Below are 57,671 nucleotides of genomic sequence, written 5' to 3' on the forward strand. Positions count from 1 at the left end.
ATCCTTTTGAGTCATCACCTGTGCCACCAACTAGTAACTGACCTTCTTCTTTTCCGATCTCGATATATTCCATAATTTTATCATACGATGCTTGGTCAATAACTGGACCCATATAATAATTTTCTGTAGGGTTTCCAACCATTAGCTCTTTTGTTAACTCAACAATACGTTCCTTTACCTGATCATAAACCTCTTCATGAATAACGGCACGTGAACAAGCAGAACATTTTTGTCCAGAAAAACCAAATGCAGATTGTACAATAGATTGAGCTGCCAATTCTAAATCTGCTTGATTATCTACCACAATAGTATCTTTTCCGCCCATTTCAAGGATAGTACGTTTTAACCACTTTTGACCTGGATGAACTTTAGCTGCACGTTCAAAAATTCGTAATCCTACCTCACGAGATCCAGTGAAGCTTATGAAACGAGTGCGTGGATGATCAACTAAGAAGTCACCAACTTCACCACCAGGACCAGGAATATAGTTAATCACTCCAGCAGGTAGACCAGCTTCCTCTAGAACCTCCATGAACTTATAAGCGATAACAGGTGTTACACTTGCAGGCTTCAATAATACGGTATTACCAGTCACCATAGCTGCAACTGCTGTTCCTGCCATAATTGCAAATGAAAAATTCCAAGGGGAAATAACTAGTCCTACTCCTAATGGAATATAATCAAAGCGGTTAATTTCAATCGGACGACTATTTACTGGTATACCATCTTTAAGTTGAAGCATTTGTCGTCCATAAAATTCCATGAAGTCAATTGCTTCTGCAGTTTCTCCGTCTGCTTCCTTCCAAGGCTTACCTGCTTCTTTTACAAGCAGTGCAGAGAATTCATGCTTACGACGGCGAACAATAGCAGCGGCACGGAACAAAATATCTGCGCGAAACTTTGGATCAGACGTTCTCCAGTAAGACTTAAATGTTTCATCTGCTACTTTCATTGCTTTTTCAGCAAGTTCTTTATTAGATTTTGATACATAACCGATAACTTCCTCTTTGTTACTAGGATTAACGGAAGTAATTTTATCCTCAGTGGTAATTCTTTCACCACCTATAATAAGTGGGTATTCTTTACCAAGGTCTGCTTCAACCTTTTTGATAGCATCTAGCATTAATAGTTTATTTTCTTCCACTGTATAATCAGTAAAAGGTTCATGCTTGTAAGGTATTACCATGTTTAAAACCTCCCAATAATAGAATCCGATTTTTCCAATGCTCGCTCCGTTCTCGAATATAAAATAAAACTACCATTCATTGATTCATGTTATGAATCTACATGTCTGCTTACACTTGAATCAAAAGCCTTCATTGTGCTTATGTCCATACATGTATTGTGAATGTCAAAAAAACGGAGTGGAAAAATATCCACTCCTATTCTAACGCAAACTCTACTACTCTTCAAACAATCTATACATCTAATGGAATATATGGACAGTAGGATCTTCCTTTCCAGCCTCCCGATAAATATATCCTTCCAGCCTTTGACTAGAGCTAATTTTAATTTCTATATCATATTTATTAGGAAATTTATCCTTTACTAATCCATACGTGTACTGTGCAAAGCCAATTATCTCTGCCTTTCCATTAAACTCAATAGGAACCTCTATTTCTAGCTTTTGCAGCTCATCATTGACATAAAAGCCCTTTCCAATGTATCCCACATAATTAGGGAAAAAATCTGAGATTTCAACACCAAATGTATTTACGATTTGTGCATCATCAAAGTGTTTATCTTCTGCTTCATTTGATGGAAATAGAATATAATCTTCCTTTATTGCATCCCATCCGTCTATACTCATATCATTTTCTTCCACATAAGTTTTTGCCACAAAGTTACCAGGAACAGCAGATCCACTTTTTTCTTCTCTGTATAGAGCAATCATGATAGGAACCTTTTCTAAACCTTCAACCTTTCGCAAACGCTCCAATACAGCCTGTGCTATTTCTTCACCCTTCGCAAGCATCTTTTTTTCTGAGATATCCTCATAATAATATGGGCCACCAACCTCTGTTTGAAAACGATATTGTGATTTTAGAGCAATTCCTATGGAAGCACCAACAAGCTCTACCGTATTATTTTCCGTTCTTCTTAGATAATTCTGCTCCAAAATATGGGATAAATAACGAGGGTTTTTTCGATAGGTCTCCTCACTCGAACCTTTTTCAACAATGGGATTGAGGTCATCAATCCAGCTAAATACTGTATCTGAATCCAAATATTGGCCCTCTTCAAAGTAATATTTGTTAGGATCAAAATATTCCTTTGAATGTCTCATCAAGCCCTCTTCTAGCTCATCAATATCTAATCGGTTACCCGCCATTTGATTTGTAATAACCCCTCTTGCTCCACTTGTACGATATGGCAAGATAACACGATAATCCTCATCAGACAATTTATAGGTTGGAACAATCGATGTCTGACCAGTCTTTTCTTCTTCCTTTTGAACGACATCGTCCTTTTTATCATTTATCTTAGGTCCACAGCTCGCTAAAAAGAGAAGCAAACTTAGAAGTATAATAGTTAGTTTTTTCACGCTACCCCTCCTTAGCCTTCCAGCATTTGTAAAAATTGTTCTTCATCCCAGATTGTAATTCCAAGCTCAACTGCTTTATCATATTTAGAACCAGCATCTTCTCCAGCTATAACGATATCTGTTTTCTTACTTACACTTCCAGTAACCTTTCCACCTAACGCCTCAATTCGTTCCTTTGCTTCTGGGCGAGGCATTTTCTCCATTTTACCCGTTAATACGACAGTCTTTCCAGCAAATGGACTAGAGCCACCTTCAACTTCGACACGTTTTGGTCCTTTATACGCCATATTTAATTGGAGTTCCTTTAATTCAGCAATTAAATCAGCGACTTCCTCTTCAGAAAAATATTGCACTACTGAATCTGCCATCTTGTCGCCAATCTCATCTACAGCAATCAACTCATCAAAGGTTGCCTGTTGTAATCGGTCCATTGTTTCAAATTCTGCGGCAATTGTTTTAGCAGCCTTTGCTCCAATAAATCGAATTCCTAAACCAAACAGTAATCGCTCCAACGAATTTTCTTTTGAAGCTTCAATTGCTTGGAGTAAATTATCAACTGATTTTTCTCCCATACGCTCTAGCTTTAGTAATTCATCCCGTTCTAGACGATAAATATCTGCTATCGTATGAATCAAGCCTTCCTGAAAAAGCTGATGAATAACCTTTTCACCGAGTCCATCTATGTTCATGGCATTTCTAGAAACAAAGTGGATTAATCCTTCCTTTAGCTGTGCTGGACAGCTTGGATTAATACAGCGTAGTGCTACTTCTTCCCCCAAACGCACTAATTCACTTCCACATGCAGGACATTCTTTTGGCATAGAGAACGGCTGTTCTTCACCGTTTCTATTTTCTGGAATAGCCCGAACGACCTCTGGAATGATATCTCCTGCTTTCTTTATAACGACAGTATCACCGATTCGAATATCTTTTGCACGAATGAGATCCTCATTGTGTAAGGAAGCACGTTGCACTGTAGTACCTGCTACTCGAACTGGATCTAATATTGCAGTTGGCGTAATGACTCCAGTACGTCCTACACTTAACTCAATATCTCTTAATTTGGTAACAACCTCTTCAGCAGGAAACTTATAGGCAATAGCCCAGCGTGGACTTTTAACAGTAAAACCTAATTCTTCCTGAACGGCTAAATCATCAACCTTGATCACAATACCATCAATTTCATAGGAAAGATTTGGCCGCTCTTTTGTCCAAAATTCCACATATTCAAGTATTTCTTCTATCGAATGACACTTTTTCCATTCAGGATTTATTTTGAACCCAAGTTCCTTTAATTGCTTTAGTCGTTCACTATGGGAGGATACTGGGTCTGCTTCCCATTCACCTATTGCATACAAGAATACATCTAGATTACGAGATGCGGCGATTTTCGGATCCAGTTGTCTTAAGGAACCCGCCGCTGCATTTCTTGGGTTAGCAAAAAGCTCTTCCCCATTTTCCTCACGCTGCTTATTTAACGCAATAAACGATTGATGTGGCATATAGCATTCCCCACGAACCTCAATCCTTCGCTTCTCTTTGATAGAAAGTGGGATACTTTTAATAGTACGTAAATTGCTAGTGATATCTTCCCCAGTCGTTCCGTCTCCACGTGTCGCACCACGGACAAATTTCCCATCCTCATAAATAAGCGAAATAGCTAGCCCATCAATCTTTAATTCACATACATAGGATAAATCTTTATTGGTTCCTTGGCTTGCTCGACGTGCAAAATCACGAAGATCCTGCTCATCGAATGCATTACCTAAGCTCAGCATAGGTATTGTATGCTGTACCTTTGTAAATCCCTCAAGAGGAGCTCCTCCTACTCGTTGTGTAGGAGAATCTGCCGTGATAAGCTCAGGAAATTCCTCTTCCAGCTTAAGAAGTTCATGTAGCTTCTGGTCATATTCCGAATCTGGAACTGTCGGATTATCCAAAACGTAGTACTCATATGCATATTGATTTAACATTTCCTTTAAGGAATCAATTTTTTCTTGTGCTTGGGCTTTATCCATGCGACAAGACCTCCTACTGTTTCGTAATTGGGGCAAATTTAGCTAGGAGACGCTTAATTCCAGTTGGTGCTGGAAAGGCTACATCTAGCTCCATCTTATCTCCTTCACCCTGAACCTTAACCACTGTACCGATGCCCCATTTTTTATGCTCGGCTTTATCTCCAGGCTTCCAGGTCTCATTTTCAGCACCAGTTGTCGTTTGAAGTCGTTCTGCTCGGCGTCTTAGTTGTGGTTGTTCCGAAGGTTTGTTAATTTTAGAATCGCCACCAAATGGACTTCTAGAATGGCTACCAAAGCGATTTTCAAAAGATGGTGATGTACCAAACATCGATTCGCGAGCCTGCTCTATTCCTTCAATTAATTCTTCTGGTATCTCATTAATAAATCGACTGATTGGATTCATATTTGTGCGGCCATATAGTGTTCGCATCTTCGCATTTGTTAGGTAAAGCTGCTTCTCAGCTCTAGTAATCCCTACATATGCTAAACGTCTCTCTTCTTCCATTTCCTCATCATCAAACATTGCACGACTATGTGGGAATACGTTCTCTTCCATTCCGATTAGAAAAACAATCGGAAATTCAAGACCTTTTGCTGAATGCAGTGTCATTAACGTTACTTTATCCTGTGAATCTGGATCTTCCTCATCTACCCGATCAATATCAGCAATTAATGCTAGTTCTGTTAAAAAGGTTATCAATGATTTATCTTCACTTGTTTCTTCAAAGTTCTTTGTAACGGTCATAAATTCCTCTAGGTTTTCCAAGCGACTTTGTGCTTCAATGGAGCGTTCATTTTTCAACATTTCTTCATAGCCAGATCGTTCTAGAACTTGTTCAACCATATCTGTTGCAGTTAGGAATTCCTGCTGCTGATTCAATGTTTTAATGAGGTTACCAAATTCAGCTAGAGCAATTGCTGCCTTTTTAGATACCCCTGTAAAATCGACTTCTTCAACCGCTTGATAAAATGACAATCCGTTTTCAGTGGCATAATTTCTCAATTTTTCAATAGATGTTTTTCCTATCCCACGCTTTGGCTCATTTACGACACGTTCAAAGCTTAAATCATCGTCCGGATTCGTGATTAATCGTAAATATGCTACCATATCTTTAATTTCTTTTCGATCGTAGAATCGCATTCCCCCAACCATTTGGTAGGAAAGTCCTGATTTCATAAAAATATCCTCGACCGCTCGTGACTGTGCATTGGTGCGATAAAGAATGGCAATATCACTAGGAGAAACGCCTTCTTTACGAACTAACTCTTGTATTTTATCTGTAATGTATAAGGCTTCATCCTGCTCAGTCACACCTTGATAGTACATTAGCTTTTTGCCATCAGGATTCTCAGTCCATAGGTTTTTAGGCTTGCGTCCAGGATTATTAGCAATAACCGTATTAGCTGCTTCCAAGATTGATTTGGTGGATCGATAATTTTGTTCTAGAAACACTGTCTTTGCTGTTGGATAATCCTTTTCAAATGAGAGGATATTCGAAATATCTGCTCCTCGCCAACGATAAATGGACTGATCCGAATCTCCAACTACACATAAATTTTGAAAACGATTGGCTAATTGCTTTACTAAAATATATTGTGCATGGTTGGTATCCTGATACTCATCGACATGGATATATTGAAATCTGCGTTGATAATACTCTAGCACTTCTGGAACACGCTTGAACAAATGGATTGTTTGCATAATTAAATCATCAAAATCTAGTGATTGGTTTTTTCGAAGAATTTTCTCATACCCTTCATATACCCTAGCAACCTGGCGATCATAAAAGTTAGCGGCATTATTAGCGTATTCCTCTGCAGTGACAAGTTCATTCTTTGCACTACTAATTTGACCTTGCATCGCACGAGGGTCGAATTGTTTTGTATCAATATTTAATTCCTTCAACACCTGTTTTACCACAGATAGTTGGTCACCACTGTCTAAAATAGTAAAGCTCCGGCTATAACCAATACGATCAATGTCTCTCCTTAATATACGGACACACATAGAGTGGAAGGTTGAAACCCACATATCCACACCCTCTGGTCCAACAAGTTTACTGACACGCTCCTTCATTTCACGTGCGGCTTTATTCGTAAACGTTATTGCCAGGATATTTCGTGGCGAAACCCCTTTTTCCTCCATTAAGTACGCGATTCTGTGTGTTAGCACACGAGTCTTACCACTACCAGCGCCGGCCATAATTAATAATGGTCCTTCTGTATGTTTAACAGCTTCCTGTTGCTGCTTATTCAATCCTTGAATTAAGTCATCGATTGTTCGACTCATGTCAAAACACCTTCCTAAACATCAATTATCTTTTACTGCTTGTACGGTCTTCAATGCTTCTTTTATATTTGTGTAAATACAATTGCCAACAACAATGACATCTGCATATTCTTTCATTTCTTTTGCCTGTATAGCAGTCTCAATACCACCACCATAAAACAGCTGTGTGTTCTTAAGTTCAGACTTAACCTTCCTTACTAACTCAGGATTACCATATTTCCCGCTATACTCCATATAAAAAATTGGTAGATGAAAAATATTCTCCACCATGTAAGCATACGCTACAATATCTTCTTCACTAGGAAGCTTGCAATTAGTCTGTTGGAATGCCTTTGCTTCTTCATTCAAGATACAGTAACCCTCTACATATATTTCATCCCAGTTCATAATATCCTTATATTCCTTTATTGCTTCATGCTGTATGTCCATCATCCATTTTTTTTCATGACTATTTAGCACCATCGGAATATAGTAATAGTCAAATCCTGGAGTGATGGCCTCCATAGATGATATTTCTAATACTACAGGCACTGTATAACGACGAATACTGGAAAGTAAATCCAAGACACCATCAAGTGTTACATTATCTGTACCACCAACAATAATGGCATCCGTTCCAGATTCACATACTAATTCTAAATCTTCATCCGAAATTTCCTTAGCCGGATCTAGCTTAAAAACATGCTTCCATTCTTTCATATTCGTATACAAAGATTTAATCCCCCATCATTCATATTCCATTAATTCATTATAGCAAAAATAACGGGAACGATTTAGTAATTTGGAGGTAAATTTCATGAACTGGAGTAATGAAAAAGTAGTATACCGTATAAATTCGATAAAATAATCGAATTTATTACACATTCTATTATATAATCAAATTTATCTATAGTATTACAGTATAGTTGAACCTTTAGTAATTACTATACTTTCATCAAATATACTTGTGATATAATAAAAGTAAAATTTATGATAAATGACACACCTTACTTGTATCATTTACCGATTATATTACGTATAGACTCATTATATATTCGACTTTTAAGATTTCACTTAGTAATTAGTTACTTTAACCGATAGAATGTTTATATTCTCCTGTCGGCGAGAAAAGGAGGAGAAGCATAGTGAATAAACAAATTTCTATTTTTATAATGGATGTAAGTGGTAGCTCAAATGATCCCAAATTTGGAGAAGAACTAGAAACATATTTACAAGATCTTACTAGTTGGGTCCAAAGTTGGTCAAAGAATATTTTGAACCTGAAGATTACAACACGCATGGGGGATGAAGTCATGCTTATGAGCGAAAACTATGCTGCTGCTTATATGATTGCCTCCTACATCAGTCGTATATGGAAGTTCAAGAATCACAAACCATACTTCGGTTTAAGCTTCGGAAATATTAACAAAGACATAGAGGATATCAATTTAGATACTTGGATTCACCCTCTCGTGAAACAAGCTAGAATTGCTAATAATGAAATAAAAAAAATAAAGGATAATCGACCTTTATTCCGATTTAAATTAGACAATAACGTTAGTAATACTACGTTAATGAACTTACTGAAAACAGAGCCTAGCGGTAATTTATTTTCTGTGTTCGAAACATTAATTAATACCCTAATTGAAACACAAAACCTGTACTTTATTAGGCAAACAAAATTACAGGAATTGATTACGACCCTCCAATTAATTTTAGAGAAGCAGAGAGATATTGCCAGACTATTGAAAAAGTCCCCTTCAACCATTTCAAGCCATTTAAACAAAGCGGATGGATTTGAAGTAATCAAGTCATTCCAAAGAACAATTGAAGCACTTACATCTTTTCAAGTAACTACATTACGATTAGAGAGTATTACTTCTAGTCAGGCGGATTCAGAGATTGAATACGTATTAAAGCAACACAATCCTTACAAGACTATAGAGCAGCTAGATAAACAAATAAAAGCGCATATTAAAAAAAATATCCATAACTTCTTTGACCTGACAATTAGTTGAATGGGAAAAGAAATGGGGAAATTCTATGATACTCCTTAGCCTTATATTGGCACACTTAGTGGGTGACTTCTATTTACAGACAGATGAAATGGCAAAGACCAAGGAAAAATCTTTAAGGAAACATATCTTTCATCATTTTATTTGTCTCCTCTTCGTCACCATGGCGTACTGGTTTTCACAATCCGAAACGAAGGACTTCTTTCATCACGTCTGTTTTCCACTTTTATTTATTTTATTTTTTCATTACCTCATAGACTGCTTAAAGATTATCTCTTCTAAAGCGAATAACATCAGAAAAATGATAGGGGAGTATGTTGAAGCAAAATTGTTACTACTAGACCAAGCATTGCATGTGGTAGTAATCATTATTGCCTGTTCCTTTTTTTATAACATTCCAATCGATGTTCTTTTAAAGAAATTAAACATGTTGATTCGAACGGACACCACTTTAGGTACCCTCAATATTCTATTATTCTTAATGATCATTTTAATCCTAGCAACAACCTTTAGTGGACTTGTCATTAAAAAGGTAGTCGGTAATCTCCCAAACCATATTTCAACCTTTGAAGGAAAGCTTTCCTTTAAAATGGCTGAAAACAATAAGGAGACATCAAGAAAACCAAAAATGACAGAGGAGTATCATTATACTCTATATAATATTAATAGTTATAATCGCGGGGAGATAATTGGATATATTGAAAGGATTATCGTTATCATATTAACCTATTATTCTGCTTATCCAGCTATTGGTTTTATTATAGCAGCAAAGTCGATAGCAAGATTTAAGTTAATGGAGGAAAGAGCTTGGGCAGAATATTTCTTATTAGGCACCTTATTATCCATGTTGATAGGAATTTCCTTAGGAGTTATTACAAGAATAGTTTTAACATAGATGACAACATAAAAAGGAGAAGACCTGTTTCGGTCTCTCCTTATTTAATACACAGTTACCATCTAATCGGCATCCTGTTCCAAGATCCGCCCTAAAACTATTTTATAGCCATCACTTCCGTAATCGATACAACGTCTCACCCTGGAGATGGTTGCAGTGGATGCTTTTGTTTCCTGCTCAATTACTTTGTAGGTAAAACCTTCTGTAAGCATTTTAGCTACTTGAAGACGTTGGGCAAGGGACTGGATTTCTCCCATAGTTGCTATATCATCGAAAAATCGATAGCACTCTTCGCGATCTTTTAATGATAAAATAGCGTCAAATAGTCGATCAAGTTCTTCCCCACGTAATTTATCAATTTGCATGTCGATTCCCCCTACTCCCTATTCACCAGTAATTGTAACAGACTTTTCTATTCCCGGTGTCGTCGGAACAACATTAATCCAAGTCTTACCTGGAACAAAGCCAATGACCTTCCCGTCTTTAACAGGAATAATTCTTCCTCCCTGATTCTCCCACTGTACTTTATTAACTTTTCCGTTTTGAATCAAGTAAGCATTTCCGCCAGCATAGAAATCAATCTCACGACGTCCTGCATTATCGACTACCTCATGATGTGTCTCAACGATAAAAATATTATCAACCTGTAGTGGTTCACCTGAATCTACAGTCATTTCTCTATCATTGTATCTCGTATATTTTCCAGTGGTCTCATCATAAGCAAATTCAACAATTTCCATAGGGTTTTCCGAATAAACAATCTCAACGTGTTTGGCAACATCTCCAGTTAACGTCTTTACCTCATCTTCGTTTAAGAAGGGCAATGATTCTATACTTGCTGTAACTTCATATCCAAGACTCTCTGCGAAATCATTTACATGATTGAGTAAGAAATAGGAATTATGTGGTGCTTTTCGACTGGAATCTCGTTTGAATATTATTCCGTCATTATCATAATCCATTCCATCAATATGGTCTATCCCTCCACTTGACAACATTTCATAGACTTTCGGTGATCCACCGTGGAAGACAAACATTGCTCCATACCGATTTGCCAGATCATAATAGTACTCACGTGCACTACGAACTGGACCAACTACTTCCGGTAGTTCACTCTGGTATAACGCAAGAAAACGAGTAATCATACCCTCTGCTAAGATTTCAAATACAACATCTGCTTTAGAAAGTCCTGTTTGTGGTCTTGCGTTACTATGATTGTTTATCATGACGCCAATAATACGCTGATCAACGGATTCATTTGTTCCTAAGCCAGTTAGTGGATAGAATTTTTCAAAAACAGCTTCTGGCTGTTCTGCTTGATTTTTTTCAGTTTCTGACCCTTTTTCACTATTGGTAAGGTCAGAATCCTTTGAGCATGCAACTAATAGAATGGGTAATAGTAGAAATACCATAATTCTTCTCATGTTCCCAACACCTTTATTTTTATTTCTCTATTATTTTATACTAACGCATCGTTGCTGGGAAGATTACTTCTCGTTTTTTAATATCAATAACCCCTTCTTGCGTTATGCGTATATAAGGTAAATGTGTAGATGATAAGAAAAGGATGCTGTAAATTGGATCATTAAATTTATAGCCATATTCCAACAGCTTTTCCTTGAGTAGCTTCTCCTTCGCTATCAGTTCCTCCATGTGACCAGCAAATAGCTTTCCTCCTAATACTAAAGGGAGCTCTACGACAATCTCACCATTTTGTACAACAACAATTCCTCCACCTAATTCTTTCAGTCGTTTCCACGCAAGCAGCATATCTTGTTTATTTTTACCAATAAAAATTAAATCTCCAGTTTGAGAAAATGAACTAACAAGTCCTCCTAGGCTTGTGGTAAAGCCACGGATAGTCGTATTAACACGCCATTTCCCATTTTTATCAATTAATAAAAGAAAGGCATCATCGCGTTTTTCTGGAAGCTTCTCGACTGTGATATCCGTTTGTATTGGGTAAGGCTTTATAATGACATCGTTTACCATGTCTAGGCCAATAGGAATGGAGAACTGTAAATCCTTTATACTCATATCCCATTCAAACGCAATCGGTTTAATATGGTACTTTTCCCAATTTATTAAAGATGGTTGTTCTAGCACTTCACCATCCTTTACCAGCCACTTTCCTTTGGCTATGACACTAAGTGGATGCGGATTATCTTTTGCTTGCAAGATATTAATATTAGCTATCCGACCAGGGGCAATACATCCTAGTTGTTCCTCTAAATGGAAGTGCTTTGCTACGTTAAAAGTTGCCATTCGATAAGCTTCTTCAATAGGGACACCTTTTTGTATCGCAATATCAATACAGACATTCATTACTCCATTTTCATAAAAACCAGGTGTTGCTCCATCCGTTGTCATTGTTATTTGATCAAAATTAGTTATTCCCGCTGCTAAAATCTCTTCTAAAAGTTGTGGTAAATCTGGACGGATGGAAGAGTATCGTAGCCCTACTTGGTAGCCTAGCTTTAATCGATTAATAACATCTTCACCACTGATTGATTCATGGTCTGATGTAACACCAAGAAGCTTTAGCTTTGTAAGTGTGTTCTCCGATGCACCAGGAAGATGTCCCTCGACAGGCTTTCCCTTCCGTCTAGTCTCTTGAATCCAATATAATAAACGATCATCACCTAATAGTAAGCTCGGCCATCCCGTTAACTCCCCTCCTTGAATAACAGATGGGTGGGATAACCAATCCATGAGGTCTTCCGTGTTAAATAACTCCTCTTCATTCAATAGCGCAGTCTGCGGATCATATCGGCACCACCAGTACATAGAAACTGGTAATTTATTAAACTCCGCCAATATAGAAAACGCTTTCTTTTTGTCAGATAAAAAAAGCCATGACAAATTATCATTGATTAATGTAGTTGTACCAAACTTTGCCGCATGGTTTGCTAAAGTCTCCGGATTGTACAGTTGAAATGGGTGGGCATGAGGCTCCATATAACCAGGAACAACAAAGAACCCCTTAAAATCTACCACTTCTGTTCCATTCATTAAATTAGGTAGCTTTTCTCCAACATATACAATTCTATCCTTATAGATCCAAATATTAGCAGTTAACCATTTTTTTAAATACATATTTAAATAGGTTGCATTTTTCAGCACAAGTGTAGGGGCAATTTCCCCCTCTATTACCTTTACATGTTTACGTAGCTCAAAATTTCTCCAAAAGCCGTTCTCAAGCATCTTCAACTCTCCAAAATTTTCATTTTTTTAATTGTACCATAATTCATGCTTTATTACTGTAAAGTTTTTGTGAAGTGGAGTGAACTTTTTGTGACAGGATTGGATTTGAATGGATGATTTGTAGAGAAGCTTGTAATTAGGGTTTCTCTACCATATCAGGAATTAAGCATGTGGTATTCAGAATATTTGTGTTAAGATTATGACGTAGATCGCGAGGGAATTATTATTTATACGTTGAAAAAGTTTATATTTGCTTAAGTAAAATGGGGGTTAAACGATGGAAAGTCAACGCGTTGATATATTGGTAGAAAAGCTAAAAGAATTAAGAAATAAAATTGATAATGAGGTTGCAATTAGACTTCAACTGGATAAGTACCAGAAAGTAATTCAAAAGTTAGGCTCCTTTGCATCTAAATGCGAAAGATGCTATCAATACTTTATTGATTTGGAAAACTATATACAACAACTAATAGATAGCTTAGATCACATAGAAGAATATGACTTTAGACATCACAAGCAAAAATTGAATCACATTAGTACACATTTATTAAAACAACACAAATTAGTATCAAGCGGATTTTATCTGAGTATATTTATGTCCATAGGAACCAGTTTAGGTGTGGTATACGGACTGCTTATAGTTGATAATATCGCTCTAGGGATACCACTTGGTGCTGGAATTGGCGTAGCAATTGGTGTAGCTTTAGATGCAGATGCTAAGAAAAAAGGTAAGACCTTATAATAGAACAGAAATAAATTAGCCATTATTAAGATTTACGCTGAAATTCTTTTCTAATCGAATACTTTTTATCGGAATCAAAAAGCACTGCGTTTTCACAGTGCTTTCTCTGCTTATAAATAGATTTAGATTGTCAACTACTTCAAAAATACTTATTGATTTTATCGCCATAATTTCCAGCGTTATTGAAATCATTTTCGTGATAATGCATCATTGCATAGTAATTAATAATCCTAAAGGAGGTTGGAAATATGTCCGTGTTCAACCTACAGAAAATTAAATCAAATACATCAGAGAGAACGTGAGCTTTATGTGTTATGTATAATGCTTGTAATAAAGAAACTGTGCTCCTTAAACATTAAAATGTTAAAATGATATCACAAAGAATCTGATAATGGTTTTATATTTTTTGTGGATTCGGGACTATAGCTCTTTTATACAGTTTATCTTACACTTCCTATCTTACCTATATCAGTCCTGTAGAATAATCCTTCCAGCCTATGGTTATGAGGTAAAATGCTATATACATATCGCCCTGCTTCAGCAAGAGAAGTCCCTTTCGCTCCGACTAATAAAACTCTCCCTCCATTGGAAACAAACCCGGCATCCGTTTTTTCAATACCAGCATAAGCAATAAAAGTCTCACTGCTTTTTTTAAAGCTTGGTATTTTAGTGCCTTTAATATAATTTGAAGGATACCCTTCTGAAGCAAGCACCACACCCAAACAGGTCTTCTTTTCCCATACCAAATTAGGATTTTTTCCATCTAATACATCTAGCACGACTTGTAACAAATCATTCTTCAGCAGTGGTAGTACAACTTGTGTTTCCGGATCACCAAATCTAGCATTAAACTCAATCACTTTCGGTCCCTGATCAGTCAACATTAGCCCTGCATAAAGAATTCCAGTAAAAGAGCGTCCTTCCTTTACAAGGGCAGTTGCTGTCTTTTCTAGGATTTCTCGAGTTGAAATGGTAATTATTTCCTTGGGAATTTCAAATACTGGTGCATAGGCTCCCATTCCACCTGTATTTGGTCCCAGATCATCGTCATATACTCGTTTATGGTCTTTGGCAGGAATGAGCGGAAAAACATTCTCACCATTCACAAATGCCATTAATGAGAATTCACTCCCTTCAAGGAATTCCTCAATTACAATTTGCGCCCCTGCCTCTCTAAATGAATTGGAAACTAGCATATCATCAATTACTTGGAAAGCCACGTCTATTGTTTCTGCTATTACTACCCCTTTTCCTGCAGCTAATCCATCTGCTTTTATTACGATAGGGACTCCTTTTGCTTCTACATATTTTTTTGCAGTGCTTGGATCGGTAAAGGTCTCGTATTCTGCGGTAGGAATCTGATACTTTTTCATTACTTCTTTAGCAAAGCTTTTACTCCCCTCTATTAATGCCGCTTCTTTTCGAGGAGCAAAAATACGCAGGCCTGCAGCTTGAAATTCATTAACAATCCCAGTCATTAAGGGGGCTTCTGGTCCAACAATTGTCAGGTCGATTTGCTGCTGTTTGGCAAAATCTACTAGTTTTGCTATCTCCATTTCTTCTATTGGGATATATGTGACGAAATCTCCCATTCCGGGGTTTCCAGGTGCTACATAAAGACTAGAAATCTCTTCACTTTGTGCAAGCTTCATAATAATACTATGTTCACGTCCTCCACGACCAATCACTAGAACGTTCATCCGACACCCTCCTAATGTTTAAAATGACGCATACCAGTAAATACCATCGCAATGCCATGCTGATTACATACATCTATCGAATCCTGGTCACGCTTTGAACCACCTGGCTGAATAATAGCAGTAACCCCTGCTCTAGTTGCCTCTTCTACCGTATCTGGCATTGGAAAGAATGCATCCGATGCCATAACAGAACCACTGGCTTTCTCAGCAGCTTGTTCTATAGCAATTTTAGCTGCACCTACACGATTCATCTGGCCAGCACCGATACCAATGGTCTGTTTACCCTTTGCTAAAACAATGGCATTCGATTTCACATGCTTCACTGCCTTCCAAGCAAATAATAGATCCTGCAGTTCTTTTTCAGAGGGTAGCCTTGTTGTGACAGCCTCAAGCTCTCCTTCTTTAATAAACCCATTATCCTTGCTTTGAATTAGTGCTCCACCATGTACAGTTGTAAGCTTGTAGCTAGTGACATCCGTTGAAGACATCTCTAACGCTAATAATCGGATATTTTTTTTCTGTGTTAGAACAGCAAGTGCCTCTTCCGTAAAACTCGGTGCTAGAACAATTTCTAGAAATATATCTTTAAGCATTGCAGCAGTCTGAGAATCTACTTCACGATTTAGAGCAACAATTCCACCAAAAATGGAGATTGGATCTGCATCATAAGCGAGTTGAAATGCTTCAGCAATTGTTTCTCCCATACCAATTCCACACGGATTCATATGCTTAACCGCAACAGCAGTTGGTTCATTGTACTCTGCTAATATTTCCAGTGCTGCATTTGCATCTTGTATATTATTATAGGAAAGCTCCTTGCCATGTAATTGCTTTGCTGTAGCAAGACTCATCCCATTTTGTAGAGGATTTTTGTAAAAAGCAGCTTCCTGATGAGGGTTCTCACCATAGCGTAGTGTTTGTGCTTTTTCATATGTAACTGTGTAGCTCTCCGGGAACTTTTCCCCTGTTTCTGTTAAAAAATAATTCGCAATCATGGCATCGTAATTAGCTGTATGACGAAATACCTTAGCAGCTAGACGTTGGCGAAATTTAAATGTAATTGACTCGTTTCTTAAGCTCTTTAGAGCTAAATCATAATCCGCTGGATCTACCACAACCATTACATCATTAAAATTCTTTGCTGCTGATCGAAGCATTGTTGGCCCACCAATATCTATATTCTCAATGATTTCTTCTGCGGATACCCCTTCTTTTTCAAGTGTTTGCTTAAATGGGTAAAGATTAACAACTACCAAATCAAATGGTTCGATATGATTTTCTCTCAACTGTTTCATATGATCTTGATCCACTCGCTTTGCAAGTAATCCACCATGTACATTTGGATGAAGTGTCTTCACCCTACCATTCAAAATCTCTGGAAACCCTGTCACTTGTTCAACCGCTACGGCAGGTACATTAGCATCCATGAGGGTTTTTAACGTTCCACCAGTTGAAATAATCTCATAATCTAGTTCTACTAATCCTTTGGCAAAAGCTACGATATTCTGCTTATTAGAAACACTAATTAACGCACGCTTTTTCATGATTACACTCCTTGGTTTTATGTAGTTTATCGTCTAGGGTTATTATTGAAACACATTAGAAAGAGCATTTATCCTCGCACTAATCTATTAATTACCTCTGGATACAGCTCATGTTCTACATCCTGAATACGTACTTTCAATGTGGCCTCTGTATCATCTTCTAAAACCTCTAATGCCCTCTGTGCAATAATTGGTCCGGTGTCCATTCCTTCATCAACAAAATGAATGGTCACTCCTGTTACCTTTACACCAGCTTGGATCGCTTGACTAATTGCGTCTTTCCCTGGAAATGCTGGAAGAAGGGAGGGATGAGTGTTAATAATTCTATCTTCATATGCAGCAAGTAAAGTTGGGCCAATTAATCTCATATAGCCAGCTAGGAAGATCCACTCGACATCCATTTTTCGCAAAAAATGAAGAATCTTCGTCTCGTATTCTTGCTTTGACACGAACGCTTTTGGGTTTAAAACTAATGTTTGAATCCCACTGCTGATTGCCTTTTCTATCACAGGTGCACCAGGCTTATCACAGATTAAAACTACAATTTCACAGGCTAGATTACTACGTCCGATGATGGCATCAAAGTTGCTTCCTGTTCCCGAGGCAAAAACTGCTGCCTTAACTTTATTCATAACGAATATGAACTCCTTTTTCAGTACCAACACGACCAATGACAGTTGCTTTTTCTCCATTCTCAACTAACAAGTCGATTGCCGTCTGTGCTTCCTCTGAGGAAACTACAATTGCCATACCAATACCCATATTAAAAATACCGAACATCTCATCCAGCGAGAGTTGACCTATTTCTTGTAAGAATAGAAAAATTTCAGGAGTTTCCCAGCTATCGAAAAAAACTTCTACTCCAAGCTCATCCGGCAACATCCTTGGTATATTTTCATAAAATCCTCCACCAGTTATATGTGAGATCCCTTTCACCAAAATCTCATCCTGTAGTCGTTTAACAGATTGCGCATAAATCCTTGTCGGTTCCATTAGCCACTCTCCTAATGGCTTCGATAATCCATCAGGAACCTGATGATAATCCATCCCATGTACAAGCTTTCGTACTAATGAGTAGCCATTGGAATGAATTCCACTTGATGCTAGCCCGATGACCACATCCCCTGGCTGAATTGATTTACCAGTGACTATCTTCGATTTCTCTGCAATACCAACAACAAAACCAGCTAAATCGTATTCATCGTCTTGGTACATCCCTGGCATTTCCGCCGTTTCTCCGCCTATAAGAGCTGCACCTGCAAGAGCACAGCCATCAGCAATACCGGACACAATCTGTTCAATTCTTGTTGGTTCGTTCTTTCCACAGGCTATATAATCTAAAAAAAACAATGCCTGTGCGCCTTGTGCAACAATGTCATTAACACACATAGCTACCAAATCAATACCTACGGTGTCATGTTTATCTAACGCAATTGCAAGCTTCAGCTTAGTTCCTACACCGTCTGTACCGGAAACTAAGATAGGCTCTTTATAGCGAAATGAAGTTAGCTCAAATAATCCAGCAAATGCACCAACCTCACCAAGCACTTCTGGTCGTGAAGTTCTCAAAATATGCTTTTTGATTCTTTCTACTGCTTCATAGCCCGCCTCCACATCGACCCCTGCAGCTTTATAAAGCTGTGACATGTACACACTCCCCCTAACATTTTGTATAGGCTATTTCTAATTGCCCATTTTTTAAAACAGGATATTTTCCGGTCATACAGGCCATGCATATTCCTTGTTCAAGCGAATCATCTGATACAATAGCTCGTTCTAATCCTGTGCTTGAAAGATATGCTAAGCTATCGGCACCAATCATTTCCGTTATTTCTTCAAGTGAGTAATTTGCTGCAATCAATTCTTTTTTAGTAGACATATCAATCCCGTAATAGCATGGGTTCATAATAGCTGGTGATGCAATTCGAACATGTACCTCTTTTGCTCCAGCGCTTTTTAGCATATGAACAATCCGCTTACATGTTGTTCCCCGTACGATAGAATCATCAACCATAACGACACGTTTTCCCTCCACTATCCTTCTTACAGGGGACAGCTTCATCTTTACCCCTTGTTCTCTTAACTCTTGGGATGGCTGTATAAATGTTCTTCCAATATAGCGGTTCTTTATTAATCCGATTTCATAAGGAATTCCACTTGCTTCCGCATAGCCAATAGCAGCAGATATACTAGAATCAGGTACTCCCGTAACCACATCCGCATCTACAGATGCTTCCTTAAAGAGCTCCATTCCCATCCGCTTTCTTGAGGCATGAACATTTACCTTATTTAAGTCACTGTCAGGACGGGAGAAATATACATACTCCATTGCACATAGGGCACGTTTTTCCTCACTAGCGAAGCGAGTAGTTTCCATGCCATCATTAAAAATGGTAATCAATTCTCCTGGTAACACTTCACGCTCATAGTGAGCACCAATGATATCAAAAGCAGACGTTTCAGAGGCAACCACATAAGCATCTCCTAATTTACCAATAGAGAGCGGTCTTAGTCCTTTAGGATCTAGTGCAATATGCATTCGATCTTCCTGTAGAATAAGAAAGGCATATGCTCCTATTAGCTGTCTTAGTGCATCCTTTAAACCAGAGATAGAATCCATTCTCCCATTACGCTTTATTAAATGAGCCAGCACTTCCGTATCAGAGGATGTTTGTAATATACTCCCTGCTTCCTCAAGCTCACCGCGAAGCTCATAAGCATTCATGATATTGCCATTATGGGCAAGTGCCATGCTTCCAGTTTGTGAACGAAAAAGAAGTGGCTGAACATTATCAATCGTACTTTCTCCCTGAGTAGCATAGCGAACATGACCAATTGCTGCACAGCCTCCCAGCTTGGAAAAGTCAAATCGTTTGAATACATCATTTACTAAGCCCTGTCCTTTGTGGAGCTTTAACTCCTGACCATTAGAAGTTACTATCCCCGCACCTTCCTGTCCGCGATGTTGAAGGGCATGAAGTCCGTAGTAGGTTAACTCAGCTGCTTTTTCATGGCCCCATATTCCAAATACACCACACTCTTCCTGTAACCCTCTTACTTCAGCAAGCATGGGATTGCCCCTTTCCAAAGACTACGCAATTCCGCAACTTTCTCAGATAAAACTATGCTCGACTCATTATAAATGGTTAGCATTCCGTCCGCCGTAATCACACCTATTGGTATGGCATCCGTTAAGACTTTTTCAACGGCATCCTTATTTTCCTTTTTAACACTAATAAGGAAGCGAGATTGTGTTTCACTAAATAGAGCAACAGTCTCATCTCCCCTTATTTGGATAATTGCTCCTAAGGCGTCATCCGCAAATAGACTTTCCGCCAAGGCAACCCCTAATCCACCCTCAGAAAGATCATGAGCAGAAACAATGAGCCCTTTATGAATGGCATCTAATAGTTGTGTCTGACGCTTTGCTTCAACCTCCAGGTCAATCACTGGTGCTTTACCTTGATACGTTCCTTCTAAAATATTTTGTAGTTCACTGCCACCAAATTCAGGCTTAGTCTCACCGATCAAATAAATGACATCCCCTGCCTCTTGGAAAAAGCTCGGCGTAATATGTTCAAGTGACTCGAACAGCCCTACCATGCCAACAATTGGTGTTGGAAAAATCGCTCTTCCTTTAGATTGGTTATATAACGACACATTCCCACTAATAACAGGAGTTCCAAGTGTCTCACAGGCTTTACTCATTCCTTCAACACTTTTTTCCATTTGCCAAAACACCTCTGGATTTGTTGGATTACCAAAGTTTAACCCATCTGTTAGTGCTAGTGGACGCGCCCCTGAGCAGACGATATTTCTAGCTGCTTCTGCTCCTGCAATCTTTCCACCTGTTTCAGGATCCAAATAAATATAACGGGAATTACAATCGGTTGTAATTGCTAGTGCTTTATCTGTTCCTTTAATACGAATAACTGCTGCATCAGATCCTGGCCCTAGAATGGTATTCGTTTGCACCATCGAATCATATTGATCAAAAATCCATTCCTTACTCGCTATTGTTGGTTGTTGCAATAAGCGTTTTAGCATATCACCAAAATTACCGACTGAAGGAACTTTATTTCCAATCTTCTGAAACTCTTGAAAATACTTCGCCTCTATTGCTGGTAAATGATAGACTGGAGCATTTTCCGCTAACGCATCTACAGGAATTTCAGCTTGAATCTCTCCATGTTGGATGATACGGAAAACCTTATCCTCTATTACTCGACCAACCACCACAGCGTGGAGTCCATAACGATTAAATATATCGATTATTTCTTGCTCTCTTCCCTTTTGTACTACTAATAGCATACGTTCTTGGGATTCAGAAAGCATCAATTCATAGGCTGTCATATTAGGTTCACGCTGTGGAACAAGATCTAAATTCATCTCCATACCGGTTCCGGCTTTACTTGCCATTTCACTAGCTGAAGATGTGAGTCCTGCTGCTCCCATATCTTGCATGCCAACAAGTGCATCTGATTTAATAACCTCAAGACAAGCCTCTATTAAAAGCTTCTCCATGAATGGATCCCCAACCTGGACTGCAGGACGGTCCTTAGCCACATTCTCTGCCAAATCATCAGAAGCAAAAGTGGCACCATGAATTCCATCTCTTCCTGTAGGTGCACCAACGTAAATGACTGTATTACCTATTCCCGCTGCTACTCCCTTTTGAATATCGTTATGATTGATTAGGCCAATACACATAGCATTTACGAGAGGATTATCCTCGTAGGATTCATCAAATTGTACTTCTCCCCCAACAGTAGGAACACCTACACAATTACCATATCCAGCGATGCCACTAACAACCTCGGAGAATAAATATTTCACCCGATTAGATGTTAGATTTCCGAATCGCAATGAGTTCATCAATGCAATGGGACGAGCACCCATAGAGAACACATCACGAATAATCCCACCTACCCCAGTTGCTGCTCCCTGATACGGTTCCACTGCAGATGGGTGATTATGACTCTCAATCTTAAACACAACTGCCTGATTATCGCCAATATCAATAATTCCTGCTCCCTCACCAGGACCTTGGAGTACATGAGGAGCTTTAGTAGGAAATTTTCTCAATAAAGGCTTAGAGGTTTTATAGCTACAATGCTCTGACCACATCACAGAGAAAATACCTGTTTCGGTTATATTCGGAAGTCGGCCTAAAATCTGTTGGATCATTTCAAATTCTGATTCACTTAGCCCCATCGTTTGATACAGCTTCTCCTGTTCAATTTTTTCTGGGTTAAATTCTCGCGTTTGTAGCATCATAGGACTCCCTCCAATTTCTGATGATTGATTGGAACAGCAATAACCCGTCATTACTTCCCAGTAAAGTCTCTACTGCTCGCTCAGGATGTGGCATCATTCCTAAAACATTTCCTGCTCTATTTATGATTCCAGCTATATTTGCAGTGGAGCCATTAGGATTTGTTCGGTAGGTAAACACAATTTGATTATGCTTCTCAAGCTCCCTTAATGTTTCTTGATCACAGAAATAATTACCTTCTCCGTGCGCGATTGGCAATCGAAGAACTTCTCCTACTTGATAGCCACTCGTAAAAAGGGTCTCATTGTTCTCTACTATTATTTCCTCTTGGTGACACATAAAGGATAAGCCTTTATTTCGTAATAATGCTCCTGGTAGAAGCCCTGCCTCTGTCAAGATTTGAAATCCATTACAAACCCCAAGCACTGGTTTTCCTTTTGCAGCATGCAGCTTAATTTGTTCCATAATTTTAGAGTTTGCTGCAATCGCTCCAGAACGAAGATAATCCCCATATGAAAAACCACCGGGTAGGAGAATAGCGTCATAGTTTTCTAGATTACTATCCTGGTACCAGACCAAATCCCCTTCTTCGCCAATAACTTCCTTTACCGCATGATACATATCCTGATCACAGTTAGAACCGGGGAAGACAATTACAGCAAATTTCACGAGTGGACATCCTCCTTCACCTCATAGTAGTAATCTTCCATGACTGGATTGACAAGTAGCTTATCACACATTTCTTGAATTCGTACCTCTAAATCGGGTCCATCCTCTACCAGTAGTTCGATATATTTTCCAATTCGAACATCCTGAACCACGTTATAACCAAGTGATTGAAGTGATTCTTGGACCTGATTACCCTGTGGATCAAGTACACCTTGCTTCAGCGTAATAAAAACCGTTACCTTTCTCATACCCTTGCCTCCAGTCGTTGTAGGATTTGCTCATAAACGAGAATTAGATTTCCTGTCCCAAGCCTAAAAACATCCTTATCCATTTTTTGATTCGTCTCAATATCCCATAATCGACATGTATCTGGTGATATTTCATCTGAGAGTACGATTCTCCCATCTGGAAGACGTCCGAACTCAAGCTTAAAATCTACTAAAAGTAATTGTATAGACTGAAAGAATTCGCGTAATGCGGTATTTATTTCAAGTGCCTTAACCTTTATTTCACGTAATTCCTGTGTTCTAATATCTGTTAAAAGTAAAGCATGATCGTCATTTATTAGTGGGTCCTCTAACCTATCATTTTTATAGAACAACTCTACTAATGGTGGGCTAAATAGCGTCTTCTCCTTAAACCCTAAACGCTTGGTAATACTTCCCGTTGCCACATTACGAACGACTACCTCTAGTGGAACAATCTTTGTTTCATGAACTAATTGCTCTGTATCACTCAGTTTTTGAATAAAATGGCTTTCAATTCCGCATTCATGTAAATAAGGGAAAATCAAGGAAGATATTTCATTGTTCAATCTTCCTTTTCCAACATATGTGTCCTTCTTCTTCCCATTAAAAGCTGTTGCATCGTTTTTATAAGCTAAAACAAGTTTATTGGGATCTATCGTTGAACGGTATACTTTCTTAGCTTTTCCTTCATATAGTAGCTCTGCCTTCACAGTTGTCACCTCAACTTAAGCCAATGCGTTCAAAAATCACATCGACATTTTTCAAATGATACGTATAATCAAAGCATGCTTCAATTTCCTTATCCGTTAATAGTGCTGTTATTCGGTCCTCGGCTTTTACAAGCTTCTTAAAATATATTTCTGTTTCCCATGCTTCCATTGCCTTTGGTTGTACAATGTCGTATGCCTCCTCACGACTCATTCCTTTATCAATAAGAGCAAGGAGTACACGCTGGGAAAAGATTACCCCATGTGTCTTATCCATATTTCGTTTCATATTCTCTGGAAAAACCGTTAAATTCTTTACAATCGTTCCGAAGCGATTTAGCATATAATTCAACGCAATCGTTGCATCTGGTAAGATAATTCGTTCTGCTGAGGAATGTGAGATGTCTCTCTCGTGCCATAGGGAAACATTTTCATAGGCGGTTACCATATAACCACGAACAACTCTTGCCATTCCGGTCATATTCTCTGATCCAATTGGGTTTCGTTTATGTGGCATGGCAGATGAACCCTTTTGTCCTTTTGCGAAAAACTCTTCCACTTCACGAGTCTCTGTTTTTTGTAGTCCACGTATTTCTGTAGCAAACTTTTCTATTGAAGTAGCAATTAACGCTAAGGTGGCGATATATGCTGCATGGCGGTCACGTTGTAGTGTTTGAGTAGAAACTGGTGCTGGTGTTAGCCCCAGCTTTTCACAAACATATTGCTCCACGAAAGGATCAATATTTGCATATGTTCCAACTGCACCAGATAATTTTCCAAACGCTACATTTTTCGCAGCTAATTCAAAGCGTTCGAGGTTACGTTTCATTTCTTCATACCATAAAGCCATCTTTAGACCAAAAGTAGTGGGTTCTGCGTGTACACCGTGTGTTCTTCCCATCATCACGGTATGCTTATGTTCAATAGCCTTACTTCTTAGTATTTCAATGAAATTATGTATATCCTTACGGAGAATTTCATTTGCTTGCTTCAAATTTAATGATAATGCGGTATCCACCACATCTGTTGAGGTTAAACCATAGTGAACCCATTTCCGTTCCTCACCAAGTGTTTCGGAAACTGCACGAGTAAATGCCACAACATCATGTCGAGTTTCCTTTTCAAGCTCATAAATGCGTTGAATATCAAAAGATGCTTTTTCACGAATTCGTTTTAAATCCTCCTGTGGGATAATCCCTAGCTCACTCCACGCTTCACACACAAGAATTTCAACTTCTAGCCAGGCATTAAATTTATTTTCTTCTGTCCAAATGGTACCCATTTCTTCTCTTGTATAGCGCTCAATCATTTAGTTGCCTCCTCAAGCTTTCAACTTTTTCTGCTAAATTATCTCCAATAAAGGTAATATGCCCCATTTTCCGTTTTGCTTTCACAGCTTCCTTTCCATAAAAATGGACAAAGCCCTGATTTATCTTAGGAATAGCTTTTATTATTTGATTGAAGTTCTCACCTAAAATATTGAGCATCGTTGCTGGCTTTATAAGCTCTACCGGAACTAATGGTAAGCCACAAATAGCGCGAATATGTTGAGCGAATTGCGAAACGTTGCACGCCTCAATGGTATAGTGCCCGGAATTATGTGGCCTAGGTGCCATTTCGTTAAGATATACTTTTTCTCCAGCAACAAACATTTCAATTGTAAACGTTCCGACAATATCCATTTTTTCGGCTAGCGCTCTTGCAGCGGCTAATGCTTTTTCTTTTACAGACACTGAAATATTCGCAGGGACTATTGTTTGATACAGGATTTGGTCTTTATGAATATTCTCTGCTATCGGAAAGAACACTATTTCTCCTGTCTTGCTGCGTGTAAATATCACTGATATTTCCTTATCAAAGGAAATCCAAGCTTCCACTATGCAATGCTGATGCTGTTCGACAAACTGAATAGCTTCTGATAAGTCTAGACTAGATTCCAGCTTAAGCTGTCCTTTTCCATCGTAACCACCTTGACACGTCTTGATGACAAGCGGGAACGGCAAATGCTCCAATGCTTGCACAACCTCATCCCTATGATGTACAATTGCAAAGTTTGGAACGGGTAAATTTACTTCTTCCATTAAATGCTTTTCTTTTTCACGGTTTTGTGTAATCGCTAATGGATATGCTCCTTGTGGCAGCTTGCCTTCTTGTTCAATCATAGCTGCTGCTCGTAAATCTACATTTTCAAACTCATACGTTACAACACTGGAAATAGATGTTAACTCGTTTATAGCAGCTATGTCATTATATTCTGCAATAATTTGCTGATCAGCTACCTGTGCAGTAGGACAATTTGGGGTCGGGTCTAAGACGACCACGTTGTAGCCCATATATTTTGCTGCTATAGCCATCATACGACCAAGCTGTCCACCACCAATTATTCCAATCGTTTCTCCTGGAAGAATAATCTTATTGTTTTGCAAGCTCTTCCCTCATTTCAGATACTTTTTCTAGCATTTCTTTTCGATGGCTAACAAGTCTTTGTGCAGTTACCTCATCAAAGGTGCCAATGATTTGTGTTGCAAGAATCCCAGCGTTAATGGCACCTGCTTTCCCGATAGCAACTGTTGCTGTTGGTACCCCAGCAGGCATTTGAACGATAGAAAGCAGTGAATCAAGACCATTTAATGCATTACTTTGAACGGGTACGCCAATGACCGGAAGTATCGTTTGAGCCGCTACCATTCCCGGTAAATGAGCTGCTCCCCCTGCTCCTGCGATAATCACCTTTAATCCACGTTCATACGCTGTTCTAGCATACTTAGCCATATCCTCCGGAGTCCGATGTGCTGAAATAATTTCCTTTTCGTAATTTATCTGTAATTCATCTAAAATAGCACATGCATGCTGCATTGTTTCCCAATCAGAGATACTTCCCATGATGACACCGACTAAAGACATATTCATCTCTCCTTCTCCATGGAAATCTGTTTTTCTACCAACTAACAAAAAGGTCTATTCACCCTCTCCCAATTCTGAGAGAAGATGAATAGACCTCATTAATCCAACAGCAAGCAAATACTCGCTAATCCCAAAAATGGTAATAGCAAGCTATGCTTTTGTAGAAGAAAAGACTACAAAAAGCATCAATTGCATTCTGCAAAGATTCATCTTCCCTCATAGTCCGGCATTTACGGTGCCGGGTAGAGACTTCAAGGCCATATCCCAAGAAATATATGAGGGTCCGTTATTTTTTTGTTGATTTTAGCATAACAAAGAACATTTTTAAGGTCAATAAAAATCGAACAATTTTTAAATTAAATTAATTAATGTTCGGATTTTAAGGGGTTTTTCACCAAATACAGCTTATTCCTGCTTTTCTTCCTTTGTATTACCGTGGTCATTCTTTGTTCTATCCATTTTCCTCCTAGGACTAAGTAATCGTCCCTTTCGTACTTGCTTGACCCAGAATCCACCATAGATTTGCTTTGGCTCGTAGGAAATAATAAAGGCCTTTGGATCAATGTTCTTTATTTCCTCGTATAGCGTTAATTCGTATCTTCTAGGGGTTAAAATTTGCATCGCTAATCGGTCCCCATCCATTCCATAAGCAGACCAACTAGTAACACCATACCCTTTTTCACGTAATCTACGAGTGAAATTTAAATCGGGATTTGTTGAGATAACATTGACAGTGATGTAGCCGAGCGCTAGTTTTTCTTCTATGATAGAGCCTATTACAACCCCAATTCCATATCCTAAGGCATATGCAATCACATTTTGAATTTCATTCAAATTATCAAGAACAAGTCCTAATCCAAAAATATAAACAATTATTTCAAACATGCTGACAAAGCCAGCGATATAGCGCCGACCCTTTAGGGTTAGAATCATGCGAATGGTAAACATCGATACATATGCGACATTAACAATCAAAATAATGGCAACCATGATCAGTGCATTATCAAGCAACTTTAATACCTCCCAATAAAAAAAGGTTATTCACCCATAATTTACAATCTGCATATAGTATGACTATCCTATTTACGATAAATGAGGTGATTGTGTGGATCCATTTCAACAAATGACAGATTGGAAACGAAATATGGATCAATTCTTCGGTGAACAGTTCTGGGATCAATTTGAAGGTGTCCTTAAACCAACTATTCCCCAGATTAATCTTTACCAAACGGATAATGAATTACTATGTATTGCTAGTATTCCCGGATTAAGAAATTTAGATAAGATAGATATTTATGTAGATTACGCAACCTTAGAACTCCGTGGAACAATTGATATTGGTCATTCTGGCGGAACAGTTGTGAAAGAGGAAATATTACAAGGAGTCTTTGAACGTAAGGTCCCATTACCCTTTCCCGTTCGCTCCGATAAGATCAGAGCCACCTATAATAGCGGGTTAGTATTTATTCAATTGCATCGCTTCATTTCGGATTCTAGTAGAAAAAACCGTGTGACGGTTGAGCTATTAGAGGATGAATAAGAGCATTCTTTGAAAGCTTGGCCCAAGCCTTTTATTATTAAAAGCAGAGTCAATGAGTCCTTGATTCGGATCTTTACGACTCTGTTTTTTACATTGTTCACTTATATTAATTCACAAATGAAATTCTGGAGTATTATCATGTTCTATTTAAGCAAATATGGTATATTTTATAAAATAACTATTATATTTTTTCTAGAAATAAAGTGCTACGAAACTAGCAGTAGAATATGGAGGAAACAAATTTGGCAACATTACGTAAAGCAACATTTGCAGGTGGCTGTTTTTGGTGTATGGTTAAGCCTTTTGACCAGTGGGATGGGGTACACTCTGTGATTTCTGGATATACTGGCGGTCATGTAGAAAATCCTACCTATCAGGAAGTAAAAACCGGGACGACAGGTCATTATGAGGCAGTTGAAATTACGTTTGATCCTAGCATTATTTCATATAATGAAATATTAGAAGTATATTGGCGACAAATTGATCCAACCGATGCAGGAGGACAATTCCACGACCGTGGAGATCAATATCGTACCGCAATCTTCTATCATGATGATGAACAAAAAGCACTCGCCGAAGCATCGAAACATGCTTTAGAGGAAAGTGGTAGATTCTCAAAACCGATTGTAACGGAAATTCTTCCAGCTGTTACCTTCTATCCTGCTGAGGAGTATCATCAAGACTTTTATAAAAAAAGTGAAAAGGAATATAAAGAAGACCGAGCCAAGTCTGGCCGTGATGCGTTTATTTCAGAGAACTGGTAATAGATATAGGGGCACCCACTTAGGAGGATGCTCCTTTTTTTTGAATTAACTTGAAATTACTTGTTTCCCTATCAATCTCTACATAGTATAATTACCTCTTGAACAGCATTAATTAAAGGGGCTGACAACTTGGCAGGTAAAGAATCCTTAATTCCATTAAAAATGTTATTATTTAGCTTTCATGCTACAAATACGATTATACTTAGCTTTTTGCCATTATACCTAGCATACAAAGGTTTAAATGGAACAGAGATTGGCTGGGTATTGGCAATTGGACCACTAGCATCTATATTCGCTCAACCATTTTTTGGTTATTTAAGTGATAAATTTAAATCCGTGAAAAAGATTCTACTGATTTGTGTAATGGGTCTACTTATTTTCAGTACTATTTTCTTTCAAATGAATAGTTTGATTTCTATTATGATAGTTGGAGCGATGTTTTATTTCTTCACTTCGCCTATTGGTGGTCTAGGGGATAGTCTTTCACAGCGGAGAGCGAATGAAATTGGTGTTTCCTTTGGAACCATTCGGATGTGGGGATCTATCGGATTTGCTACATCGTCCCTAATAATCGGTGAAATTCTTTCCAAGTACGGTGTTCAATATATGATATGGCCATACTTACTATTTGGATTTATCGCGATGCTTGTTGTTTTCCGTTTACAGGATGTTAAAGTTGAATCAGACCCTGTTCGTTTAAAAGACGTAGGAGTATTAATCAAGAATAAACCGTTTTTATTTTTCTTGATTGCCATTGTCTTTCTATCATTAGCCCATCGAACGAATGATAGTTATATAGGATTATATATTACAGAGCTTGGCGGAAGTGAAGCATTAGTTGGTTTAGGTTGGTTTGTTGGTGTCGCTAGTGAAGCATTAGTATTTGCATTAGCAGGCTTTTGGTTCCGAAAACTACACCCATTAGTGTTTATCATGATTGCTGGTGTATTGTATAGTTTGCGCTGGTTTATCTATGGGTTTGCGGATAATCCAATGTTTGTCATTTCCTTACAGTTCCTTCACGGGATTACGTTTGGGATATTCTATTTAGCTGCCCTTGACTATGTAACTCGTTTAATTCCGAAGCTATTACAGTCAACTGGACATCTCGTTTATTATGCCGTATTCTTTGGAATCAGTGGTATAATTGGTTCCCTAACCGGTGGGACAATTATCGATCATTTCAATGGAAGTACATTGTATTATACATTAAGTGTTGTATCTCTACTAGGAACTGCTGCAATATTCGTTTATCATGTCCTATTTTCGCGCGAACGAACAGTTAGTCAATAATAATGAAGGATAGAGGGCCATTTCCCTGTTAGGGGATGGCTTTTTTTCATTCGTTCTGATAGTATTGCAAACTTCTAAGTTGCTAATTAAGCGTTCAATCGAGAAATCTACCTTATCTACCTCTCTCATCTGACTACATAAAAATCATACTAGACACCTACCGAAACAATGCTTCAACAAATAAAAAAAGCGAAATCTCTATACCTCGAGATTTCGCTTGGACACTGCTTATAGGAAGACAAAATATAGAATAAATACAATGAATAATCCATACATGACTGGGTGAATTTCTTTAGCCTTACCTTTAACAATCATCGTAATTGGATAGAAAATAAATCCGATTGCAATACCAGTTGCGATGCTATAGGTTAATGGCATCATGAGTAATACAAAGAATGCTGGTACAGCTATTTCAAATCGATCCCATTCAATATTTTTTAGCTGCCCTGCCATTAATACTCCAACAATAATTAGTGCCGGAGCAGTTACTGCTGATGTTACAATCGCTAGTAATGGCGAGAAGAATAATGCAAGTAAGAAAAACCCAGCTGTTACGACTGCTGTAAAACCTGTTCTACCACCTACACCTACACCTGCAGTTGATTCCACGTAAGAAGTTGTTGTGGATGTACCGAATACTGCACCTGAAACAGTCGCTGCAGAGTCTGCAAATAATGCTCTACCTGCACGTGGTAGTTTATTTTCCTTCACTAAACCAGCTTGAGTAGCAACAGCTACTAATGTACCAGCCGTATCAAAGAAGTCAACAAACAAGAATGTTAAGATAACCACTAGCATTTGAAGTGTAAATATTTCATCAAAATGGAATAATGCCTGCCCAAAGGTAGGTGAGATACTTGGAATTCCGCCAATAATATGATTAAGTGATGTTGGAACTGGAACCAATCCAAATATCATTCCTACGATTGCAGTAATGATCATGCCATAGAATATCCCTGCTTTTACTCCCTTAGTAAGTAAAACAACAGAAATAACTAAACCGAAAATAGCTAATAGTACATCCGGGGAAGTAACATCCCCTATCCCTACTAGTGTTGCAGAATTATCAACGACAATTCCAGAATTTATTAAACCAATAAATGCAATAAATAGCCCTATCCCAGCCCCAACGGCGTATTTAAGGTTTGCAGGGATTGCATTAATAATTCGCTCACGAAGACCAGTTAATGTTAATACCATAAAAATAAGTCCAGAAACTAGTACACCTGATAAAGCCGTTTGCCATGGAATTCCATAGCCTAGAACAACCGTATAAGCAAAGAAAGCATTAAGCCCCATTCCCGGCGCTAATGCAACCGGATATTTAGCAATAATCCCCATAAATAATGTACCCACTGCAGCAGCAACCGCTGTTGCTACAAATACTGCGTCCTTATCCATACCAGCCTCAGCAAGTGTAGCAGGGTTGACAAATAGGATATATGCCATAGCTAAAAATGTTGTTAATCCAGCTGTGAATTCGGTACGATAACTCGTTCCTAACTCCTCAAAATGAAAATACTTTCTCATTACTTTTCCTCCTAAAATAGAATGAGTGCGAAAAAAAACATGTATTCCCCCCGAGTTTTAGGGGAAATACATGCTCATGACTATGCAAGAAAAGTAAAGATAGACAATAGAAAACTAACCATAGAGTAAGCTATCATCCATATTATACTAATCCGCGTAGTCAGACCATTTACGGCGGTCTGGTAGAGACTTTGGGCCATATTCCCTAAATTATACGCAGGTAGACATTCATATTTTCAAGTGTTTCTGAAGCTATAATACTATTTTACTAGGATACTGTCAACCATTTCCGAACATTTTATGTTGTTTTTAATATATCGTTCGTTATTACCATTCATGAATTACAAGTGACTTTGAACCCTTTATATCAATGTATTCATTCAATCCCTAGCTCCATCTCGGTACTTTCATAAAATAATTATGATCATTGGCATAGACGGTTTGTTCTGTAGCAAAAGCTGTATGGAGCTGTGGTTTAATTTAATACTACTTTGAATAGTTGAATATGACTTCTTCCTTTTAAAAACTATGAATGAAGAATCTATTCATCTCGACTTTCTAAAAATATTCATCTCTATCTATATTGTAATTGCTCAAGTATCTGTGTATAGCCTAACTCTCTTGCGTAATCTTCAGCTGTCTTTCCATCATTGTCTCTTAACGTTCTATCAGCAGAGTATTTTAATAATTCCGCTACAATGTCTTGATACACCTTTGAGCCATCACGTAAAGCAACTGCCTCGATAAGTGCAGTATAGCCGAAATTATTTTGATGATTAATATTTACTTTGCCGTCTTTTAATAATAATCGTACATTCTCAAGATGCCCTTTTTCAGCAGCAGGGATTAAGGCATTGCCGCCAAATCGATTAACTTTACTTTGATCTGGATTACTATGCTCAATCATATAGCTAAGAATCTCTGTTTTCCCTTGTGCTGCCGCATACAAATATGGGCTGTCACTAATGGCATCCTGTTGGTTAATGTTTGCTCCATGATCAATTAATAACTGGGCAATTTCTACTTGGTTATTATGAGTGGCTATCAATAATGGTGTTTCCTCTTTCTCGTTTGTTTCATCAATTTTATACTCTGTATCTAAAAGTATGTTTTTTACTTTTTCTATATCGTTGTTTTCCACTGCTTGAATTAAGCTTCCAGCATCATATTTCACAACTTCATCCCCCTTTGTTTCTGCTGTTTCTACAGTTGAAACATTTTCAGATACTTCAGATTCAACGTTTGCCGAATCAGTTTTCTTCTCTTCAGTTTCTGTACAACCCACCAAAAAAAGTGAAGTAATTATTATTAAAAAATAGATTTTTTTCATCTACACCCTCCTAATGTGTGGATTTGTATATTTTCCCTTTATGCATCAATAGTCTGTTTTTTGGTAGTCTAGCCACTGCTTCTGCACTACAACTAGCATCAACAAACACAAAACTTGCTTCCGCCCCAATCTTTGGCCAAACTTGTTCTCCTTCTCTATTTAGTGGGGTCAACTCTTGCGTGATTAAACTGAGACTCTGACGTAATGAACGTTCATCTGATTTTCCTGTATAGTCGCAAAAGTTATGTACCTTTTCCAAAATATCGCCAGAAAAATAAGGACTCCAAGAATCATAAAAGCCATCACAACCCAAGCCAACTTTTACACCTGCTGTTTTCAATAGATCAATAGGGATTAGCTGATGGTTGATAGAAATTGGGATGGTAGACATAATTTCCACATTAGAATCGCTTAGCTTTTTCGCAAATTGCTTTTGAAAATGAGGTGACAACTTACTTAAACCAAATGCATGACTAAATGTAGTCTTCCCCATATATTTTTGTTCCTTCACCATATCTAGCCATTTATCCATCGTATAGAAACCTACTTGCCCTTTATCATGTAAATGCATATCAACATCTACAGCATACTCCTTGGCTATATCCATGGTGATTTGTAATGATTTTTCGACATCCTTATCAATACCTGCTGGATCAAGTGCTCCCAAAATTGTCGCACCAGATTCCAATGCTTGTCTTAACAAATCAGGCATTTCTCCATGGGCCAATAAACCATGCTGAGGAAACGCAACAATTTCATAGGTTAAATATTGCTCATAGGCTTCCAGTGCTTTTTTCACACCTTCTAAATTTTTCAATTTGATAAAGGGATCGATATTAACATGTGTTCGAATATGATTCACACCGTTATTCAAGTGTAATTCAATCATGGCAGCTGCTCTTTGTGTTACTGTTTCTGAAAGCTCTTCTAATTCAGCTGCTTCAATAGCCAATCTCTCAGACAAACTATTTACAGGACGACAAGCCTTCCACCCTAATGAAAGATACGTTTTATCCAAGTGATTATGCATATCCTTGAATGCAGGAAGTGCTAGTTTTCCTTCCATATCAATTATATCTATATCCGGTACATTCTCAGTTGCAGGTATAATTGTTTGAATTATTCCTTCTTTTGCAACATGAATATGGAACAAATCGGATCTTGTCTGGATGCTACCATCTTCGTGCATTGTTTCACCCGTCTCCAGTCGAACATTAGAAAGCCATATGCTCATCGATATTCCCCCTTTAGCTCTATCTCTTCTTCATGAATAATTCTTCCCTTTGAAATCACTGTCGAAATAGGGCATTGTCTGGCAACTAGATGTGCAGAGCTCACTGCATCCACAAGTAGCCCGTTAGCCGTATCTCCTATTTTTGGCCACTGTCTTTCACCAGCGTCATTTAATGGTGTTAAACCACCAGTAGCATATTTCAAGGACTGTCCAATATGCCATTCATCAATGTAGCCAAAACGTTGGATAAACTGATTTAATTTTTGAACCGTGTCACCACTTCCAAATGGAGACCAGTGATCAACAAGGCTATCATGTCCAATAGAAACCTTCACACCGTTATCATACAAATACTTCACAGGAATTGTAATTGGGCCTGGGCCAATAGGAACTGTTGTCGTCACGCTAATGTTATTCGTAGCCATTTGTTTTACTAGCCTGTCTAATGATTTTTGAGGTAAGTCTGCCAGTGCAAATGCGTGACTTAGGGTAACTTCCTTTTTAAAAGAACGTTGTTCAATTTCATGACTAATTTGTTGAATTTCAAATTCCCCTAATGTGTTTTGTTCATGTAAATGAATATCAATTCCGACATCATATTTTTCAGCTAATTGAAACGTTGTTTTTAAAACTTCTCCGCTATTTCGATCAACTAAAGCAGGATCTACCCCTCCGATATGTGTAGCACCCATTTGTAATGCTTTTTCAAGGATTGTTAAGAATACCTGGCCATTGCGTAATAAACCATGTTGTGGGAATGCAACGATCTCATACGTGATTTGATTGCGATAGCTTTCCAAAACACGCTTGGCAATTTCCATATGTTTAGTCTCAATTTGTGGATCAACATTCACATGTGTACGAATATGCGTATGGCCCTTTTTTATATAATGCTGGACCATGGCATGTGCCCTTTCTTCGGCTACCTCCAATTGCTTTGGTAGTAATATCGCTTCTTCTTTTAAACGAGAAAATATCCCTTCAGTAGTTGGCGTTGGCGCTTTCCACTCACCACTGAAGTATGTTTTATCAATATGTGTATGCATTTCCTTGAACGATGGAACAAGGAGCTGCTTTTTGGCATCTACTACTTCTACATTGCTTGCTTCAATCGTTGGGGCTATTTCAATAAATTTTCCATTCTCAATCAATACATCAAATATTTTTGTTTTTGTAGCTATTACAAACGTTTTATCATACAAATATCCTGTTTCCAAACGCACATTCTTTAATAATAATGTCAAAAAAATACTCTCCTTTTATAATTTTCTTCTAAACTTTAATAGACAAATTTAAACTGTCTATTTTCCTTAAAGTCTGGAGTCCTGCTACATGCGGTAAGCATAACTACTAGAAAAATCTAAAAATTCCTTCTATCCCTTTAATAGCCCGCATCTTGTCTATAAATATGGTATCATGAGGATAATTATATGAAAAATATTAATAAAGTTATCTTTACTTACTTTTTCCATATATGAAATAGAGAGGAAACTAATGATGGATATAAGACAACTACGCTATTTTATTGCTATTGTAGAAGAACGGAAAATTTCTGCTGCTGCTAAAAGGTTGCATATGTCCCAACCACCATTAAGCCAGCAATTAAAAGCCATGGAAGAAGAACTTGGTTCTAAGTTAGTCGAGAGAAGTGGTAAACTTCTAGAGGTGACGGAGGCGGGAAAGGCTCTATATAAAAATGCGCTACAAATAACTCAATTGATGGAAGAAACGAAAACAGAGGTAAAGGAAGTCGGGAAAGGTGTAAATGGAAGACTTACGATTGGAGTAAACACATTTTCGGTAAGCGGGTTGCCTCGTGCACTTAAACAATTTAAAAAAAAATTTCCAAAGGTAACGTATAAAATTCAACAAAATGAATCCTCCTATCTTTGTCAATTAGTCAGGGAACGAATTGTGGAGCTTGCAATTATTCGCTTACCATTAGATTTGGACGATTTTTCTGTACTCCACCTCTGTAACGAGCCTTTTTATTTCATCACATCGAAGGAGCATACCTCTTTTGATCGAGATGTATCGCTTGCTGAAATTGAACATTATCCACTCCTGTTCCCAAGTACGGAGGGATTAGGTGTGCATTACTTAATTTTAGAAGCATTTTCCCGATTTAAACTACAACCTAATATTGTTGGGGAGTGTTCTGATATCAGTCTTTTGATGGATCTAGTTACATCTGACTTCGCTACATCTATAGTTCCTGAAACGCTACTTAAACGATATACTGGATACCCCATAAATGCTTATCGAATATCAAACACAACCGAACTGAGCGGATCAGTTGGATTAATATGGCTTAAAGATCATAGCTTGTCCAAGGCTGCCGAGAATTTTATAGAAATGATACAAAAGGTATAGAGGATACTCTGCTAACATATAAATCTGTGTGTGTTAAACTATTGTCACACGACATAAAAATAGATCTCCTCTCGTTTTTTAGAGTCGGTTTGACGGCCATCTCTATTCTACGATTGGAGATCCTTTTGTTACATCGATTATAGACTTGTTTTCACACAGGCAAAGCCTGTTATTTTACAAGAATAAGTTTCAAATGAACACTGTTTCCTCAAATAATATCTATTTTTTCTATTCTTCTAATAGATAGAAAAGCAATTAAAATACCAATGATAGCTAATGTTAACGGGATATAAACGATTGAAGCTATAGAAAAGACCGGATTATGAGAACTAATTAATGCAACGATGACAATCGACGAAATAATTGTAGCCGGTACAGAATAGTTCCGCATTCCAAAATATAAACTAATTAAACTAGTTCCTGCTGCTGCAAAAGCAAATGTAATGATTGAAATAATTTGTTGGACTACCATTTTCAATGAAAGAGGATCTGAGATGATTTGAAAATATGGATTCAATGCGATAAATGAACCAAGTACGAAAAGGTTAGAAATAATAATCGTAATAAAGGTTAAGGTGCCGATAATAAGTAATTTTATACCAAGTAACTTCTTTCGATTGATTGGATACGTAAACAATACCGTAATTGTTTTATTTTTAAACTCCTCGATAACTAACTTGGCAATTAAGACTGCCGCAAAAATTATAAACGTTGCTCTTACAAATGCGCCGATAATAATAAAAACTTCGTCGTAGTCGCGAAAAACAACATTGCCTTCCAACTTTTCAATGAAACTAATGACAAAAAGGACCGAAAGGATAAGGATATTTGCAATAATTGTTCCGTTTACATACCAACCTATTTTTAATTTTTTCAATTCCAATTTCATTAGCGTAAACATATCTACACCACCTTTATTCATGTTTAACTACCTGATTCTGATTTTCTTTTTCCACTAATCCCATAAAATATTCTTCTAAGGACGTGACTTTTTTACTCATTGACTCCATTTCGATGTCGTTTAGTATCAATGTTTTTGAAATTTCCTTTTGTGACACATTTTGATCGAAAATACGGATAATTTTCTGATCGACCACTTTAAAATTTTGCAAATACAGTCTATGTTCGAGGACAAAGCAAGCACTTGTAATGTCTGGCGTTATTAATTCGATATATTCTGCATTTCTTTCTCTCATTGCTTCCATAGATACCTCTTCAATTAACTTTCCTTTATTAATTACTCCGACCGTATCTGCCATTTGTTCCATTTCAGCTAGGATGTGACTAGAGATTATCATTGTGATGTTATATTCCTTAGCGAGTAATTTGAACAAATTTCTTATTTCACGAATCCCCACCGGATCTAGTCCATTTATTGGTTCGTCGAGAATTAATAGTTCAGGTCTTGTAATAATGGCTCTTGCAATACCTAAGCGTTGCTTCATCCCTAGTGAAAAGTTTTCTACTGGTTTATTGACAATATTTATTAAATGAACCATTTCTAATACTTCATTAATCGCTTTTTTATTATGATAGCCCATATATTCACAGTGAAGCTCTAGGTTTTCCTTTGCTGTAAATTTCTCATAAAAAATCGGAAACTCAATCATACTTCCTATTCTTCCTAACACAGCGAACGACGAAGAAGGCGTTAATCGCTGACCAAAAATCTCAATTTCTCCAGCTGTAGGTTTTATTAAATTTGTCAGCATTTTCATTAGTGTTGTTTTTCCTGATCCATTCGGACCGAGTAACCCATAAATTTCGCCTTTTTTAACATTTATATTTACGTTTGATACGACTTCTTTCCCTTGAAAACATTTTGTAACGTTATGTGTCCTTATGATATGCACCGGATTTCCTTCCTTTCCTCAAGTTTGGCTATATATGTATTGTACTAAGCGGATGTTGTTTTTCTCTTTCTTAATTCTTACTTATTTCTTAAGTTAGTAGGTAATCCGTGGTAACGCAACCGTAAATACCGTTTTCTCATATGGAATACTCTGTACATGGATCGTCCCATTCATTTGTTCTAGTAGTCTTTTCGTAATTGTTAATCCTAACCCGCTTCCGTAAAAGGCTTTGTTTCTTGATTCTTCTAACGTGAACATTCTTTCAAAAACAAGATCTTGCTTCTGCTCCTCAATTCCTTTTCCTTTGTCCCATACCTCAATATAGACATGTTTTTCGTTAACAGATAGGGTTAAACCAAGTATATTTCCGTCACTGCCATATTGGATGGCATTTGACAATAGATTTTGTAAGACTCTGTCCAATGCTTCTTTATTTCCTAATACATGAATGGGGTCATCTGGTAATTGGAAATCTATCGTTAATCCGTTTAATTGGACAATGTCATAGAATGAAAGTAAATTATCCTTACAAATCTCATTGACATTTATTTTTGTAAGCGGAATTTCTTTATCACCTGATTCAAGTCTCGCTAAATCGAAAAAGGCATTCATAAAATCAATAATCTCTACGGTTTTACGATGAACTTGTAATAACAGCCTTTCTTGTTCGTTTTGTTTAATTGTTTCGTCCTTCTGAACCATTTCAATATAACCCAATACGACTGTTAACGGTGTTTTTAAATCGTGCGAGATATTGGTTAGCATTCTTTTCATGGAATGTCTTGATTGATTGTACTTTGCGATTTCCTGTTGATGTTTATCAAGCAATTTATTTATGTTTATGAGCAATGCTTGTAATTTTTTATCATCGGTCATTAACAGCAATCGTTCCATCGTCTCTCGTTCTAAAATTTGTTCAAGCTTCTCAGCTAAATAATCAAGATGGGTATCTCTATTTTTCCTTTGAATATACTGGATTAAATTTAAAGCAATTAAACTAAAGATAAAGCACAGTAAAATAACTATCATTTAGAATTCACCTAACCTATAACCAATACCCCATAATGTTTCTATATATTTTGGTTTCCCTGGGTCATCTTCTATTTTTTCTCTTAATCTACTCATATGGACGTTAATCACATTTTCATCTCCATAATATTCTTCTTTCCAAACCAAACGGTAAATTTGTTCTTTCGTAAATACTTTTGTAGGATACTGAACAAACAACTTTAATATTTCCCATTCTTTATTTGTTAGTTTGATAGACTTTTCATTTTTGTAAATCTGAAAATTATCTATATCTATCCTAAGCTCATGGATTTGAATAATCTGTTGCTCTCTTTTTTCTTTCTGATGGGAATACTCAGTTGCTCTTCTAATGGAAGCCTTCACCCTTGCAAGTAATTCAATCACAGAAAATGGCTTTGCAAGATAATCATCTGCGCCAAAACCCAGACCTAACGCTTTATCTACATCACTGTCTTTTGCAGATATAATAAGCACTGGAACAAGACTTTGGTCTCTCATCTGCTTCAAACAGTCCATACCGCTCTGTTTCGGTAACATTAAGTCTAGTAAGACCAAATCAAATGATTGTTGTTCAAATAAATCCATCGCCTCTTTTCCATCTGATGCATGGACAACACAGAATCCCTCTTTAGATAACAAGCTTGTAACCATCTCAGAAATTGCTGGATCATCTTCTATTAACAATATTTTGTCTTGCATCTGTAAATCCTCCATTACTGTTTATATTTAAATCATATTCTAGCATTAACACGGTGGACATTGTGGCTTATTTTTTTAGTTTTAGTGAAAAAAAGTGCACTATGATGAGGAAAATTGGAAGAATATAGATCTTGGCATCTATGATAATTGGCTACCAACAGTCAGGATACATTTCCTTCTTTTTATTACTTCTTGGTTACAGAAGTAGCCTCGTTCATTGCTTATCCCAAGCTTTTTCCTTTAAAATTATGTGTTTTGTTTTCCTCGCCATATAGTTGAACAAGTAACTACACTTTTATTACATACCTTTTTTCGCACTATACATTAATTGTTTATGCATTTAATTCGTAGTTATCTTGAATATGACATATTTCAATTCACTTTATAATACCCTTTATTATCAATAAGTTTTAATTGTGGAGAGGGAGTGGAAAATATGGCAATAAGACCCCCATTGTTACAAAGAGGAGATACAATTGGATTAGTTACACTTGGCAGCCCTCTTGATGCGAATACTATTAATACAGGCGTACAATTCTTGAGAAATATAGGCTTTAATATCGTTTTTGGCAGACAAGTTTATTCCTATGATGGCATTGTATCGGCATCACCTCAACAAAGAGCAGAGGATTTAATGAATATGTTCAGAGATCCGAGTGTTAAAATGATACTTGCTACACGTGGAGGGACTGGGGTTCAGACTATTCTACCCTATCTGAATTTCGATGTCATAAGACAGAATCCTAAAATTATTTCTGGTTTTAGTGACATTACAGTTTTACTAAATAGTTTATATCAATTTAGTAATTTAATTACTTTCCATAGTTTAATGCTTATTGACTTTAGAACTGAAACACCTCCTTATAACTTCAATCAATTTTTTGAAGCAACATCGACGTTGAATTCCCCTAGGATAATTCAAAATCCACCAAATCTAGACCTGAGGGGTTTAGTACCAGGAAATGTAACAGGCCCAATAGTAGGTGGAAATATGACATCGTTAGTAAATGCACTCGGTACACCATATGAGATTAATACAAACGGAAAAATACTTTTTTTAGAGGAAACCCACTCTCCAACTACAATGGTTTTCAGGTATTTAACGCAATTATTAATGTCAGGTAAATTTCAAGACTGTCTTGGTATTATCATGGGTGAATGTACGAATTGCTTTGTATCTTATCGTACAACTTATGAAGATTTAATTAATGCTTTATTAGTTCCCTTAGGAAAACCACTGGCAATCAACCTTGCTACTGGTCATGGCTATTATAAAGCTGCTATTCCAATAGGTGCTACTGTAAATCTAAATTCAACAGAAAATACATTGACCGTAATTGAACCAACCGTTTCTTTGTGATTCTGAAGTTTGTACTCACACAGGCATATTCTGTGGTTTTAATAAGAAAATCCTGCATATAAACACAGGATTTTCAAGGGCCTTTATCTGAATTAATATTATCTCTATAAAGATACCAACAATAAGGCATATGATATAAAATTGTCCTCAACTATTTAATCATTCTTTATTCAAAGTCTTTCGATTTCATCTTTTACTCCGGTGTATTTCCTGATTTTGTTCCCATTTCATAGGAAGACATAACATTATCATACATTAGATGTAGCATCATCCCCGCAGCTGCATGAGGCAGATTGTGACAATGATCCATCCAGATGCCAGGATTATCTGCAACAAAAGCCACCTCATAGGATTCACCTTCTCGTACATTAAGCGTATCTGTTACCCAAGGGGTTTCTACCTTTTTTCCATTTTTCTTTAAAACAGTCATGTGATGTCCATGAAGATGCATGGGATGTTCGGCAAAACTTCTATTTACAAACGTTGTTTTAATTTTTTCTCCTTCTCTTACAATGAAGGTAGGCGTTTTTGGGAATACCTCACCGTTAATGGTCCATAAGAAATTTGGTAACCCGTTATAAAAACCCATTTCATTTGAAAATATCATGAGAAATTCCCGATCAAATTGTTTTGTTTTTGTTAAATCATTTTTCAATTCTTCCCCATATTGTTCAGGACTAAACTCTTCTTGCTCCTCTTTGAATACTACTTTTCCTGTATCGGAATTTTTATTAAAAATTATACTAGGTGACTGGTCGTCATTGTAATCTCCTATTTTAAATAAAACGGGATCGCTTGGCATTGTAAAAATGACATCATATCTTCCGCCTGCAGCAACCCGGAGTGCGGTTTTATCCGATATTTGGCCAGGATTCTTAATTGGAACACCGTCAATGCTGAATAGTTTATAATCAACTCCTTGTAGTAAGAATTTTCTCGATAGATTATCCGAATTAATAATTCGTAATCTTACTCTCTTCCCCGGTTCTATTTGCTTTAATTGACTTTCATCAAATAAACTAAAGGACATTGTCTTATCCTGATCTGTTTGCCATACATGATTGATCACAGTTATATCCTCATCTACAGGTTCGGTTTCATTTTTCGGGTCAACAATTAGGTATCCAAATAGGCCTTTTTGTACTTGTTCGGAGGATTGCTGATGAGAATGAAACCAATATGTGCCGACTTGGTTTGCTCGAAACTTATAGGTGAAAGACTCTCCTGGTTTAACAATATCTTGAGTCATTCCTGGTACACCATCCATCGCATTTGGCACATTATAACCATGCCAATGAATCGTAACTCCACTTTCAATGTCTTTGTTTTCCAATTTAATTTCTATCATTTCTCCTTCTTTTACACGAAGCTGTGGAGCGATTGTTCCGTTATAGACCCAAGCTTTTACTTTTTTTCCTGACTGGAGTGTGAATTCCTTTTGTTCTGCTACTAAAACAAACTTTCTATCTGCCGGTTCGGATATATCACCTGTTAAATCTTTTACTTCTACCATTTCTGATTGATCGTGGTGGCCGGAATGAGCTCCCTGATTTGAATGCATGGTAGGTGTACCGCCACCTTCATCAATCAGATGATGATTCATCATATCAGAGGATTCCGGAAGTTTCGATGTATTTACACCGATTAAAACATTGAGTACTACAAAAAGAATACCGATGAATCCAAGAACCATTGCGGTTTTTAAAAACTTAATGAACCTTTTCCCTAACGGTAGCAACATCATTTGACCTTCCATAGCTAATTTATTTTTACGAATCGAAATATAGGTTGGGATAATAAGGATCAAAAGTAGACACACAGGTGCTTGAGCAATTTCATAAAGATTAGGCCTTATTGGCTGAGAAAATATATTACGATAAACGATGATCCCAGTTGATACCATCGCGGCATAAATAGGTACGACCATAAAAGGATTCGTCACTTTTACTAGGGTTTTATTATCTGTAATATCATCCTTTAATTCCTGTATCGACTTTAATCGAGGTAATGTGTACATAATCACAGCCACGTATCCAATTAAAGAGGTTGGAAGAATTGCTTTAATTACTCCTTCAACAAATAACCAACCATTCTCTAGAAACATGATCAATATGCATGCATACCAGAGAACTCCTGCGATAAGCGCAAGGAGGCACGCTACGAATAGATAGTTCTTTCTCCTTAGTAGTTGATTATTGCTTTCTGCATAAGAGAGATTCGTTACAATTACACTTGCAATACACCAAAAAACGAACATAATTACTGGAAGTATATAGCTTCCACCGAAAACAAATCCAAACATAACTCTACCCCTTTCAAGATTTTGTACCTTCATTTTAGCGAGCAAATGTTGCGAACTTGTGATGAAATATTAAAGGTTTTTTGATGGTTGTTAAAATTCTGTTTTAATCGTTATAATTGGATAAAAGGAAAGGTGAGGCCGTCTTGAAAAAAGTATTAGTGGTAGAGGACGAAACAAAACTTGCAATGATTATTCATGAATTTTTAAAGGATGAAGGTTATGAAGTAGAAGTTGCTGCGGATGGTCTGAGAGCCCTTCAACTGGCAGCCAAGATAAATCCCGATATTGTCCTTCTGGATTGGATGCTTCCAGAGTTGAGTGGAATTGAAGTTTGTCGGAAATTACGGGAAATGGGACAGTATGGGATTATCATGATTACCGCAAAAGCTGAAGAAACAGATAAGATTATTGGTTTGGGAGTAGGTGCCGATGACTATATGGTCAAGCCCTTTAGCTTAAGGGAAATGTCTGCAAGAATACAATCCCTATTACGACGAATGTCCCCTCTGGACACGACGTCAGATACGATACGCTCATTTGGCTCACTAGTTATATCGCCTGTTTCTCATCAGGTGCGGCTGGACGGAAAAGAAATTATGCTTACTCCTACCGAATATAAAATTCTGGAATTTTTATCAGCTTCCCCAAGCCAAGTATTTAGCCGTGAACAAATATTGCAGCATGTCTTTAATGACGAAGAAATTATGGATGTTAGGACCGTTGATGCCCATATTAGTAAATTAAGAAAAAAAGTTAATGGTTATATCCAAACCGTTTACGGGTTCGGTTATCGATTTGGTGTGAACGATGAACATTAGAACGAAGCTCATTCTTTCAATGACTAGTGTGGTCCTATTAATGGTAATTCTGTTCATTTTCTTAATACAAATTTTGTTTTTTATAAGTAGGGACATCTCTTATTTTGCTAACAAAGAAGAAATTGGTAAAGTGGAAGCCTTCATGGAAGATTTCTTTAAGCAAAACCATTCTTGGGAAGGCATTCAGAATGAGAAGCTTCCGACAGATATGCCGTTTGTCCTTATAGATCATGAACATAATGTTTTATGGAAATCAGGGGATATAATCGAACAAACTGTTATAAAAACAGCATTTCCATCTGCACTTAAAAATGGCTCTCAACAAATTGGAATGCTATACGTGATGACTCCAACCCAACAACAAATATACGTAGTAAAAAATACTTGGGGCCAATATATGTATGGAATCATCGCTATGGCTGCTTTGATAGGTTTGTTTTTCGCTATCATCTTAATTCTGTTGCTCTCCAGAACACTTACCAAACCTATTAATATCATTACAGAAAAAATAAGGAAATACGAAAAAGGGGATTCCACTATTAATTTTCAAATGAAACGACAAGATGAGTTCCAAAAAATAGGCGATGCATTGGAAAGCATGAAACAAAATATCCAAAATGCAGAGATAGCCCGTAAATCACTCGTTTCAGATGTTGCGCATGAATTAAAAACTCCCTTAATGATTATTCAAGGGGAAATAGAGTTATTGCATATCCAACAAAAAACAATATCAGACGAAAAGTATCAATCCATATTTAATGAGGTACAAAGGTTAACAGCCGTTATCAATGATATATTATACTTATCAAAATTTGATGCCAATCAAGTTGCAATAACCAAAGAAAAGGTAGATGTGGATGATGTTTTTGAACAACTTATGCAAAAGACACAATTCTTATTTAAAAAACATAATGCTGAACTCATTTTTAACAGGAACGATGTAAAATCAATTTGGGCTGATCAGGATAAGATCATACAAGTACTGATCAACCTCGTCACAAACGCACTAACGCACGGGCAAACGACATCAAAAGTAATTATCGAAACAACTATTAATCAAAACGAAACCATTATTTCTGTTACAGATAATGGAGTTGGACTAGCTTCTGAAGATATTCAGTTCATATTTGAGCGTTTTTACAGAGGAGATGAATCGCGCAGCCGCAAAACAGGCGGGACGGGAATCGGTCTATCAATAGTTAAGGCTTATATAGAGTTACATAAAGGAAAAATTGAAGCCAAGAGTCAATTAGGTAAAGGCGCTACATTTACAATTTATTTACCCAATTCCTTGTAGTAAGCTATTTCAATTCAAAAAATCCTTCCTCACTTGAAATGCATGAGGAAGGATTAATAGTTGGGTTTAAAATACGAAAGTAATTTTTAAAACTCAACAATGTTTCGTTTTACAAGGGGGCTTCAAAGTTTAATATCAATCGTCGTCCCGTGACCAATCTCACTGCTAACCGTAAGCTCTCCCTTATGTTCCTGAATGATATCTTTGGCGATGGCCATTCCTAGTCCAGAACCTCTATGTGCATCTCCAGTATTTGTTCCTCGGTAATAACGGTCAAAAATTTTGTCGAGTTCTTTTTTCTCTATCCCTTTTCCGTTATCCTTTATTCTGAGATGTGTACGTTCTTCTTTCTCTATTATCACATCTATTCGTACATTTTCATCATTATGAACAATTGCATTATAAATTAAATTATTGATGGCCCTTCGAAATAGAATTTCATCAATTTCTACAAGAATCTTCTCTTGCGTTACTTGAAATACGATATGACGATTAGAATATTTAGGATCATTTAATATATCAATCACAATATTTCTTAATAAATCAACAATATTAACCGTTTTTTTGTTTAAAAATAGTGCTTTATTTTTCAACCTTGTGGTTAAATTCAAATCTTCGATAACCTCTTTTATATATAATGACTTTTGTTCAATTATTCCGGCATACTCCCTTATTTCTCCTATAGAAAAGTCATAGTCTTGATCTTTAATTAATTCAGCATATCCTTGAATAGATGCTAGTGGTGTTTTTATATCATGAGAGATATTTCCAATCCAATCCTCTCTCATGATCTCTAATTTCTTTCTTTCCTTTTCATTGGCTGTTAGCTGATTAGATAGAAAGTTGACATTTTGAAAGACATCTTTATAAACCCCTTTTGGCACATAATTGACAGCGTAGTCCTTATTTGCCAATCGTTTAATCCCATTAATAAGTGCTTGTAAAGGCTGTGTTAGCCGTTTACTAAAAAAGTAGCCAATAAGCAAGGCGATGAAAATATCTATAATAAAAACAATGCCGCTAATCTTAACCACATGATTTATGGTTCGATTATCAATTGAAATGACATAGCGATTTAAAGCGGGGTTCTCTATCCCAATAAAATAACTGTAATCTTCTTTTCCACCAACAAAAACCGTTGTTTCTGCATTAACTTCCTTGTATTTATATGTTTGAACGATATCGGATGGCGTGTATTTTTCCTTAACTCCCATAGGCGTTCTATAGCTATAAATTACCTTACCATTTTCATCTAAAACCTGGATCCATGCATTTTCTTCATCCAATGCTTTTTTTCCCGCTTCTGTAATAGTCACATGATCATTTACTATATTAATCTTATCTTGGAATTGTCTTGTAAAAAGTTCGGGAGATGTTTCGTTTCCTTGAAATATTGGTATGTTAAAAATTGCCTGGGCAGATATTAAAGCAAGCATAGTAAAAATATTTATGAAAACAACGAGTGTTACAACTAAGACGATGGAAAGTATATATCTTCCGGTAAGCTTCCACTTCACGACCTACTCATCCTCTACTGTGAATTTATAGCCCAAGCCTTTTACAGTAATTAAAAATTTAGGGTGAGAGGGATCTACTTCGATTTTTTCTCTTAGCCGTCGTATATGAACCATTACCGTATTATCAGAGCCAAAATAATCCTCACCCCAGACGGTATCATAAAGCCGTTCTTTACTAATCACCTTATTCTTATTTTGGAGGAAGTACTTCATTAGTCCAAGTTCCTTTGGCTTTAATTCAATGGTTTCCCCATTTTTTATTAATTCTGCTTTTTGCTCATTTAATTTAAAGGGACCAGCTTTTATAATCGAATCCGTTATTACATCCGCCTGCATATAATCTGCCCTTCGCAACTGTGCTTTTACACGATAAGCAACCTCCTTAGGACTAAATGGCTTTGTGATATAATCATCTCCTCCAATGGCAAAGCCCAAAATTTTATCAATTTCGTCTGTTTTCGCTGATAAAAATAAGATCGGCACATTCGAGATATTTCTTATTTTTTTACATACATCGTACCCTTCACCATCTGGCAACATAATGTCTAACAAAACAAGATCTGGCCGTGTTCGTTGGAATTCAGAAAAACCTTCTTTCGCAGTGGTAGACGTCACTACATGATCTATTCCTTCTTTTATTAGAACCGTTTTAATAAGTCTTAAAATATCTTCCTCATCATCGATAATTAAAACGGTTTTGTTACTTAGTGACATTCATAAATACCTCCATACCGTCATAGCCTTTTCTTTATTATAAAGGAAATTAAAGTATCTTATCAAAAAGGCAGACGGAAAAGCGTTTAATACTTCCCTATCTGCCAAAAGAGAATCCTTTTAAACAAGGATTCTCCTCTCATTATTGCTATTTCAACTTTTCAGCCACTTTTTCAGGTAATTCCTTAGCAGTCACTTCCTGATAAGATGTAACACCTTTTCCATCTTTTACAAAAAGAAGTAAAAACGCATTTTCACGAAGCTGTTTGTTAGCAGTAAATGTTAATGTTTTTTGCTCGCCGTCTTTATTATAAGCTGGTAATTCATATTCATAATTTATATAAATCGTTCCATCACTCATTTTTTCCTCCATTTTATTTCCTTTCCCATTTATTTGTGTGTAATATTCATCCGCACCAAACCGATTAAGATTTACATTTTGCATAAAAAATGCACCAGCAACTATAATCACTACGATTATTCCTATTACGATCATTGATTTTTTCATTTAAATACTCCTCACTCTATTTTATTTTGTTACAATTTTGTAGTAGGTACGTACTGTTAAAAAGTAATAGATCACATAAATTAGCATATATATGCCTATACATATGAATACAGGGATCAACAGATTTGTTTGCATTAGCCTTGATAAGGCAGTTAAAGCTACTGCTGAATGTGCTATACCTACGAATAGCGGTAAGGCAAAGATAAAGAATACTTGTTTCGCAATTGATTTTCTTACTTCCCTTTTATTCACACCGATTTTGTGTAAAATGTTATATCGACCCTTATCGGAATTTGCTTCTGTCAACTGTTTAAAGTAAATAATGCTCCCTGTTGCAGCAAGGAATACTAGTCCTAAGAAGGCACCGATAAAGATGATTAGCCCTGATGTCTCCATTCCAAGAGAGTAATCATTATAAAAGCTAGAAAAACTTGCATCATCCGGTAAAATAGATTCGATTACCTCATTTATTTCTTTAGCATTATTTTCATTTGTAATTTTGTATGCTTCCATGTTTACAAGGGCTGTTTCTTTCTCCAGCTTGGAAAATAAATCATCACCGATTACCACAGTAATATTTGCTGTCTTGGTATTAAGAACGTTATATTTCAGCAATTTTTTAAATGTAATGTCTTCCGCTATGCTATCTACATGCAAGGAAAGGCTAGAACCGACATATTCCGGTGATAAACCTTCATAATAGCCTGCATCTAGTATAGCTGCATGATTACCTTCCAGTGAGAGACGATCCTTTCTTCCTTGCAATCCTGCCATTTCATTGAAGGTTTTCGTAGAGATGAATGTATATTCCTGTATGCTTTCCCCCATCAGGTTATTTAAACTAGATGTATCCACCCTTATTTGCATTGTCGGAATCGTTTTATGGTAGATGATCTGATGCTTTTCTTCTTGTAAAATCTTATCATTTACCTTATTCGCTAAATGTTCATCCTGCTGAATAAACATGATACTATTTGGATTTGCCAATTCGGCATTGCCCTTATTGTTATAATACAAACTATAAGATGCCCCGACGGCCGTTAATGTTGTAGCACTAAGAATGGAAATGATGGTTAATGTTCGTGCATTTCCTTTTATACGATATAGAAGTTGGGAAGTACTTATTATATTAATTCCTTTCCAAAATCTTCTTTTGTTCTTTTTTGTAAGCTTCAATAGATAGACAATTAACGTATTAAATAACAAATAGGTACCTAGAATAACAGATAAGATGATAACGAGTGGTGTCACCATGATACCGATTTTTCTCCAAGCTTCTGACTCTAATATATTTTGCAGAGCAAGCCAATAACCAATTCCAATAAAGATAAGAGCTAAAACCGCAATGAAAAAAGAAGCTTTTGGCTCTTTTTCTCCTTCTTTATCTGCTTGAAATAAATCAATCAGCTTAAACCTAAAAATTAATCGATATCCGTAAATCGAGGTAATGGCGATAATGAGAATGAATATAATAATGGTATTTATAATTGCATTCGTTGAAATGGCAAAGGTTGCAATGACATCATAGCCCATCACCTTCATTAAAATGGTTACGAAGAATTTTGATAAAACAGATCCAAGTAAAACACCTATAAAAAGGGCGATAATTCCCATCAAAAAGTTTTCATAAAATAGCAATCTGCCTATTTGCTTTTTTCGTACACCTAGTAATGAATAAAGTCCGATTTCTTTTTTTCGTTTCCTTGTAAAGAAGGAGTTTGAATACCAGATAAAAATTGCTACAAAGATAATAAGGACAACCGATGCAGCATTAAATACGGAGCTAATTTTTTGTGACGACTCCGTTGCAGCAGTGATTGCTTCATCATATTTTAAAGAAACGAATGTAAAATAAATCACAATACTAAATATCATTGAAGCAACGTATAAAAAATAATTGGTAAAGTTTTTCCTAATATTTTTCCTAGCAATTCGGAATAGCGTCATATATTCCCACCTCCAAGTGAAGCGAGAACATCTAATATTTTTTGATAAAATTCTTGACGTGTTTGTTGCAATTTATGAATTTCCACATCAATCATACCGTCTTTAATAAATAATATTCGTTTACAAAAGCTTGCAGCATAAGCATCATGAGTAACCATCATGATGGTGGAGTGATTCTGTTCGTTCAACATCGATAAGCTTTCAAGTAAGCTTGTTGCGGATTTGGAATCTAATGCACCTGTTGGTTCGTCCGCCAATATTAAGCTTGGGTTAGTAATAATCGCTCTAGAAGCTGCTGTTCGCTGTTTTTGACCACCTGATATGTGATATGGGTATTTATCAAGTATTTCATTAATTCCAAATGTCCTCGCGATTTTTTCAACACGTTTTTTAATCTCACTAGTTGGTACTTTTGATAATGCAAGTGGAAGTAATATATTTTCTTTAACTGTTAACGTATCGAGAAGATTATAATCTTGAAAAATAAAGCCTAATTGATTACGTCGGAAGTCGGCTAGTTGTTTTTCTTTCATGCCGATAATTTGTTGACCATTGATAATAATATCCCCCGCTGATGGGGTGTCTATGGTAGATAAAACATTTAACAATGTTGATTTCCCAGCACCCGAAGGTCCCATAATTCCGATAAATTCTCCTTCTTTAATCTCCAAATCTATATCTTCTAATGCCTTATAAACATTTCCTTTTGCACCAAATACCTTTTGCACATTTTTTGCTTGTAAAATTGTTTTCATTGATTAATCCTCCTTGTAACTACAAAGATGATTATAGGACCTAAACCTTACACCATATTAATTTAAACCTTAAATAAACCTTAAAAAATAACAGCAAACCGGTTGAAAATTTAACTTTTCACTTGCAAAATCAGCTTAACTATCATAAAATCTAATGTACGTTAGTTAGATTTTATGATAGTTGTTTCTTAAAGATCGTCACACTTATTATAAAAACGAAGCTTTAAAATTTTTACAAAATCTAACGACCATTAGTTATAATTAAAAGGAGAGATTATCATGGCATGGGTGTATTTAATTATTGGTGGAATTCTTGAAGTAGGTTGGGCGCTTGGTCTAGGCTTTTCAGAAGGGTTTACAAGAATAGAAGTCGTTATTCCGACAGTTATATTATTAGTCCTTAGTTGGTGGTTTTTCGCAAAAACGTTAAAAGTACTTCCCGTTTCTACGGCTTATGCAGTATTTACTGGTTTGGGTGCTTTTGGTACTGCTATAGTTGGCATGACACTTTTGGGAGATCCTGTGAGTCTAGCTAAGATTTTATTAGTTGTTCTATTAATTAGCTGTATTATCGGACTAAAATTAGTCTCAGATGAACCTAAAGAAGAGAAAAATGCAGGGGGTAATGTATAATATGTATTGGTTATGTTTAATATTAGCTGGATTATTTGAAGTTGGAGGTATTATTAATCTGAAGTTAACGGAAGGATTTACAAAATTAAAGCCTACCATCTTTTTTATATTATCTTTGTGTTTAAGTTTTTTCTTTCTTTCCGTCTCATTAATCGAAATACCTATTAGTATCGGTTATGGTATATGGACTGGAGTAGGTGCGTCAGGAAGTGTTTTACTTGGGATGTTTTTGTTTAAAGAACCAAAGAATGCGAAGAAGCTTATTTTAGTTGCAGGGATCATTTTTAGTATAGTAAGCTTAAAATTGATATCCTAATGAACGTGAACAAAACGAGGTGAAAAGCGGAGTTGAAAAAGGGTGAAATAACGAAAAGAAAAATACTAGAACAAGGTTTAAAGCTGTTTTCCTCGTATGGTTACGAGGAAACAGCACTGAAAGATATAGCAGAAAATGTAAACATTAAAACCCCTTCGATTTATGCTTATTTTGAAAGTAAGCAAGATCTTTTTGAACAAATAGTAAGTTTTGTTATTGAAGATTATTTAGAGTTTATCGAACAACAATCCTATGTTGTAGAAAATTTTCCAATAGAAAAAAAATTATATCATGTTTTAGTTGAACTGAATAAATACTATTATATGAATGATAAAGGTTCTTTTCTCAAAAGGTATGGGATTTACCCTCCAGAAAATTTTAAAGAACTTATAACAGCCAAAAATAACAAAGTAGAAGAAGGAATTCGAGATCTTGTATTTTCTATCTTAAGGAGCAATAAAGAGAATGAGTTTATCGACGAAGAGACAATCGTTACTTCTTTTACTACTATATTAGACGGAATGCTTTTCCATATGATGAGTTCCCCTTATGAAGAATACGAACGTAGATTAAATATGATCTGGTCTGTATTTTGGAAGGGTATTCGTGCCTTTTGAAATAAAGATATCGCAGATGCTTTACCCAAACAAAACAGCAAACCCTGATATAGGATTTGCTGTTTTTTATTTTTTTATTTTTTCCTTGGTACTAAATCCGCTACATAGTCAAAGTAAAAGTTCCGTTTTCCTCTTTTAATTAGGATGACCGCAGTATGGATAAATAGTACAGCCCACATGATGACGAGAAATCCAAATATAGCCATAGTCGTCCATACATGATAAGGATAAAGAATTGAATTCATATCTAACTCAATACTATCAAATATATTTAGGATCCATGATGTTGCCAAAGGTAAATAGAGCGCAATAGACCTTTTCAGCAAGGACTGCCATGGAGGTGCTCCTCCATCAACATGTATCAGTTTAAAACGTAGTATATTTGTTCCAATTGTTTTTCCATCCCAAATAAGTGGAACTACAAGGAAAAGAATGAAGAAGCAAATCGTCTTATAAACAATTTCCGCGAATTCACTACTTGTAAAAAGTCCAAATGTAAGGCTCCAACTAATCTTAATTAAAAAATAATCAATAATCACAGCCAATAATTGCGACAACGGAGGAACTAATGAACTTTCCTTTAATTTATTTGCCTTAGCAATGAGTTTGTCTCGAGAGGGAAACAAAGCAAGGATAACGGGAGCAATGATGAATCCAAATAAGGCACCAGTACTATTTAGTATAAGATCATCCACATCAAAAATACGATATGGGCAATTATAAATTCCGTAAATACCTGTTATTTGTGTTGTTTCGAAAAATAGAGATAATGCAAACCCCAAACCAAGTGCTCTCTTCCAATATCGTCTTTGTTGGAAAAAATACCTTAAATAAACGCCAAGAGGCAGCAATAATATAAAATTGAATGCCGCTTGTAAAAATGCACTTTGCGTTAGTAATCTAACATAGGTGGATGGCTGTGACCAAACAACGGAACTGCTAGTAATAATATCCCGGACAAAACTAAACGGGACAAGCGTATAATGCACCGTATCAGGTGGTTGCATCGCACAAGTATTTCGAGTTTCAGGAAGAGGCAGAAGAACTAAAAATAAAGCCGATAACATATAAAAAATAAAAGAATAAGCAACTATTGAAGCCCAAAGACTCAAATAACCATATTTTCTATAGCTATAAATCAGCCAAGGGATAAAAAGAAAAAAGCTCAATAGACAAAAAATAATAACTGCAATATTTATTGGTAAAAGATATACAGACATTTTGCACCTCGATAGTAGAAAGATAATCAGTAATATACATATTACCCTAATGTTTATTTTCTTACTATACCCTTTAGTAAATTTCGAAAACCATTAATCAATTCTATTCGTAGTTCCGTTTCAATGCAAGGCAAGTGAGTTGAATAATGAACTATAAATCGAAAAATGGCACAAAGACAAGCAGAATATATCGCCGAAAAAATTATTTTGATAACGAACAAAAAGCAATATCTTTCATGAATGAAATAGATAAACATTATGAAAATGATGTGTTACGAGAAAAAAAGGTATGTTGTCATTGACGATAGTGATAGAACCGTTTAAGAACTATAGTAATCTATTTCAAACGGCAATGATGTAAATGCAAAAGGTTTAATAGATGATGGAAACTACTTTTCAGCAGGGAAACCCTATTGTTCGGAGCTGGCTTAGCCATTAATCCAGTAGCTTCTCCTTTTGGGTTCATAAATATGCCATTCCAGTTGTGATATCTCCAGCAACCGTCATATTGCAGAAGAGACATAGAAAAAGGCTGCTCATATATAGGAGCAGTCTTTTTGTACATATATATCTTTGGTAGTTAACCATTCATCATTCGTTCTTCCCTACTATTTAGCACACCACTTTTTTAACCCAAAAGGCCCTCTATCCAATTTCTAATGCTCTTAGTGAATTACTTCCACTCAATCGTTGCAAGTGGCTTACTTGTAATGTCATACACGACTCTGCTCAACCTCATTCACAAGTTGTGTCGAACATTTACCGAATGCCTGCTTGAAAATGTGTGTGGTTTCTGAATCCACCTACACTATAGGCAAACAATATCCTTAAATTTATTCCTAAGCAAAAATGGAATAAGAGAAAAGATACTTCATAACAAGCCATAACGAGCTATTTGAGAGTCTGTGGACAGATGTATTCATTTTTCGTAATCCAATTTCCGTAAACCGCTCCAAAACAAAAAAGCGTTCCTGCTTATTACAGAAACGCACCGATTGCGGTATTACTTCTATCTCATTTTCAAATCATTCAGCATCGTTACTTTTATCGTATAAATCTTTTAGGGATATTACATCGGTTTTATCTTTATATTGTATAGTTAGCTTATCTTCATCCGTTAGTTTCTTTTTCTTACCATTGTATAGTAATAATGTGTTTTCATCTGCAAATGTGAAGGTAGTGCCACTCCCATCTTTTAAGAGTTTTGCTGGAGTAGAAAAATCACCCCTTTTTTCATATACAAATATAGTATCTGTATATCCGTCATCTGTTTTCGCATCTGTTAATATTATATAATGATTGTCTTTTTTTGCTTTGAATGAGAGTGTAACCATCGTGTCGTAGTTCTGAATGCTTGTTTCAACATTACTGGAACTTGCAAGCCACATATTTACAAACACGAAGTAATAAGCAGTTACCAGAATAAGAAAAATTGATAGTAGTGATGCTACAATAATTAAAGTCCTTTTTCTATTTTTGGAGCGTACTTTTTTGAAGTAATCAATGTTCCTTTTCTCTTTCTTTCTTTCATCTTCATCGTCCAAAAGTAAATCCTCTTTCATTTTGTTTAAATAACTTCGACATTCTTCACATTGATTTATGTGTTTTTCTATTTGTTTGTTTGTTTCTTCACTTGTTAATTTATCAATATAAGCGGGAGCTAAATCCTTAAATACGCTATGTTCCATAACCTTACTCACCCTTTCCTAGTTCTAGTTTTGCTCTATAAAAAGTTACCCTTGCCCAGTTTTCTGACCTCCCAAAAATTGAACCAATTTCCTTGAACGATAAGTCACCCAACAATCTTAAATAAAGTATTTCCCGTTTATTTCCACTGAGTTGATGAGCCTTTTTAAAAAACATAACTTTATCTTCATTTTTTATATAATCATCCTCTAAGTCATAAGATGTTGGATATTCATTTTTTAATGAATCTTTCAATTGCTGTTTCTTACTTTTTTGATTCAATTCTTGTAGCCAAACGTTTTTAGCGATTGAACAAAGCCACGTAGAAAACTTGGCTTTACCATTATTATGAAAGTTATTAATGGATTTAATAGCTTGATAAAATGTCTCTTGGGTCAATTCCTCTGCTAAATCAAGATTGTTTGTTAAAGTTAACAAGTATTTAAAAATAAATTCGCCATATTCTTGATATATATTGTCCTTATCCACTGTCTCCCTCCCTTTTCCGTTTGACTATTCACCTATGTATCACAAAATTATTGATTTTGTTACAACATTTTTAAATTTTCTTCATGTAAAAATTTTGAATTAAAAAATCTGCATCTTTATAACAGATGCAGATATCCACTTATTCAAGTAAATGCTAGTTTGTTGATCAAAATCAACAATAACTTCTATTCTATATTTTATCATAAATACATTTAGCCTTCTTCAATATTCCTACCATACAGTTTACAATGACCCGCTTTTCTTCCGCTAATTGTTGCAGATGTTGGATATACCTTTTGATATGGATTGCTTTTATATCTTCTACTTCCTCAATAGAAAATTCTGTTTGCATAAATTCATTCCATCGTTTAAGTCACCAGGAACAAATTAAAATATACTTCGGCTTCCTTTCTTTAATTTGTTGATTTAGTTTAAAATCATCTACTAAATCGGTAATTTTAATCATAAAAAAAGACCCTCCTTTTACCACAAATAATGTGAATAAAAGAGAGTCTCATTTTGAAATACAATTGTTGCAGGTGAATAACTATTCTACCCACACACAAAACATTTAAACCATTGATATAACTGCTTTTTCAGCACTTTTAATCATTCGAATTTAATTGTCTTACTCCCACTCTATAATAACTTATACTCTTACAAAGCCTGTTATGAGTGGTTTTTATTAATACAATCATTATGTTGGTGGGGAAAATGGTGGGCATTCATTTATTATCTATCACTCGAAAACTAATGAATATAAGATATACTTTTCACTATATTTGTTATTCTGATAGTACAATTTCCAAATTCCCCTAATGGCTCTAACGTAAAAATGGCAGGTTTTCCGACTACTATAGAAAATTCCCCAATAATCATTAGTTCCTCGTTATCTTTACGAAATTTCTTCTCTCCACTGTCTGCTTGTGGGAATCTAATCAACGTTCTCTTATCCTTGCTAATCCTTACTTGATATATGCTATTCGATTCTGTTATAAAGCTATATAGACCTTCTGCCTTAGAAAAGGAATCTATTCGATGAATCAACGACATATATATCCTTCCTTTCCCCACATAGCTACTTCTTTAGTGATTGATTTCCATTAAAAGCT

55 protein-coding genes and 2 riboswitches (2 of these 57 only partly in view) are annotated in these 57,671 nt (G+C 36.4%); of the genes, 13 read left to right on the forward strand and 42 right to left on the reverse strand.

What is annotated here, in order from left to right:
• The 5 genes from pruA to pcrB all read right to left on the reverse strand — a co-directional run.
• On the reverse strand, positions 1–1,186 hold the 5' portion of the coding sequence (gene pruA / locus KI338_RS13130; RefSeq protein ID WP_212921464.1) for an L-glutamate gamma-semialdehyde dehydrogenase. It extends 362 nt beyond the left edge of the window; the window shows 1,186 of its 1,548 coding nt (coding positions 1–1,186); it begins with the start codon at positions 1,184–1,186; its stop codon lies off the left edge, out of view.
• A 240-nt stretch (positions 1,187–1,426) separates the two neighbouring features.
• Positions 1,427–2,545: a CamS family sex pheromone protein gene (locus KI338_RS13135; protein ID WP_212921465.1), complete on the reverse strand. Its 1,119-nt coding sequence runs from the start codon at positions 2,543–2,545 to the stop codon at positions 1,427–1,429.
• 11 nt (positions 2,546–2,556) lie between these two features.
• Positions 2,557–4,563, reverse strand: a complete 2,007-nt coding sequence (gene ligA / locus KI338_RS13140) for an NAD-dependent DNA ligase LigA (protein WP_212921466.1) — start codon at positions 4,561–4,563, stop codon at positions 2,557–2,559.
• 13 nt (positions 4,564–4,576) lie between these two features.
• Positions 4,577–6,853: a DNA helicase PcrA gene (gene pcrA / locus KI338_RS13145; RefSeq protein ID WP_212921467.1), complete on the reverse strand. Its 2,277-nt coding sequence runs from the start codon at positions 6,851–6,853 to the stop codon at positions 4,577–4,579.
• A 21-nt stretch (positions 6,854–6,874) separates the two neighbouring features.
• Positions 6,875–7,552, reverse strand: coding sequence for a heptaprenylglyceryl phosphate synthase (gene pcrB / locus KI338_RS13150; protein ID WP_212921590.1), 678 nt, complete (start codon positions 7,550–7,552; stop codon positions 6,875–6,877).
• Positions 7,553–7,977: 425 nt separating this feature from the next.
• On the opposite strand from pcrB, the gene KI338_RS13155 reads away from it, so the two are divergent.
• Both KI338_RS13155 and KI338_RS13160 read left to right on the forward strand, forming a co-directional pair.
• Positions 7,978–8,850, forward strand: a complete 873-nt coding sequence (locus KI338_RS13155; RefSeq protein WP_212921468.1) for an alpha-amylase family protein — start codon at positions 7,978–7,980, stop codon at positions 8,848–8,850.
• Positions 8,851–8,875: 25 nt separating this feature from the next.
• On the forward strand, positions 8,876–9,742 hold the full coding sequence (locus KI338_RS13160; RefSeq protein WP_212921469.1) for a DUF3307 domain-containing protein: 867 nt from the start codon (positions 8,876–8,878) through the stop codon (positions 9,740–9,742).
• Positions 9,743–9,804: 62 nt separating this feature from the next.
• Here the strand turns inward: KI338_RS13160 and KI338_RS13165 are convergent, their stop codons facing one another.
• Genes KI338_RS13165 through KI338_RS13175 form a run of 3 tightly spaced genes read right to left on the reverse strand, consistent with a single transcriptional unit; the run spans position 9,805 to position 12,946 of the window.
• Positions 9,805–10,107 carry a YerC/YecD family TrpR-related protein gene (locus tag KI338_RS13165; RefSeq protein WP_212921470.1) on the reverse strand — a complete coding sequence of 101 codons (303 nt, stop codon included), beginning with the start codon at positions 10,105–10,107 and terminating at the stop codon, positions 9,805–9,807.
• 18 nt (positions 10,108–10,125) lie between these two features.
• Positions 10,126–11,166 (reverse strand): DUF3048 domain-containing protein, encoded by a 1,041-nt coding sequence (locus tag KI338_RS13170; protein WP_212921471.1) that lies wholly within the window; start codon positions 11,164–11,166, stop codon positions 10,126–10,128.
• 40 nt (positions 11,167–11,206) lie between these two features.
• Positions 11,207–12,946 (reverse strand): adenine deaminase C-terminal domain-containing protein, encoded by a 1,740-nt coding sequence (locus KI338_RS13175; protein ID WP_212921472.1) that lies wholly within the window; start codon positions 12,944–12,946, stop codon positions 11,207–11,209.
• A gap of 277 nt (positions 12,947–13,223) precedes the next feature.
• Between KI338_RS13175 and KI338_RS17785 the strand changes: the two genes are divergently transcribed.
• Positions 13,224–13,688 (forward strand): glycine zipper domain-containing protein, encoded by a 465-nt coding sequence (locus KI338_RS17785; RefSeq protein ID WP_244853606.1) that lies wholly within the window; start codon positions 13,224–13,226, stop codon positions 13,686–13,688.
• Positions 13,689–14,128: 440 nt separating this feature from the next.
• Here the strand turns inward: KI338_RS17785 and purD are convergent, their stop codons facing one another.
• The 13 genes from purD to KI338_RS13245 all read right to left on the reverse strand — a co-directional run bounded on the left by purD (position 14,129) and on the right by KI338_RS13245 (position 27,746).
• Positions 14,129–15,388: a phosphoribosylamine--glycine ligase gene (gene purD / locus KI338_RS13185; protein WP_212921473.1), complete on the reverse strand. Its 1,260-nt coding sequence runs from the start codon at positions 15,386–15,388 to the stop codon at positions 14,129–14,131.
• Positions 15,389–15,399: 11 nt separating this feature from the next.
• Positions 15,400–16,932: a bifunctional phosphoribosylaminoimidazolecarboxamide formyltransferase/IMP cyclohydrolase gene (gene purH / locus KI338_RS13190; protein ID WP_212921474.1), complete on the reverse strand. Its 1,533-nt coding sequence runs from the start codon at positions 16,930–16,932 to the stop codon at positions 15,400–15,402.
• Positions 16,933–17,000: 68 nt separating this feature from the next.
• On the reverse strand, positions 17,001–17,564 hold the full coding sequence (gene purN / locus KI338_RS13195; RefSeq protein ID WP_212921475.1) for a phosphoribosylglycinamide formyltransferase: 564 nt from the start codon (positions 17,562–17,564) through the stop codon (positions 17,001–17,003).
• Entirely contained in the window at positions 17,557–18,579 is a 1,023-nt protein-coding gene (gene purM / locus KI338_RS13200; RefSeq protein WP_212921476.1) for a phosphoribosylformylglycinamidine cyclo-ligase, read from the reverse strand. The genes purN and purM overlap by 8 nt, the downstream gene beginning before the upstream one ends.
• Before the next feature lie 13 nt (positions 18,580–18,592).
• Positions 18,593–20,002, reverse strand: coding sequence for an amidophosphoribosyltransferase (gene purF, locus KI338_RS13205; protein WP_212921477.1), 1,410 nt, complete (start codon positions 20,000–20,002; stop codon positions 18,593–18,595).
• Positions 19,987–22,206 carry a phosphoribosylformylglycinamidine synthase subunit PurL gene (gene purL, locus KI338_RS13210; RefSeq protein WP_212921592.1) on the reverse strand — a complete coding sequence of 740 codons (2,220 nt, stop codon included), beginning with the start codon at positions 22,204–22,206 and terminating at the stop codon, positions 19,987–19,989. Before purL ends, purF begins: the two co-directional genes overlap by 16 nt.
• Positions 22,184–22,876 carry a phosphoribosylformylglycinamidine synthase subunit PurQ gene (purQ, locus tag KI338_RS13215; protein ID WP_212921478.1) on the reverse strand — a complete coding sequence of 231 codons (693 nt, stop codon included), beginning with the start codon at positions 22,874–22,876 and terminating at the stop codon, positions 22,184–22,186. The genes purL and purQ overlap by 23 nt, the downstream gene beginning before the upstream one ends.
• A complete protein-coding gene (gene purS / locus KI338_RS13220; protein WP_212921479.1) occupies positions 22,873–23,124 on the reverse strand; it encodes a phosphoribosylformylglycinamidine synthase subunit PurS in 252 nt (83 codons plus the stop codon). The genes purQ and purS overlap by 4 nt, the downstream gene beginning before the upstream one ends.
• Positions 23,121–23,834: a phosphoribosylaminoimidazolesuccinocarboxamide synthase gene (purC, locus tag KI338_RS13225; protein WP_212921480.1), complete on the reverse strand. Its 714-nt coding sequence runs from the start codon at positions 23,832–23,834 to the stop codon at positions 23,121–23,123. The genes purS and purC overlap by 4 nt, the downstream gene beginning before the upstream one ends.
• A gap of 10 nt (positions 23,835–23,844) precedes the next feature.
• A complete protein-coding gene (purB, locus tag KI338_RS13230; protein ID WP_212921481.1) occupies positions 23,845–25,140 on the reverse strand; it encodes an adenylosuccinate lyase in 1,296 nt (431 codons plus the stop codon).
• A complete protein-coding gene (purK, locus tag KI338_RS13235) occupies positions 25,133–26,257 on the reverse strand; it encodes a 5-(carboxyamino)imidazole ribonucleotide synthase (RefSeq protein ID WP_212921482.1) in 1,125 nt (374 codons plus the stop codon). The genes purB and purK overlap by 8 nt, the downstream gene beginning before the upstream one ends.
• On the reverse strand, positions 26,244–26,735 hold the full coding sequence (purE, locus tag KI338_RS13240; protein ID WP_212921593.1) for a 5-(carboxyamino)imidazole ribonucleotide mutase: 492 nt from the start codon (positions 26,733–26,735) through the stop codon (positions 26,244–26,246). The genes purK and purE overlap by 14 nt, the downstream gene beginning before the upstream one ends.
• A 199-nt stretch (positions 26,736–26,934) precedes the next feature.
• Positions 26,935–27,034: riboswitch (purine riboswitch) on the reverse strand.
• A gap of 106 nt (positions 27,035–27,140) precedes the next feature.
• Positions 27,141–27,746, reverse strand: a complete 606-nt coding sequence (locus KI338_RS13245) for a DUF2179 domain-containing protein (protein WP_212921483.1) — start codon at positions 27,744–27,746, stop codon at positions 27,141–27,143.
• Positions 27,747–27,840: 94 nt separating this feature from the next.
• Here KI338_RS13245 and KI338_RS13250 point away from each other — a divergent pair, with 94 nt between their 5' ends.
• The 3 genes from KI338_RS13250 to KI338_RS13260 all read left to right on the forward strand — a co-directional run bounded on the left by KI338_RS13250 (position 27,841) and on the right by KI338_RS13260 (position 30,332).
• Positions 27,841–28,275, forward strand: coding sequence for an Hsp20/alpha crystallin family protein (locus tag KI338_RS13250; protein ID WP_212921484.1), 435 nt, complete (start codon positions 27,841–27,843; stop codon positions 28,273–28,275).
• 242 nt (positions 28,276–28,517) lie between these two features.
• Entirely contained in the window at positions 28,518–29,039 is a 522-nt protein-coding gene (msrA, locus tag KI338_RS13255) for a peptide-methionine (S)-S-oxide reductase MsrA (protein WP_280530754.1), read from the forward strand.
• Between the two features lie 129 nt (positions 29,040–29,168).
• Complete coding sequence (locus KI338_RS13260; RefSeq protein ID WP_212921486.1) at positions 29,169–30,332, forward strand: MFS transporter; 1,164 nt, start codon at positions 29,169–29,171, stop codon at positions 30,330–30,332.
• A gap of 228 nt (positions 30,333–30,560) precedes the next feature.
• On the opposite strand, the gene KI338_RS13265 is transcribed toward KI338_RS13260, so the two are convergent.
• From KI338_RS13265 to KI338_RS13280, 4 genes are all read right to left on the reverse strand, one after another.
• On the reverse strand, positions 30,561–31,862 hold the full coding sequence (locus KI338_RS13265; RefSeq protein WP_212921487.1) for an NCS2 family permease: 1,302 nt from the start codon (positions 31,860–31,862) through the stop codon (positions 30,561–30,563).
• Between the two features lie 137 nt (positions 31,863–31,999).
• Positions 32,000–32,100: riboswitch (purine riboswitch) on the reverse strand.
• Positions 32,101–32,436: 336 nt separating this feature from the next.
• Positions 32,437–33,192, reverse strand: a complete 756-nt coding sequence (locus tag KI338_RS13270; RefSeq protein ID WP_212921488.1) for an ankyrin repeat domain-containing protein — start codon at positions 33,190–33,192, stop codon at positions 32,437–32,439.
• A 10-nt stretch (positions 33,193–33,202) separates the two neighbouring features.
• Positions 33,203–34,426 carry an amidohydrolase gene (locus KI338_RS13275; protein ID WP_212921489.1) on the reverse strand — a complete coding sequence of 408 codons (1,224 nt, stop codon included), beginning with the start codon at positions 34,424–34,426 and terminating at the stop codon, positions 33,203–33,205.
• On the reverse strand, positions 34,423–35,670 hold the full coding sequence (locus KI338_RS13280) for an amidohydrolase (protein ID WP_212921490.1): 1,248 nt from the start codon (positions 35,668–35,670) through the stop codon (positions 34,423–34,425). The genes KI338_RS13275 and KI338_RS13280 overlap by 4 nt, the downstream gene beginning before the upstream one ends.
• Positions 35,671–35,923: 253 nt before the next feature.
• Here KI338_RS13280 and KI338_RS13285 point away from each other — a divergent pair, with 253 nt between their 5' ends.
• Positions 35,924–36,799 (forward strand): LysR family transcriptional regulator, encoded by an 876-nt coding sequence (locus KI338_RS13285; protein ID WP_212921594.1) that lies wholly within the window; start codon positions 35,924–35,926, stop codon positions 36,797–36,799.
• A gap of 208 nt (positions 36,800–37,007) precedes the next feature.
• Here the strand turns inward: KI338_RS13285 and KI338_RS13290 are convergent, their stop codons facing one another.
• From KI338_RS13290 to KI338_RS13305, 4 genes are all read right to left on the reverse strand, one after another.
• Positions 37,008–37,700: an ABC transporter permease gene (locus KI338_RS13290; RefSeq protein ID WP_212921595.1), complete on the reverse strand. Its 693-nt coding sequence runs from the start codon at positions 37,698–37,700 to the stop codon at positions 37,008–37,010.
• A gap of 13 nt (positions 37,701–37,713) precedes the next feature.
• The gene (locus KI338_RS13295) at positions 37,714–38,652 is read right to left on the reverse strand and encodes an ABC transporter ATP-binding protein (protein ID WP_212921491.1); all 939 of its coding nucleotides are present in this window, start codon (positions 38,650–38,652) and stop codon (positions 37,714–37,716) included.
• A 93-nt stretch (positions 38,653–38,745) separates the two neighbouring features.
• Complete coding sequence (locus KI338_RS13300; protein WP_212921492.1) at positions 38,746–39,681, reverse strand: sensor histidine kinase; 936 nt, start codon at positions 39,679–39,681, stop codon at positions 38,746–38,748.
• Positions 39,682–40,380 carry a response regulator transcription factor gene (locus KI338_RS13305; protein WP_212921493.1) on the reverse strand — a complete coding sequence of 233 codons (699 nt, stop codon included), beginning with the start codon at positions 40,378–40,380 and terminating at the stop codon, positions 39,682–39,684.
• Positions 40,381–40,816: 436 nt separating this feature from the next.
• On the opposite strand from KI338_RS13305, the gene KI338_RS13310 reads away from it, so the two are divergent.
• Complete coding sequence (locus KI338_RS13310; protein WP_212921494.1) at positions 40,817–41,740, forward strand: S66 peptidase family protein; 924 nt, start codon at positions 40,817–40,819, stop codon at positions 41,738–41,740.
• A gap of 193 nt (positions 41,741–41,933) precedes the next feature.
• Here KI338_RS13310 and KI338_RS13315 read toward each other — a convergent pair whose 3' ends face one another.
• The gene (locus tag KI338_RS13315) at positions 41,934–44,042 is read right to left on the reverse strand and encodes a multicopper oxidase family protein (protein WP_212921495.1); all 2,109 of its coding nucleotides are present in this window, start codon (positions 44,040–44,042) and stop codon (positions 41,934–41,936) included.
• Between the two features lie 143 nt (positions 44,043–44,185).
• Between KI338_RS13315 and KI338_RS13320 the strand changes: the two genes are divergently transcribed.
• Together KI338_RS13320 and KI338_RS13325 are read left to right on the forward strand one after the other, a co-directional pair.
• On the forward strand, positions 44,186–44,860 hold the full coding sequence (locus KI338_RS13320; protein WP_280530755.1) for a response regulator: 675 nt from the start codon (positions 44,186–44,188) through the stop codon (positions 44,858–44,860).
• 142 nt (positions 44,861–45,002) lie between these two features.
• A complete protein-coding gene (locus tag KI338_RS13325) occupies positions 45,003–46,157 on the forward strand; it encodes a sensor histidine kinase (protein WP_212921496.1) in 1,155 nt (384 codons plus the stop codon).
• A 122-nt stretch (positions 46,158–46,279) separates the two neighbouring features.
• Here KI338_RS13325 and KI338_RS13330 read toward each other — a convergent pair whose 3' ends face one another.
• The 5 genes from KI338_RS13330 to KI338_RS13350 form a co-directional block, all read right to left on the reverse strand.
• Positions 46,280–47,674, reverse strand: a complete 1,395-nt coding sequence (locus KI338_RS13330) for a sensor histidine kinase (RefSeq protein WP_212921497.1) — start codon at positions 47,672–47,674, stop codon at positions 46,280–46,282.
• 3 nt (positions 47,675–47,677) lie between these two features.
• On the reverse strand, positions 47,678–48,388 hold the full coding sequence (locus tag KI338_RS13335) for a response regulator transcription factor (protein WP_212921498.1): 711 nt from the start codon (positions 48,386–48,388) through the stop codon (positions 47,678–47,680).
• A gap of 148 nt (positions 48,389–48,536) precedes the next feature.
• The gene (locus KI338_RS13340; protein WP_212921499.1) at positions 48,537–48,896 is read right to left on the reverse strand and encodes a YxeA family protein; all 360 of its coding nucleotides are present in this window, start codon (positions 48,894–48,896) and stop codon (positions 48,537–48,539) included.
• A gap of 21 nt (positions 48,897–48,917) precedes the next feature.
• Entirely contained in the window at positions 48,918–50,843 is a 1,926-nt protein-coding gene (locus KI338_RS13345) for an FtsX-like permease family protein (RefSeq protein ID WP_212921500.1), read from the reverse strand.
• Positions 50,840–51,598, reverse strand: coding sequence for an ABC transporter ATP-binding protein (locus KI338_RS13350; protein ID WP_212921501.1), 759 nt, complete (start codon positions 51,596–51,598; stop codon positions 50,840–50,842). The genes KI338_RS13345 and KI338_RS13350 overlap by 4 nt, the downstream gene beginning before the upstream one ends.
• 279 nt (positions 51,599–51,877) lie before the next feature.
• On the opposite strand from KI338_RS13350, the gene KI338_RS13355 reads away from it, so the two are divergent.
• The 3 genes from KI338_RS13355 to KI338_RS13365 are packed head-to-tail and all read left to right on the forward strand — an operon-like array spanning position 51,878 to position 53,164.
• Entirely contained in the window at positions 51,878–52,231 is a 354-nt protein-coding gene (locus KI338_RS13355) for a DMT family transporter (RefSeq protein WP_212921502.1), read from the forward strand.
• A gap of 1 nt (position 52,232) precedes the next feature.
• Positions 52,233–52,547, forward strand: a complete 315-nt coding sequence (locus tag KI338_RS13360) for a DMT family transporter (protein ID WP_212921503.1) — start codon at positions 52,233–52,235, stop codon at positions 52,545–52,547.
• Positions 52,548–52,579: 32 nt separating this feature from the next.
• On the forward strand, positions 52,580–53,164 hold the full coding sequence (locus tag KI338_RS13365; RefSeq protein ID WP_212921504.1) for a TetR/AcrR family transcriptional regulator: 585 nt from the start codon (positions 52,580–52,582) through the stop codon (positions 53,162–53,164).
• A 74-nt stretch (positions 53,165–53,238) separates the two neighbouring features.
• Here KI338_RS13365 and KI338_RS13370 read toward each other — a convergent pair whose 3' ends face one another.
• The 7 genes from KI338_RS13370 to KI338_RS13400 form a co-directional block, all read right to left on the reverse strand.
• Positions 53,239–54,384 carry a VanZ family protein gene (locus KI338_RS13370; protein ID WP_212921505.1) on the reverse strand — a complete coding sequence of 382 codons (1,146 nt, stop codon included), beginning with the start codon at positions 54,382–54,384 and terminating at the stop codon, positions 53,239–53,241.
• A gap of 673 nt (positions 54,385–55,057) precedes the next feature.
• Positions 55,058–55,123, reverse strand: coding sequence for a GMP synthase (glutamine-hydrolyzing) (locus KI338_RS17935; protein ID WP_212921597.1), 66 nt, complete (start codon positions 55,121–55,123; stop codon positions 55,058–55,060).
• A 286-nt stretch (positions 55,124–55,409) separates the two neighbouring features.
• Positions 55,410–56,072 carry a zf-HC2 domain-containing protein gene (locus KI338_RS13380; protein ID WP_212921506.1) on the reverse strand — a complete coding sequence of 221 codons (663 nt, stop codon included), beginning with the start codon at positions 56,070–56,072 and terminating at the stop codon, positions 55,410–55,412.
• A gap of 4 nt (positions 56,073–56,076) precedes the next feature.
• A complete protein-coding gene (locus KI338_RS13385) occupies positions 56,077–56,559 on the reverse strand; it encodes an RNA polymerase sigma factor (RefSeq protein WP_212921507.1) in 483 nt (160 codons plus the stop codon).
• Between the two features lie 190 nt (positions 56,560–56,749).
• Positions 56,750–56,911, reverse strand: a complete 162-nt coding sequence (locus KI338_RS13390; RefSeq protein WP_212921508.1) for a hypothetical protein — start codon at positions 56,909–56,911, stop codon at positions 56,750–56,752.
• A 398-nt stretch (positions 56,912–57,309) separates the two neighbouring features.
• Positions 57,310–57,612: a hypothetical protein gene (locus KI338_RS13395; protein WP_212921509.1), complete on the reverse strand. Its 303-nt coding sequence runs from the start codon at positions 57,610–57,612 to the stop codon at positions 57,310–57,312.
• Between the two features lie 25 nt (positions 57,613–57,637).
• Positions 57,638–57,671, reverse strand: the 3' end of a protein-coding gene (locus KI338_RS13400; protein ID WP_212921510.1) for a tyrosine-type recombinase/integrase. Its footprint extends 1,208 nt past the window's final position; only the last 34 of its 1,242 coding nucleotides appear in the window; its start codon lies off the right edge, out of view; the stop codon is at positions 57,638–57,640.

This window comes from Ornithinibacillus bavariensis, assembly GCF_018333235.1.
GTDB classification, from domain to species: Bacteria; Bacillota; Bacilli; order Bacillales; family Amphibacillaceae; genus Ornithinibacillus; species Ornithinibacillus bavariensis.

Coding starts and splice junctions, on each gene's coding strand:
- ligA (WP_212921466.1), bottom strand. CDS start 4,563: ATGGATAAAGCCCAAGCACAAGAAAAAATTGATTCCTTAAAGGAAATG.
- pcrA (WP_212921467.1), bottom strand. CDS start 6,853: ATGAGTCGAACAATCGATGACTTAATTCAAGGATTGAATAAGCAGCAA.
- pcrB (WP_212921590.1), bottom strand. CDS start 7,552: ATGAAAGAATGGAAGCATGTTTTTAAGCTAGATCCGGCTAAGGAAATT.
- KI338_RS13160 (WP_212921469.1), top strand. CDS start 8,876: ATGATACTCCTTAGCCTTATATTGGCACACTTAGTGGGTGACTTCTAT.
- KI338_RS13165 (WP_212921470.1), bottom strand. CDS start 10,107: ATGCAAATTGATAAATTACGTGGGGAAGAACTTGATCGACTATTTGAC.
- KI338_RS13170 (WP_212921471.1), bottom strand. CDS start 11,166: ATGAGAAGAATTATGGTATTTCTACTATTACCCATTCTATTAGTTGCA.
- KI338_RS13175 (WP_212921472.1), bottom strand. CDS start 12,946: ATGCTTGAGAACGGCTTTTGGAGAAATTTTGAGCTACGTAAACATGTA.
- KI338_RS17785 (WP_244853606.1), top strand. CDS start 13,224: ATGGAAAGTCAACGCGTTGATATATTGGTAGAAAAGCTAAAAGAATTA.
- purD (WP_212921473.1), bottom strand. CDS start 15,388: ATGAACGTTCTAGTGATTGGTCGTGGAGGACGTGAACATAGTATTATT.
- purH (WP_212921474.1), bottom strand. CDS start 16,932: ATGAAAAAGCGTGCGTTAATTAGTGTTTCTAATAAGCAGAATATCGTA.
- purN (WP_212921475.1), bottom strand. CDS start 17,564: ATGAATAAAGTTAAGGCAGCAGTTTTTGCCTCGGGAACAGGAAGCAAC.
- purM (WP_212921476.1), bottom strand. CDS start 18,579: ATGTCACAGCTTTATAAAGCTGCAGGGGTCGATGTGGAGGCGGGCTAT.
- purF (WP_212921477.1), bottom strand. CDS start 20,002: ATGCTTGCTGAAGTAAGAGGGTTACAGGAAGAGTGTGGTGTATTTGGA.
- purL (WP_212921592.1), bottom strand. CDS start 22,206: ATGCTACAAACGCGAGAATTTAACCCAGAAAAAATTGAACAGGAGAAG.
- purS (WP_212921479.1), bottom strand. CDS start 23,124: ATGAGAAAGGTAACGGTTTTTATTACGCTGAAGCAAGGTGTACTTGAT.
- purB (WP_212921481.1), bottom strand. CDS start 25,140: ATGATTGAGCGCTATACAAGAGAAGAAATGGGTACCATTTGGACAGAA.
- purE (WP_212921593.1), bottom strand. CDS start 26,735: ATGTCTTTAGTCGGTGTCATCATGGGAAGTATCTCTGATTGGGAAACA.
- KI338_RS13265 (WP_212921487.1), bottom strand. CDS start 31,862: ATGAGAAAGTATTTTCATTTTGAGGAGTTAGGAACGAGTTATCGTACC.
- KI338_RS13270 (WP_212921488.1), bottom strand. CDS start 33,192: ATGAAAAAAATCTATTTTTTAATAATAATTACTTCACTTTTTTTGGTG.
- KI338_RS13275 (WP_212921489.1), bottom strand. CDS start 34,426: ATGAGCATATGGCTTTCTAATGTTCGACTGGAGACGGGTGAAACAATG.
- KI338_RS13285 (WP_212921594.1), top strand. CDS start 35,924: ATGGATATAAGACAACTACGCTATTTTATTGCTATTGTAGAAGAACGG.
- KI338_RS13290 (WP_212921595.1), bottom strand. CDS start 37,700: ATGTTTACGCTAATGAAATTGGAATTGAAAAAATTAAAAATAGGTTGG.
- KI338_RS13300 (WP_212921492.1), bottom strand. CDS start 39,681: ATGATAGTTATTTTACTGTGCTTTATCTTTAGTTTAATTGCTTTAAAT.
- KI338_RS13305 (WP_212921493.1), bottom strand. CDS start 40,380: ATGCAAGACAAAATATTGTTAATAGAAGATGATCCAGCAATTTCTGAG.
- KI338_RS13310 (WP_212921494.1), top strand. CDS start 40,817: ATGGCAATAAGACCCCCATTGTTACAAAGAGGAGATACAATTGGATTA.
- KI338_RS13315 (WP_212921495.1), bottom strand. CDS start 44,042: ATGTTTGGATTTGTTTTCGGTGGAAGCTATATACTTCCAGTAATTATG.
- KI338_RS13325 (WP_212921496.1), top strand. CDS start 45,003: ATGGAAGATTTCTTTAAGCAAAACCATTCTTGGGAAGGCATTCAGAAT.
- KI338_RS13335 (WP_212921498.1), bottom strand. CDS start 48,388: ATGTCACTAAGTAACAAAACCGTTTTAATTATCGATGATGAGGAAGAT.
- KI338_RS13340 (WP_212921499.1), bottom strand. CDS start 48,896: ATGAAAAAATCAATGATCGTAATAGGAATAATCGTAGTGATTATAGTT.
- KI338_RS13345 (WP_212921500.1), bottom strand. CDS start 50,843: ATGACGCTATTCCGAATTGCTAGGAAAAATATTAGGAAAAACTTTACC.
- KI338_RS13350 (WP_212921501.1), bottom strand. CDS start 51,598: ATGAAAACAATTTTACAAGCAAAAAATGTGCAAAAGGTATTTGGTGCA.
- KI338_RS13355 (WP_212921502.1), top strand. CDS start 51,878: ATGGCATGGGTGTATTTAATTATTGGTGGAATTCTTGAAGTAGGTTGG.
- KI338_RS13360 (WP_212921503.1), top strand. CDS start 52,233: ATGTATTGGTTATGTTTAATATTAGCTGGATTATTTGAAGTTGGAGGT.
- KI338_RS13370 (WP_212921505.1), bottom strand. CDS start 54,384: ATGTCTGTATATCTTTTACCAATAAATATTGCAGTTATTATTTTTTGT.
- KI338_RS13380 (WP_212921506.1), bottom strand. CDS start 56,072: ATGGAACATAGCGTATTTAAGGATTTAGCTCCCGCTTATATTGATAAA.
- KI338_RS13390 (WP_212921508.1), bottom strand. CDS start 56,911: ATGCAAACAGAATTTTCTATTGAGGAAGTAGAAGATATAAAAGCAATC.
- KI338_RS13395 (WP_212921509.1), bottom strand. CDS start 57,612: ATGTCGTTGATTCATCGAATAGATTCCTTTTCTAAGGCAGAAGGTCTA.